This is a genomic window from Porphyromonas sp. oral taxon 278 str. W7784, assembly GCF_000467855.2.
Taxonomy (GTDB): Bacteria; Bacteroidota; Bacteroidia; order Bacteroidales; family Porphyromonadaceae; genus Porphyromonas.
In genome coordinates this window covers 1-47,484 of sequence record NZ_KI259241.1, presented here as the reverse complement: position 1 = coordinate 47,484, position 47,484 = coordinate 1, and the positions used below count along the sequence as shown (strand labels likewise).

31 protein-coding genes, 6 tRNA genes and 2 pseudogenes are annotated in these 47,484 nt (G+C 55.6%); 37 read left to right on the top strand and 2 right to left on the bottom strand.

Annotated elements, in window-relative coordinates:
• The first annotated feature begins 142 nt into the window (after window positions 1–142).
• The 6 genes from HMPREF1556_RS05385 to HMPREF1556_RS05360 all read left to right on the top strand — a co-directional run bounded on the left by HMPREF1556_RS05385 (window position 143) and on the right by HMPREF1556_RS05360 (window position 9,176).
• On the top strand, window positions 143–2,677 hold the full coding sequence (locus tag HMPREF1556_RS05385) for a glycoside hydrolase N-terminal domain-containing protein (protein WP_021667325.1): 2,535 nt from the start codon (window positions 143–145) through the stop codon (window positions 2,675–2,677).
• Window positions 2,678–2,824: 147 nt separating this feature from the next.
• Window positions 2,825–3,421, top strand: coding sequence for a ribosome biogenesis GTP-binding protein YihA/YsxC (yihA, locus tag HMPREF1556_RS05380; protein ID WP_021667324.1), 597 nt, complete (start codon window positions 2,825–2,827; stop codon window positions 3,419–3,421).
• A 20-nt stretch (window positions 3,422–3,441) separates the two neighbouring features.
• Complete coding sequence (galE, locus tag HMPREF1556_RS05375) at window positions 3,442–4,476, top strand: UDP-glucose 4-epimerase GalE (RefSeq protein WP_021667323.1); 1,035 nt, start codon at window positions 3,442–3,444, stop codon at window positions 4,474–4,476.
• Between the two features lie 74 nt (window positions 4,477–4,550).
• Complete coding sequence (metG, locus tag HMPREF1556_RS05370; RefSeq protein WP_021667322.1) at window positions 4,551–6,602, top strand: methionine--tRNA ligase; 2,052 nt, start codon at window positions 4,551–4,553, stop codon at window positions 6,600–6,602.
• A 10-nt stretch (window positions 6,603–6,612) separates the two neighbouring features.
• Window positions 6,613–8,388, top strand: a complete 1,776-nt coding sequence (locus HMPREF1556_RS05365; RefSeq protein WP_021667321.1) for a bifunctional UDP-sugar hydrolase/5'-nucleotidase — start codon at window positions 6,613–6,615, stop codon at window positions 8,386–8,388.
• An 8-nt stretch (window positions 8,389–8,396) separates the two neighbouring features.
• The gene (locus HMPREF1556_RS05360) at window positions 8,397–9,176 is read left to right on the top strand and encodes an exonuclease domain-containing protein (RefSeq protein ID WP_021667320.1); all 780 of its coding nucleotides are present in this window, start codon (window positions 8,397–8,399) and stop codon (window positions 9,174–9,176) included.
• A 98-nt stretch (window positions 9,177–9,274) separates the two neighbouring features.
• Here HMPREF1556_RS05360 and HMPREF1556_RS05355 read toward each other — a convergent pair whose 3' ends face one another.
• Together HMPREF1556_RS05355 and HMPREF1556_RS05350 are read right to left on the bottom strand one after the other, a co-directional pair.
• Window positions 9,275–10,633: a sodium:alanine symporter family protein gene (locus HMPREF1556_RS05355; protein WP_021667319.1), complete on the bottom strand. Its 1,359-nt coding sequence runs from the start codon at window positions 10,631–10,633 to the stop codon at window positions 9,275–9,277.
• A gap of 50 nt (window positions 10,634–10,683) precedes the next feature.
• Window positions 10,684–11,313 carry a viroplasmin family protein gene (locus HMPREF1556_RS05350; RefSeq protein ID WP_021667318.1) on the bottom strand — a complete coding sequence of 210 codons (630 nt, stop codon included), beginning with the start codon at window positions 11,311–11,313 and terminating at the stop codon, window positions 10,684–10,686.
• A gap of 446 nt (window positions 11,314–11,759) precedes the next feature.
• On the opposite strand from HMPREF1556_RS05350, the gene HMPREF1556_RS05345 reads away from it, so the two are divergent.
• From HMPREF1556_RS05345 to HMPREF1556_RS05205, 31 genes and pseudogenes are all read left to right on the top strand, one after another.
• A tRNA-Lys gene (locus HMPREF1556_RS05345) sits at window positions 11,760–11,832 on the top strand.
• Between the two features lie 24 nt (window positions 11,833–11,856).
• A tRNA-Lys gene (locus HMPREF1556_RS05340) sits at window positions 11,857–11,932 on the top strand.
• A gap of 194 nt (window positions 11,933–12,126) precedes the next feature.
• Window positions 12,127–12,216 (top strand) — tRNA-Ser (locus tag HMPREF1556_RS05335).
• Window positions 12,217–12,236: 20 nt separating this feature from the next.
• Window positions 12,237–12,309: transfer RNA gene (locus tag HMPREF1556_RS05330), tRNA-Phe, on the top strand.
• A gap of 243 nt (window positions 12,310–12,552) precedes the next feature.
• Window positions 12,553–12,624: transfer RNA gene (locus HMPREF1556_RS05325), tRNA-Thr, on the top strand.
• Window positions 12,625–12,699: 75 nt separating this feature from the next.
• A complete protein-coding gene (gene tuf / locus HMPREF1556_RS05320; protein ID WP_021667316.1) occupies window positions 12,700–13,887 on the top strand; it encodes an elongation factor Tu in 1,188 nt (395 codons plus the stop codon).
• 69 nt (window positions 13,888–13,956) lie between these two features.
• Window positions 13,957–14,029, top strand: a tRNA-Trp gene (locus HMPREF1556_RS05315).
• A gap of 17 nt (window positions 14,030–14,046) precedes the next feature.
• On the top strand, window positions 14,047–14,253 hold the full coding sequence (secE, locus tag HMPREF1556_RS05310) for a preprotein translocase subunit SecE (protein WP_021667315.1): 207 nt from the start codon (window positions 14,047–14,049) through the stop codon (window positions 14,251–14,253).
• A gap of 30 nt (window positions 14,254–14,283) precedes the next feature.
• Window positions 14,284–14,835: a transcription termination/antitermination protein NusG gene (gene nusG, locus HMPREF1556_RS05305; RefSeq protein WP_021667314.1), complete on the top strand. Its 552-nt coding sequence runs from the start codon at window positions 14,284–14,286 to the stop codon at window positions 14,833–14,835.
• A gap of 65 nt (window positions 14,836–14,900) precedes the next feature.
• Window positions 14,901–15,341, top strand: coding sequence for a 50S ribosomal protein L11 (gene rplK, locus HMPREF1556_RS05300; protein ID WP_005468463.1), 441 nt, complete (start codon window positions 14,901–14,903; stop codon window positions 15,339–15,341).
• A gap of 11 nt (window positions 15,342–15,352) precedes the next feature.
• On the top strand, window positions 15,353–16,048 hold the full coding sequence (rplA, locus tag HMPREF1556_RS05295; RefSeq protein WP_021667313.1) for a 50S ribosomal protein L1: 696 nt from the start codon (window positions 15,353–15,355) through the stop codon (window positions 16,046–16,048).
• 17 nt (window positions 16,049–16,065) lie between these two features.
• Window positions 16,066–16,575, top strand: a complete 510-nt coding sequence (gene rplJ / locus HMPREF1556_RS05290) for a 50S ribosomal protein L10 (RefSeq protein WP_021667312.1) — start codon at window positions 16,066–16,068, stop codon at window positions 16,573–16,575.
• Between the two features lie 56 nt (window positions 16,576–16,631).
• The gene (rplL, locus tag HMPREF1556_RS05285) at window positions 16,632–17,000 is read left to right on the top strand and encodes a 50S ribosomal protein L7/L12 (protein WP_021667311.1); all 369 of its coding nucleotides are present in this window, start codon (window positions 16,632–16,634) and stop codon (window positions 16,998–17,000) included.
• A gap of 117 nt (window positions 17,001–17,117) precedes the next feature.
• The gene (gene rpoB / locus HMPREF1556_RS05280; RefSeq protein ID WP_021667310.1) at window positions 17,118–20,930 is read left to right on the top strand and encodes a DNA-directed RNA polymerase subunit beta; all 3,813 of its coding nucleotides are present in this window, start codon (window positions 17,118–17,120) and stop codon (window positions 20,928–20,930) included.
• 27 nt (window positions 20,931–20,957) lie between these two features.
• Window positions 20,958–25,319 (top strand): DNA-directed RNA polymerase subunit beta', encoded by a 4,362-nt coding sequence (rpoC, locus tag HMPREF1556_RS05275; RefSeq protein ID WP_021667309.1) that lies wholly within the window; start codon window positions 20,958–20,960, stop codon window positions 25,317–25,319.
• A gap of 113 nt (window positions 25,320–25,432) precedes the next feature.
• Window positions 25,433–25,717, top strand: a pseudogene (locus tag HMPREF1556_RS08945) (cell filamentation protein Fic); the annotation flags it as partial.
• An 88-nt stretch (window positions 25,718–25,805) separates the two neighbouring features.
• Window positions 25,806–26,114 (top strand): annotated as a pseudogene (gene rhuM / locus HMPREF1556_RS08940) (RhuM family protein).
• Between the two features lie 242 nt (window positions 26,115–26,356).
• Window positions 26,357–26,911: an RNA polymerase sigma factor gene (locus tag HMPREF1556_RS05265; protein ID WP_021667306.1), complete on the top strand. Its 555-nt coding sequence runs from the start codon at window positions 26,357–26,359 to the stop codon at window positions 26,909–26,911.
• A 4-nt stretch (window positions 26,912–26,915) separates the two neighbouring features.
• Entirely contained in the window at window positions 26,916–27,284 is a 369-nt protein-coding gene (locus HMPREF1556_RS05260) for a hypothetical protein (RefSeq protein WP_044125285.1), read from the top strand.
• A 12-nt stretch (window positions 27,285–27,296) separates the two neighbouring features.
• On the top strand, window positions 27,297–27,875 hold the full coding sequence (locus tag HMPREF1556_RS05255; RefSeq protein WP_021667304.1) for a hypothetical protein: 579 nt from the start codon (window positions 27,297–27,299) through the stop codon (window positions 27,873–27,875).
• Window positions 27,876–28,687: 812 nt separating this feature from the next.
• Window positions 28,688–30,889 (top strand): hypothetical protein, encoded by a 2,202-nt coding sequence (locus tag HMPREF1556_RS05250; RefSeq protein WP_021667302.1) that lies wholly within the window; start codon window positions 28,688–28,690, stop codon window positions 30,887–30,889.
• Window positions 30,890–30,909: 20 nt separating this feature from the next.
• Window positions 30,910–31,050, top strand: coding sequence for a hypothetical protein (locus HMPREF1556_RS08850; protein ID WP_021667301.1), 141 nt, complete (start codon window positions 30,910–30,912; stop codon window positions 31,048–31,050).
• A 253-nt stretch (window positions 31,051–31,303) separates the two neighbouring features.
• On the top strand, window positions 31,304–32,587 hold the full coding sequence (locus HMPREF1556_RS05245; RefSeq protein ID WP_021667300.1) for an N-acetylmuramoyl-L-alanine amidase: 1,284 nt from the start codon (window positions 31,304–31,306) through the stop codon (window positions 32,585–32,587).
• Window positions 32,588–32,637: 50 nt separating this feature from the next.
• Entirely contained in the window at window positions 32,638–33,516 is an 879-nt protein-coding gene (locus tag HMPREF1556_RS05240; RefSeq protein WP_021667299.1) for an MlaD family protein, read from the top strand.
• A 27-nt stretch (window positions 33,517–33,543) separates the two neighbouring features.
• Window positions 33,544–34,554: an NAD(P)-dependent oxidoreductase gene (locus tag HMPREF1556_RS05235; RefSeq protein WP_021667298.1), complete on the top strand. Its 1,011-nt coding sequence runs from the start codon at window positions 33,544–33,546 to the stop codon at window positions 34,552–34,554.
• Between the two features lie 323 nt (window positions 34,555–34,877).
• A complete protein-coding gene (locus HMPREF1556_RS05230) occupies window positions 34,878–36,881 on the top strand; it encodes a DUF4954 family protein (protein ID WP_044125301.1) in 2,004 nt (667 codons plus the stop codon).
• A gap of 148 nt (window positions 36,882–37,029) precedes the next feature.
• Window positions 37,030–39,237, top strand: a complete 2,208-nt coding sequence (locus HMPREF1556_RS05225; RefSeq protein WP_021667295.1) for a cation-translocating P-type ATPase — start codon at window positions 37,030–37,032, stop codon at window positions 39,235–39,237.
• A 260-nt stretch (window positions 39,238–39,497) separates the two neighbouring features.
• Window positions 39,498–41,231, top strand: coding sequence for a glutamine--tRNA ligase/YqeY domain fusion protein (locus HMPREF1556_RS05220; RefSeq protein ID WP_021667293.1), 1,734 nt, complete (start codon window positions 39,498–39,500; stop codon window positions 41,229–41,231).
• A gap of 24 nt (window positions 41,232–41,255) precedes the next feature.
• Window positions 41,256–41,888, top strand: a complete 633-nt coding sequence (locus HMPREF1556_RS05215; RefSeq protein ID WP_044125299.1) for a DedA family protein — start codon at window positions 41,256–41,258, stop codon at window positions 41,886–41,888.
• 94 nt (window positions 41,889–41,982) lie between these two features.
• Window positions 41,983–43,557 carry an NAD(P)/FAD-dependent oxidoreductase gene (locus HMPREF1556_RS05210; protein WP_021667291.1) on the top strand — a complete coding sequence of 525 codons (1,575 nt, stop codon included), beginning with the start codon at window positions 41,983–41,985 and terminating at the stop codon, window positions 43,555–43,557.
• A gap of 410 nt (window positions 43,558–43,967) precedes the next feature.
• Window positions 43,968–46,943, top strand: coding sequence for a putative LPS assembly protein LptD (locus HMPREF1556_RS05205; protein ID WP_021667289.1), 2,976 nt, complete (start codon window positions 43,968–43,970; stop codon window positions 46,941–46,943).
• The last annotated feature ends 541 nt before the right edge of the window (window positions 46,944–47,484 follow it).

Here is a 47,484-nt window from a genome sequence, read left to right as displayed (position 1 = left end):
TTTTTTCGACGACCTACGGTAGGTCGTTTTTTCCCCTTCCGATAGACCTGTCGCTACCGCATAGGTTGAGGGCGGGTGAACCTCCTTCGGCGGGGCACATGAATTGCCGTATCTTTGCCCCCATACATATTAAGCTATTGAGATGCGATTCATGACTTCCTTGCGCTGGGCTCTGCCCGTGGCGCTCCTGCTTAGTGGCGAACTCTTCGCTAGCTCGACTTCTGCCCTTCGGACGAAGCTCACCCTTCGTCCCGATAGCGCCTACCGACGGGCATTCACATACTTCTTCGATCGTCCTGCTCGGGATATGATGGAGGCGCTTCCCTTGGGCAATGGACGCCTCGGGATGCTCTCCGACGGCGGGATTCAGACCCAAACGATCACGCTCAACGAGAGTTCGATGTGGAGCGGTTCGGTGGATTCGACCGCATGGAATCCCGAAGCTGTCAAGCACCTCCCCGCCATCCGTCAGCTTCTCCTCTCAGGCAAGCCCAAGGAGGCCGAAGATCTTATCTACCGCACCTTCGTCTGTGGAGGAGAGGGGAGTGGCCGAGGTAATGGGGCGAATGTCCCCTATGGAAGCTACCAAGTCGGGGGCTTCCTTCGACTAGGGTGGGGGAAGGCGCCTTCGCCTAGTCGCTACCGCCGAAGCCTCAGTCTCACCGAAGGGGTGAGTGAGGAGACCTTCGACGTCGGTGCTCAGCCCTATCGCACCAAGCGCCTCTACAGCGCCTTCGGGCGGGACGTGCAGGTGGTGAGTCTCACCAACCACAGCGATGAGTCCAGACGTGATACCCTTCGCCTCACCCTTGACCGACCCGAGCACGGGCGCTCTCGTGTGGGGGCGGGCTATCTCATGCTTACCGGTCAGCTCCCCGACGGGCGTGGGGGCAAGGGTCTTCGCTACGCCATCGTCGTGCGCCCCATCCTACCCCAAGGAGGGAAGCTTATCGCTCGTGAGAGCGAACTGCTCATCGTCGATGCGCCTCAGGTCGACCTCTACATCGCACACAATACCAACTACTATAATAAGCGTGCTGGACTCGTAGCCCTCGGCGTGGAGCAACTCCTCGAAGCTGAAGCTCTCGGTGGTGAGTCGAAGCTCTTCGAAGAGCATAAGCGCCAGTTCTCCGCTCATATGGATCGGGTGAAGATCCACCTCGATGGCGGGGATGCTTCTCGCCTGGGTCTTCCCATTGATCAGCGCCTCACGGCTTACCACGAGCACCCTGAGGCAGACCCTGCCTTAGCGAGTCTCTACCTCCAGCTGGGGCGCTACCTCCTCCTCTCCAGCACCCGTCCTGGAGCTCTACCACCCAACCTGCAAGGCCTCTGGACAGAGATGATCCAAGCTCCATGGAACGGCGACTATCATCTGAATATCAACCTGCAGATGAACTATTGGCCTGCAGAGAAGGGAGCCCTCCCCGAGACCGTCAGTCCGCTGACCGACTGGATCGAGAGTATCGTCCCCTCGGGAGAGAAGACCGCCCGCACCTTCTACGGCGCTAAGGGCTGGGTGACGCACGTGCTGGGCAATGTGTGGCAGTTCACCGCCCCTGGGGAGCACCCCAGTTGGGGCGCTACGAATACCTCCGCAGCTTGGCTCTGTGAGCACCTCTTCAACCACTACCGCTACAGCCAAGATCGGACTTATCTCGAGCGAATCTATCCCGTGATGCAGGGCGCTGCTCGCTTCTTCCTCACGACCCTCGTCCGAGATCCGAAGACTCAGTACCTGGTCAATGTACCGACCACTTCACCTGAGAATAGCTACTACACCCCTGAGGGGCAGGAGGTAGCAGTCGCTGCGGGCTCGACCATGGATAATCAGATCCTCCGAGAGCTCTTCACTAATACCCGTGAGGCAGCGCTCCTGCTCAAGCGAGACCGCACCTTCGTCGACAGCCTTGCTACGGCTCTTCGCTCGCTGAAGCCTACGACGCTTGGCCCCGACGGGCGCATCATGGAGTGGATGGAAGACTTCAAGGAAGTCGACCCGCACCACCGTCACGTCTCCCATCTCTATGGGCTCTTCCCCGCCAGTGAGATCACACCGAGTGGGACGCCTGAGCTCGCTGAAGGGGCACGGAAGACCCTGGAGGCTCGTGGCTCGAGCAGTACTAGCTGGTCGATGGGCTGGAAGGTGAATTTCCAGGCTCGCCTCGGGGACGCTTCGGGGGCGTATGACGTACTGAATATGCTCCTTCGCCCTGTGGGGGCCATTGATCCCAAGACGAACCATCCCTATGGAAGCGGTACACATCCCAACCTCTTCAGTTCGCACCCTCCCTTCCAGATCGATGGTAACTTCGGTGGCGCTTCAGGGATCATGGAGATGCTCCTCAGCAGTGAGGCGGGCGTCCTTCATCCACTACCTGCCCTACCGAAGGCATGGCAGACGGGTCAGATCGAGGGCCTACGTGTCGTGGGGAATGCTGTCTGCTCCCTTGCTTGGAGAGAAGGGGAGCTTGAGCGTCTGGAGCTCGTAGCGGGAAGTCCCTACCGCCACGTCCTTCTCCTACCCGAGGCGGGGCAGGGCTATGAGCTTCGCCTCAATGGTCGTGCGCTGTTTGTGAAGGCGCTTCTCCGTGCGGGGCGTCTGTACCTTCCCCAGCTGAAGGCAGGCGACCGTCTGGAGGTCGTCAAGAAGGCCTCAAAAAGAGATCTACGGTAGGTCGCCGAAAAAACCTACAGTAGGTCGTTTTAGCGATCCACTATAGGTCGCAATTTTCACCTATCAGCATGACGTCAAAAAAGGCTTCGGAGGCTATTTGCCTCCGAAGCCTTATCTTTGTGCATCCTATCGTATAGTCAGTAGCTTATGGTCATCAAGTCGGCAGAGTTCGTCATCAGCAATAGTCAGGTCAGCAAGTGCCCCACGACGGGTCTACCTGAATATGCCTTCATCGGGCGCTCCAATGTGGGGAAGTCCTCCCTGATCAATATGCTCACGGGGAAGAAAGGTCTGGCGATGACCTCGCAGAAGCCAGGGAAGACCCAGCTCATCAATCACTTCATTATCAACGGGGCTTGGTACCTGGTGGACCTGCCCGGCTACGGCTACGCCCGCCTAAGCAAGGACGGCAGAGAGAAGCTCAAGACGATGATCGAGGACTATACGCTGGAGCGGAAGGAGCTCGTCTGTCTCTTCGTACTCGTTGACTCCCGTCATGAGCCACAGAAGATCGACTTAGAGTTCATCCAATGGCTGGGAGAGGAGGGTGTACCCTTTGCCCTCGTTTTCACGAAGGCCGATAAGCTCACTAAGGGGCGTCTCGCAGCGAACCTCGAAGCCTACAAAGCTCGCCTCCTAGAGGAATGGGAGGAGCTCCCCCCGATCTTCGTCACCTCTTCGGAGCAACAGCTCGGGCGGGACGAACTGCTTAGCTACATCGAAGGCATTAACACTACCCTATAATAGATCACTCAAAGAAGATCATGAAAGGAATCATTCTCGTAACAGGTGGTACCGGCTACATCGGCTCCCATACCACGGTAGAGCTTATCCAAGCAGGCTACCAAGTCATCAGCATCGATAACCTCTCCAACTCCAACATCGAAGTCCTCGATGGGATCGAGGCAATTACGGGTATTCGCCCGATCTTCTACGAAGCAGATTGCAACGACGAGGCGGTCATCGAGCACATCTTCAAGACACACCCCGGGATCCAGGGGGTTATTCACTTCGCAGCGAGCAAGGCTGTAGGTGAGTCCGTGCACAAGCCACTCCATTACTATAAGAACAACCTCCTCTCGCTCATCGTCCTACTGGAGGCTATGCAACGTCATGGTACGAAGGGGATCGTCTTCTCCTCCTCCTGTACCGTCTACGGTCAGCCAGAGATCTTGCCCGTGACCGAAGAGGCTCCTATCCAGGTCGCCCTCTCACCCTACGGCAATACCAAGCAGATCAACGAAGAGATCCTCAGCGACGTGGTCTATGCCGGCGTCCCCTACAAGGTCATCCGTCTGCGCTACTTCAACCCCATCGGTGCCCACCCATCGGCGCTCATCGGTGAGCTACCCAATGGCGTACCTCAGAACCTCATCCCCTACCTGACGCAGACCGCCGCAGGCCTACGCCAGCAACTGAGCGTCTTCGGTGATGACTACAACACACCCGACGGCTCTTGCATACGTGACTACATCAATGTGGTAGACCTAGCGAAGGCACACGTCGTGGCGATCGAACGTATGCTCGATGAGCACTCCGGAGCCGAACCTCTAGAGACCTTCAACATCGGTACCGGTCGTGGTGTCAGTGTGCTGGAACTGATCCGTACCTTCGAAGCTGTCACTGGGGTCAAGGTGCCTCACAAGATCGTCGGCCGTCGTGAAGGTGATATAGAGAAGGTCTGGGCTGACCCAACGAAGGCCAACACCGTCCTCGGCTGGGAGGCTAAGGAATCCCTAGCAGATACCCTGCGCTCGGCATGGGCCTGGCAGCAGCACCTCATCGAGAAGGATAAGTAATACTACCAAGTAAGGAGAGGGGTAGGGCATCAGCCTTACCCTTCCCTTTCATTTTATAGATACAGATAGACTGGATGAAGAAGAACTTCAAGCGTACCCTCATCACCGCCGCCCTGCCCTATGCCAACGGCCCCGTGCACATCGGGCACCTCGCCGGCGTCTACATACCCTCCGATATCTATGCTCGCTACCTGCGTCTCAAGGGCGAAGAGGTACTCTTCGTCTGTGGGAGTGATGAGCATGGCGTCCCCGTCACCATCAAGGCAAAGAAGGAGGGCATCAGCCCCCAGGACGTCGTAGACCGCTACGATGCTATCATCCGCAAGTCCTTCGCAGACTTCGGGATCACCTTTGATATCTACGGACGTACGACGAGTGCTACGCACCGGGAGCATGCCTCTGCGATCTTCCGTACGATCTATGACAAGGGGGGCTTCATTGAGGAGGAGAGCGAGCAGTACTACGATCCCGAGGCGAAGCAGTTCCTCGCAGACCGCTACATCACGGGTACGTGCCCTCGCTGTCAGTATGAGCGTGCCTACGGAGACCAGTGTGAGCACTGCGGATCGACGCTCAACCCTACCGACCTCATCCATCCCAAGAGTGCTATCTCAGGGGCAACACCGGAGCTTCGCAAGACGAAGCACTGGTACCTCCCGCTTGATAAGCATGAGGCCTTCCTGCGTGAATGGATACTCGAGGGGCACAAGGAATGGAAGACCAATGTCTACGGGCAGTGTAAGAGTTGGCTCGACGGAGGGCTCCAGCCTCGTGCCGTGAGCCGTGACCTCGACTGGGGTATCCCCGTGCCTGTAGAGGGCGCAGAGGGTAAGGTGCTCTACGTATGGTTCGATGCGCCTATTGGCTACATCTCCAACACTAAGGAGCTACTCCCCGATAGCTGGGAGAAGTGGTGGAAGAGCGAAGATACCCGCCTCCTGCACTTCATCGGTAAGGACAACATCGTCTTCCACTGCATCGTCTTCCCTGCGATGCTTCGTGCCGAAGGTTCGTACATCCTGCCCGAGAATGTCCCTGCTAATGAGTTCCTCAACCTCGAAGGGGACAAGATCTCTACCTCCCGCAACTGGGCCGTCTGGCTCAATGAGTATCTAGAGGATCTCCCCGGTAAGCAGGATGTCCTTCGCTATGTGCTCACGGCCAACGCTCCCGAGACCAAGGACAATGACTTTACGTGGAAGGACTTCCAAGCACGCAATAACAATGAGCTCGTCGCTGTCTTCGGTAATTTCGTCAATCGTGCGCTGGTCCTCACCGAGAAGTACTTCGACGGTAAGGTACCTGCCCTAGGTGAACTGACCGACTTCGATCGTGAGACGCTGGCTGAACTTAGTACAGTACGTGCTTCGATTGAGAAGGAGCTCGATAGCTTCCACTTCCGTGAGGCTCTGAAGGAAGCGATGAACCTGGCTCGTCTGGGGAATAAGTACCTCGCCGATACCGAGCCTTGGAAGCTCGCTAAGACGGATATGCCCCGTGTGGCTACGATCCTCAACCTTTCCCTGCAGATCACGGCTAATCTAGCTATCGCCTTCGCGCCCTTCCTCCCTCAGAGTAGCGACAAGCTCCTCGGGATGCTTCAGATCGCTCTTCCCGCTTGGACGGATCTAGGGCGCTCCGACCTCCTCCCTGTAGGACACCAGCTGGGTAAGTCGAGCCTCCTCTTCGAGAAGATCGAGGACGAAGTCATCGAAGCTCAGATAGCCAAGCTTGAGGCTACCAAGGTAGCTAACGAAGCTGCCGAGGCTACCGAAGCGAAGGCTGCTGCCGTAGCTCCCGATATTACCTTCGAGGACTTCACCAAGCTCGATATCCGTGTCGGGACTGTCCTTGAGTGTACGAAGGTGCCCAAGGCTGATAAGCTCCTTCAGTTCCGTCTGGACGATGGTCTTGGTGGGCGAACCATCCTCTCGGGGATCGCTCAGCACTATACCCCTGAGGGGCTCGTCGGCAAGCAGGTCTGCTTCATCGCTAACCTACCTCCTCGCAAGCTTCGAGGGATCGAATCGCAGGGGATGATCCTCTCTGCTGAAGACCTCGCTACAGGTCAGCTACGTGTCATCTCTCCCTCAGGTCCCATCACCCCTGGGAGTGAAGTCAAGTAACCGCTCATCTATGAATCCAACTCGTATCACCAGCATCCTCCGCCCCGTCCTGTGGGTGGGGATGCTTCTTTTTGCCCTTACGGGTGCCACGCTCTACGCCCAGAAGAAGGTACCCCCCACTACCCAGCATCATCTGCGTATCCTACATACGACGGATGTCCACGGGAATATCTTCCCCTATGACTTCCTCAATGACCGAGCAGGGACGGGGAGCATGTCTCGCCTCTCGACGGTACTGCGTGAGATTCGCCGTACCGACCCAGAGACACTCCTACTGGATGCCGGTGACCTCCTGCAGGGAGAGCCACCGACCTACTTCTACAACTATGTAGATACGCTCTCGCCCCACATCGTCTCTTCGGCGATGAACTACCTCGGCTACGATGCCGTCGCCATGGGGAATCACGACATCGAGCCTGGGCACAGCGTCTTTGACAAGTGGGCAAAGGAATGTAAGTTCCCCCTCATCGCTGCCAATATCATTTCAGAGAAGACTGGGAAGCCGTACTTCAAGCCCTACCATGTCTTCACCCGTGCAGGTCTCCGTGTCGCCGTCCTTGGCTTCACCACGCCAGCCATCCCGCAGTGGGTGCCTGCACATCTGTGGGAAGGCCTTAGCTTCGATGATATTCTGAAGTCTGCTGACTACTGGGTGCCCTTCATTCAGCAGAAGGAGAAGCCTGACCTCCTGGTCGTGCTGATGCACTCCGGACTAGAGAACGATAATCCCGATTACCTAGAGAATGCAGGGCGGGCACTAGCTAATCGTCCCTTAGGTATCGACCTGTTCTTGATCGGGCACGACCACCGTCAGGAGCTCGAATGGATACGCCCAGAGGGCCGTACCGACTCAGTACTCCTCATCAACCCTGCCAACCATCTGGAGCGAGTCGCCGATATTAAGATCACCGTCCGCAAGCAAGGGGACAAGGTCATCGAGAAGACCCTATCTCCTTCGTTCATCTCACTAGATGAGGTAGAGCCCGATCCAGCCTTCCTAAGGCACTTCGCCCGAGAGGAAGCTGCGGTGAAGGAGTACGTATCCAGTGAGGTCGGAGTACTGGAGGGCGAAGTCAGAGGTCAAGATGCACTCTTCGGTACGAGCCCCTACATGGACGTCATCCACCGCATGCAGCTGGAGGCGATCGATGCCGAGGTGTCGCTGGCCGCACCACTGAAGCCCTCGGCCGTACTCCCTGCTGGGAAGGTCTACATACGTGACCTGTTTAAGTTCTGCCCCTTCTCGAACTTCCTCTATGCGATGGAGCTAACCGGGCATGAGCTACGTGGCTATCTGGAGCACTCCTATGCAGGGTGGATGAATGGGATGACCTCTGCAGGGGATTCCCTCATTCGCCTCCGTCCAGGAGCTAAGTCCACCGACAAGTACAAGACCTTCGTCCCACCCTACAACTATAGTGCAGCCCAGGGGATCGACTATGTCGTAGACCTGACGAAGCCCGAGGGACAGCGTGTGACCATCCTGCGTCTCACAGGGCATAGTGAGCCCTTCGACCTAGAGCGTAAGTACCGGGTCGCTGTCAATTCCTACCGAGCAGGCGGTGCTGGTGGTATGCTGACGCAGGGAGCGGGCATCCCCAAGGAAGATCTCCCTAAGCGCATCGTCGGAGCTACCTCGCATGACCAGACGTACTACCTAGCGGAATTCTTCCGTCGCCACGGGTCAGTGCGTCCCGTAGATCCTAAGAACTGGTGCATCCTCCCAGAGGAGTGGGCTAAGGAAGGGGCTGAGCGTAGCCGATCCTTCCTCTTCCCTAAGAAGTAGGCTGAACTATGCGCCTTGCCCCACTTCTCCTACTGCTCCTTCCCCTAGCTCTGGTGCTGGTGCAGCTCTTGCTGAGGTGGGGACTTCAGCGCCGTACGGACTTAGTCCGCTCGGCTCATAGCTATCGACCTCCACGAGGACGGGGTACCCCTGTCCTCGTGGAGGTCGATGTCGATAGTTCCCCGCTCTTCGACTGTAAGGCTTCTCCAGAAGCTCCCCCTCATTACCTCGTCTTCGATACGGAGACCCTGGACGTACTCCACGAGGAGGAAGTGGGGGACGATGTAGAGCCTTCGCCCCTGATCCTCCTCTCGTGGCAGGTGCTTGACGCTATGGGAGCCTGTCTCTCGGAGGAGACGCATCTCATCCGTCGCGCGGCACCGATCACCGAAGAGGCTACGAGCCTGCATGGGATCACGACCGAAGAGATGGAGCAGGAAGGGGAGGAGCTTCGCCTCGCCCTCCACCGTTTCCTCCAAGCGGTCAGCAGGGTGAAGATCCTCGTAGCGCACAATGTCCGCTTCCACCGCACACTCGTTCGCTCGGAGCTCTCGGCAGTAGGCCTTCCTACGGCGTCGCTTGAGTCCCTTCCCACGCTCTGCACGATGGAGCGGGGGCGAGTCCTAGGCTTCAAGCGCCGTGACACGGGCGAAGCGCTTTACCCGAAGCTCAGCGAACTCTTTGGTTACCTCTACCTGCATCAGCCCGAGGTCTCCATTCGCTTCCGTCAGAAGGGACTTCGGGATGTTCGCCTTTGCGCTGCATGCCTGAGGCAACTCGTCATCTAGCCTGCATCCTGCCCGTCTACTACGGTGTACCAAAAGCCCAGCGGGCATCCCACTCCGAGGTGGAATGCCCGCTGGGCTTTTGTCGGATGAATAGCTCCTTAGTCAAGTTCGCCATCGGAGCGACGCTTGAGGAACTTCTTGTAGGCTGCCTTGGTCTGTGGGGCGAGGATGATCAGGGCGATGATGTTGGGGATGGTCATCAGCCCCGTGACGGTGTCGGTGATCTCCCAGACGAAGGTCACGGCAAAGATCGCTCCTACGAAGACCGAACCCACGACGATCGCCCGGAAGATATATACGCCGACCTTGCCGAAGAGGGAGCGTACGTTCATCTCACCGAAGATATAGTTCCCGATGATGGTGGTGAAGGCGAAGAAGAAGATACTTACCTGTAGGAAGATGATCCCCACCTTCCCGAAGACCATATCGAAGGCCTCCTGCGTGATCGCTGTAGACTCTAGCCCGCTCCGGGTGTGTACGCCCGTCAGCAGGATCACCAGCGCCGTAGAGGTACAGATGAGGAGGGTGATGAAGACGCCCGACATCGCTACGAAGCCCTGCATCGCTGGATCCTTGACTTCGGCCATGGCGTGAGCGTGGGGAGACGTCCCCATCCCTGCTTCGTTGGAGAAGAGCCCACGGGCTACCCCGTAGCGGATGGCATACTTGATCGCCATCCCAGCTGCGCCACCAGCGGCTGCCTTCGTAGAGAAGGCTTCGCTGAAGATCTCCCCGAAGACGTGGGGGATCGCATCGTAGTAGAGCACCATGATGATCAGCGATCCCAGGATATAGGCTATAGCCATGAAGGGCACGACGAGCTCAGCGACGGAGGTGATACGTCTCTGACCTCCGATGATGACGATCCCGACGACGAGGGCGATACCCACGCCGATGACCCACGGCTCGATGGGGAAGGCCGTCGTCAGCGCTACCGTGATCGAGTTGGCCTGGACCATACTTCCCGTGAAGCCGATGTAGGTGATGAAGGCGATGGAGAAGAAGAGGGCAAGCCATCGAGACCCAAGGCCCTCACGGATATAGAAGGCAGGTCCACCGATAGCGCCACCAGGGCGTACCTCTCGGTACTTCTGAGCTAGGACGGCTTCGGAGAAGATCGTCCCCATGCCGAGGATCGCTGAGACCCACATCCAGAAGACCGACCCGACGCCACCCATGGAGATAGCGGTGGCGACGCCTGCCACGTTGCCCGTACCTACTTGGGCAGCTACGGCAGTGGCCAGTGCTTGGAAGGAGTTGACTTTCGACTTCTCCTCCCCGTCCTTCTTGCGCTGGAAGGCAGGGCCAAAGGCGTACTTCATCGCTAGGTTGAAGTGGCGGATCTGGGGGAAGCCGAGGTAGATGGTGTAGAAGATGCCGACGCCGAGGAGGGCGTACATCAGGAAGCTGTTCCAGAGGATCTCGTTGAATGCTTTGACTAGTCCTAGTACATCCATAGAGTGCGTGAGTTTTGTGAGTTAGAGTAAGGGGTATTGTGTATTATGGTTTAGCCTTTGCGTCCGTAGTCTGCGGGGATCTCCCCCCAGTGCACCGTATCCCATTTATATATGGGGGTCGTGTAGGCATGGGTCTGAAGCCACCGCTCGGCTCGGTCAATGAGGTCGAAGAGGGGGGCCGTCTCGCTCGTGCGCTCCAGTAGGGTCTTACACCGCTTCTTGCGCACCCACGTCAGGGCGATCTGGCTATCGGAATAGACGACGAGTTGGCTGAGTCCCCTCTGCTGGATGAGTGCCAGAGCATGCACAATGGCCAGGAATTCGCCGATGTTGTTCGTCCCCTTAGGGAAGGGGCCCATCTCGAAGATCGTACTGCGGGAGGGGAGGTAGACGCCTCGGTACTCCATCACGCCCGGATTGCCCGAGCAGGCGGCATCGACTACGATGGCTTCCTCGATAGGCACCTCGGTGGTGCACTCCATCCCCGAGGGAGCTCGGTGGCGTCGGGTGAAGCCCTGCGCTCCTTCCTCATAGGCTCGGAGCGCATCGCTGTGGCTCTCGAAGGACTTGAAGACGGGGGAAGGGTATCCTTGGGTTTGGCGCTGGCATTCGACCCAAGTCTCATAGACTCCTGGCTCGTGACCAGCCCAGACGACGTACCACTTTCGTTTTTGTGCCATTGGCTTGCTTGAGGGATGATGAAGCTCCCGCCACGGGGTGGGGGAGGGAAAATATCGATGCGCCCAGCTTGTCAAGAAGGACGGGTAAAGATACGACAAAGCCTCGGTTTCTCCTCTCGCTGATTTCCCTAGGGTTTGTAGGGTGCAGACCCTAGGAGAAAGCGCCTCCCTTCGGCACCCCGCAAAAACGACCCACGGTAGGTCGTCTCTGCGACCTACCGTGGGTCGTCATCACGACCTACTGTATGTTTTTTCGACGACCTACCGTAGGTCGTTTTTTACCCCTCGGGAAGGCGCTCCAGAAGCGGGCTGGTGGAGGGGCGAAATTTTGATCTATTGACCGAGGAATTTATGCACCGATTTGCAGGAATGGAATTACTGTATTATCTTTGCACCCGAAAATTATGAAAGAGCTCGTTCACCAAGGCGAGCGTGTTGATTAAAATGACTCTGTAGCTCAGTTGGTAGAGCAAGTGACTCTTAATCACTGGGTCGTGAGTTCGAGCCTCACCGGGGTCACACACTTTCATAGTTTTACACGATGACTCTGTAGCTCAGTTGGTAGAGCAAGTGACTCTTAATCACTGGGTCGTGAGTTCGAGCCTCACCGGGGTCACCAGTAAGACGAGCCTTGATCTTCGGATCAAGGCTCGTCGCTTTTTACCCTCGCCCTTATATATGGTATAGGGTGCCTCCTTCGGTACGTGTCGTTCCCTAAGAGTGAAGAAATTTCTTCACTTCTTACGCTAAGATTTGGTGGAATGAAATATGTGTACTATCTTTGCATCGCAATTCGAGAGCTGCGAAGCGAAAGGAAGTGTGGGTGAGTGGCTGAAACCAGCAGTTTGCTAAACTGCCGTACGGGCAACCGTACCACGAGTTCGAATCTCGTCGCTTCCGCCACGGATTGCAAACATTGCGATGGTGCCATAGCTCAGTTGGTAGAGCAAAGGACTGAAAATCCTTGTGTCCCCGGTTCGATTCCTGGTGGCACCACAAAGACGAAGGAGGGTTACTAAGCATAAGCAAGTAATCCTCCTTCATCGCTTTCTCAAGGGAATGCTTCGGTGTTGCTTTCGTCGAGCGATAGATGCTACGGGAGTGGAGCTAGAGCTGGGAAGTTTTGGCACATTCGAAAAATGTAGTATATTTGCAACCGAATTAGAGGAGAGCCCCCTACTTAAAGCTCTCGCTTAAAGGATGGAAGAGGCGTCTTCCCCCGCATACGTAGATAAACAAGCCAATGTAGCTCAGCGGTAGAGCACTTCCTTGGTAAGGAAGAGGTCCCGGGTTCAAGTCCCGGCATCGGCTCACTGGTGGTCGACGTAGAGATACGCAACTCAGCACAACAATAGAAGTATTTCTTAAGAATAGATAATTTTAGTTATGGCTAAAGAAACATTTAACAGATCGAAACCACACGTAAATATTGGTACGATCGGTCACGTCGACCACGGTAAGACGACCCTTACCGCAGCAATCACGACGGTGCTTGCTAAGAAGGGTCTCTCTGAACTCCGCTCGTTCGACTCCATCGACAATGCTCCTGAAGAAAAGGAACGTGGTATCACGATCAACACCTCGCACGTTGAGTACGAGACGGCTAACCGTCACTATGCTCACGTCGACTGCCCAGGCCACGCCGACTATGTGAAGAACATGGTCACGGGTGCTGCTCAGATGGACGGTGCTATCATCGTAGTAGCTGCTACCGATGGTCCTATGCCCCAGACTCGTGAGCACGTACTGCTGGCTCGTCAGGTGAACGTACCTCGTCTCGTCATCTTCATGAACAAGTGTGACATGGTTGACGACGAAGAGATGCTCGAACTCGTAGAAATGGACATGCGCGAGCTCCTCTCCAGCTACGACTTCGACGGCGACAACACGCCTGTCATCCGTGGTTCTGCCCTCGGTGCCCTCAACGGGGAACCTCAGTGGGAAGATAAGGTCATGGAACTGATGGACGCTGTCGACACCTGGATCCCACTGCCTCCACGTGATATCGATAAGCCCTTCCTCATGCCTGTCGAAGACGTCTTCTCTATCACGGGTCGTGGTACCGTCGCTACCGGTCGTATCGAAACGGGTGTCATCCACACGGGTGACGAAGTCCAGATCATCGGTCTCGGTGCAGATGGTCTTAAGTCTGTCGTAACGGGTGTCGAAATGTTCCGTAAGATCCTCGACGAAGGTCAGGCTGGTGACAATGTCGGTCTCCTCCTCCGTGGTATCGACAAGAACGAAATCAAGCGTGGTATGGTCATCGCTAAGCCTGGTCAGGTAAAGCCCCACTCTCGCTTCAAGGCTTCTGTCTACGTCCTGAAGAAGGAAGAAGGTGGTCGCCACACTCCTTTCCACAACAAGTATCGTCCACAGTTCTACATCCGTACGCTCGACGTAACTGGTGAGATCACTCTCCCCGAAGGTGTAGAAATGGTGATGCCTGGTGACAACGTTGAGATCCTCGTCGACCTCATCTACCCAGTAGCTTGCAACGTAGGTCTGCGCTTCGCTATCCGTGAAGGTGGTCGTACGGTAGGTTCTGGTCAGATCACCGAGATCCTCGACTAATCATCAGATAGTCCACTCTTTAAGTAGGGGATAGACGAGACGCCTCGTCCCTGTCTATCCCCTCTTCCTACGGGTTTAGCTCAGTTGGTAGAGCACTGGTCTCCAAAACCAGGTGTCGGGAGTTCGAGTCTCTCAACCCGTGCAAAATAAAAGACGATAATGAGTTTCATAAAGAGAATAGGGGGCGCTTTCAACGCCTCGTATGTCGAGCTTACACAGAAGGTGTCCTGGCCTACGAGCTCAGAGCTCACCAATAGCGCTGTGGTGGTGATGGTTGCTTCCCTCATCATCGCTCTAGTCGTTTTAGGGATGGACAAGACGTTCGAGTCGATCCTGAACTTTGTGTATAGCTATATCGGAGCTTAGAGATAAGCTCTGCTTTGATTACCCTCTATCATGACTGAAGTAGCAGAAAAGAGATTCTATGTACTCCGTGCCGTCAGTGGCAAGGAGGCTAAGGTGCGTGAGCTCCTGGAGGCAGAGATGAAGAATACTAATCTTGGTCAGTACGTCTCCCAGGTAGTCATCCCTACAGAGAAGATCGTTACTCAGCGAGGTGGTAAGAAGGTCATCAAGGAGCGTCCTTATCTGCCAGGCTATGTGCTCGTAGAGGCTGCATTACTCGGTGATGTAGCCCATACGCTACGCAATATGCCTAACGTCATCGGCTTCCTCGGAGCGAACAAGGGAGGTGAACCCGAGCCGCTCAAGAGAAGCGAAGTGGAGCGCATCCTCGGTCGTGCTGACCAGATGGCTGACTCCGATGGTGTCTACGACATGGAGCTCTTCGTGGGCGACGTGGTACGTATCATCGATGGAGCTTTCGCTAACTACGAAGCTAGCGTCGAGGAGGTGACCCCAGAGAAGCAGAAGCTTCGCGTGATGGTGAAGATGTTTGGGCGCAAGACTCCGCTGGAGCTCAATTATTCGCAGGTGGTCAAGGAGTAACTTGGTTACGCAAGGTCGCTCCCAGTCACCTATTTTCCAGTGTATAACACTTAAGATTCAAGACAATGGCTAAGGAAGTTGCTGGACAACTAAAATTGCAAATTAAGGGTGGGGCTGCAAACCCCTCACCTCCCGTAGGGCCTGCTCTGGGTGCTAAGGGGATCAATATAATGGAGTTTTGCAAGCAATTCAATGCCAGAACTCAAGACCAGGCTGGTAAGGTCCTCCCTGTAGTGATCACCTACTATGCCGATAAGTCTTTTGATTTCATCGTCAAGACTCCTCCCGTGGCAGTACAGCTCAAGGAAGTAGCAAAGCTCAAGTCGGGCTCTGCTCAGCCTAACCGTAACAAGGTCGCTGAACTGACGTGGGATCAGGTCCGCGCGATTGCACAGGATAAGATTGTCGACCTCAACTGCTTCACTGTAGAAGCTGCGATGAAGATCGTAGCTGGTACGGCTCGTAGCATGGGTATCACTGTAAAGGGCGAATTTCCCGGTAACTAATCAATAGAAAGATGAGTAAACTTACGAAAAAGCAAAAGATCGCTTTTAGCAAGATCGAGCCCGGGAAGATCTACTCACTCCGCGAAGCTTCGGCTCTGGTCAAGGAAATCACCGACACCAAGTTCGACGCATCTGTGGATGTAGACGTTCGTCTCGGCGTCGATCCTCGCAAGGCAAATCAGATGGTTCGTGGCGTCGTCACCCTCCCTCATGGTACGGGTAAGCAGGTGCGTGTGCTTGCACTCTGTACTCCTGACAAGGAAGCCGAAGCTCAGGCTGCTGGCGCAGACTACGTAGGTCTCGATGAGTATATCGAGAAGATCCGTGGTGGCTGGACCGAAATCGATGTCATCATCACCATGCCCGCTATCATGGGTAAGATCGGTGCCCTCGGTCGTGTCCTCGGTCCTCGTGGCCTCATGCCTAACCCTAAGAGCGGTACGGTGACCAATGACATCGCTGCTGCTGTCAAGGAAGTGAAGTCTGGTAAGATCGACTTCAAGGTAGACAAGACGGGTATCGTACACACCTCCATCGGTAAGGTCTCCTTCTCGGTAGATCAGATCTATGATAATGCCAACGAGATCATCACGACGCTCCTCCGCCTCAAGCCATCCGCTGCTAAGGGTACGTATGTCAAGAGCATCTACCTCTCTAGCACGATGAGCCCAAGTATCAAGATCGATCCTAAGTCAGTAGAAGAATAATAACCCAGGAAGAAATCATGAGAAAGGAAAATAAAGGCACCGTCGTAGAGCAGCTCAAGGGCTACCTCAACGAGTACCCACACTTCTACCTGACGAACATCGAAGGTCTGGACGCAGCTAAGACTGCTCAGCTCCGTCGTGCTTGTAACAAGGGGGGTATCCGTCTCGTTGTAGCGAAGAACACCCTTCTGCGTAGAGCTCTCTCCGAGTCTGAAACGGACTTCGCTACGCTGTACGCAGCGCTCAAGGGGAATACCGCTATCATGTTTACCACGGTAGCCAACGCTCCTGCTAAGATCATCAAGGACTTCGCTAAGGACAAGAAGGAAGAGTCGAAGCTTCGTCTCAAGGCAGCTTATGCTGAGACTGGCTTCTACGGTCCCGATCAGCTTGCTGAGCTTGTCTCTATCAAGAGCAAGGAAGAGCTCATCGCAGACGTCGTGGCTCTCCTCCAGTCTCCTATCCGCAACGTTGTCTCCGCCCTTGAAAACAAGGACAGCAAGGAGGCAGAAGTCGCTGCTGAATAAGAGCGTCCCCACTATCCCGAAAACAAGAATAAAAACTAAAGAAATAACTAATCGACATGGCAGATATCAAAGCAATTGCCGAGCAGCTTGTAAACCTGACGGTAAAGGAAGTAAGCGAACTTGCAGCTATCCTTAAGGACGAGTATGGAATCGAACCAGCAGCCGCAGCTGTTGTCGTAGCTGGCCCAGCTGAAGGTGCTCAGGAAGAAGAAAAGACTTCCTTCGACGTCATCCTCAAGAGCGCTGGCGCTGCTAAGCTCCAGGTAGTAAAGGCTGTCAAGGAACATTGCGGTCTCGGGCTCAAGGAAGCTAAGGACATCGTAGATGCTGCTCCTGCTCCTGTAAAGGAAGGCGTAGACAAGGCTACTGCAGAAGCTCTCAAGAAGGCTCTTGAAGAAGCTGGTGCTGAAGTAGAACTTAAGTAAGCCCACCTATAGCACCTCTAATCAGGTGATTATGGTTAAGATCCCCCGACGAGGGGGGTCTTAACCATTTCGTGTCTAATAATTCCCGAACCCTCCTTTTATTCAAAGAATCAATAGATGGCTTCCATTCCACAATCAGGGAGAATCAACTTTGCTTCGATAAAGAATCCTCTAGTCTTCCCAGACTTCCTAGAGGTGCAGCTGAAGTCCTTCCGTGACTTCTTCCAGCTGGACACCGCCACGGAGAGCCGTAAGTCAGAGGGCCTCTATCGAGTCTTCAATGAGAACTTCCCTATCGCAGATACGCGTAATAACTTTGTTCTCGAATTCCTCGATTACTATGTCGATCCCCCCAAGTACACTATCGAGGAGTGCCTGAGCCGTGGCTTGACCTACAGCGTCCCTCTGAAGGCTAAGCTGAAGCTGTCTTGTACAGACCCTGACCATGAGGACTTCAGCACCGTCGTGCAGGATGTCTTCCTGGGCTATATCCCTTATATGACGGAGTCGGGGACGTTTGTCATCAACGGAGCTGAGCGTGTCGTAGTCTCGCAGCTGCACCGCTCTCCGGGGGTATTCTTCGGGACGAGCACGCACACCAACGGCTCGCAGCTTTATTCGGCACGTATTATCCCCTTCAAGGGTTCTTGGATCGAGTTCGCTACGGACATCAACAATGTGATGTATGCTTATATCGATCGTAAGAAGAAGCTCCCTGTCACGACCCTGCTGCGTGCTATTGGTTTCGAGTCGGATAAGCAGATCCTCGACCTCTTCGATCTATCTGAAGAGGTGAAGGTGACTCGTGCCAACCTCGAGAAGCACCTAGGACGACGTCTCGCCGGACGTGTTACCAAGACCTATATCGACGACCTCAGTGATGAGGATACGGGCGAAGTCGTCTCCATGGAGCGTATCACCGTCCTCGTCGAGCGTGAGGCAGAGATCACTGAAGACAATATTGATCTCATCCTCGAATCAAGCAACAAGACCATCCTTCTGCATAAGGAGAAGACCGAGGACTCTCTGGACTTCACCCTGATCTTCAATACCCTTCAGAAGGACCCTTGTAATTCGGAGCATGATGCTCTCTACTACATCTATCGTCAGCTGCGTAATGCCGATCCCGCTGACGAGGCCAACGCACGTGAAGTCCTCTCGAACCTCTTCTTCTCGGATAAGCGCTATGACCTCGGCGAGGTAGGTCGCTACCGTATCAATAAGAAGCTAGGTCTCGACATCTATCCTGAAGTACGTGTCCTCACCAACGAAGATATCGTAGCGATCATCAAGTATCTGATCGCTCTTGTCAATTCGAAGGAGATCGTCGATGATATCGACCACCTCTCTAATCGTCGTGTACGTACCGTCGGGGAGCAGCTATACAATCAGTTCGGTGTCGGTCTGGCCCGTATGGCTCGTACCGTCCGTGAGCGCATGAATGTCCGTGACAACGAAGTCTTCGTCCCCACGGATCTGATCAATGCTAAGGCACTCTCTTCGGTCGTCAACTCCTTCTTCGGCACGAATGCGCTGTCGCAGTTCATGGACCAGACGAATCCTCTGGCAGAGATCACGCACAAGCGCCGTCTCTCGGCCCTTGGTCCTGGCGGTCTCTCTCGTGAACGTGCCGGCTTCGAAGTACGTGACGTACACTATACCCACTACGGTCGTCTCTGCCCTATCGAGACGCCTGAAGGCCCAAACATCGGTCTGATCTCCTCGCTCTGTGTCTATGCGAAGATCAATGACCTTGGCTTCATCACCACTCCATATAGAAGTGTAGAGAACGGTAAGGTAGACTTCTCTGAAGAAGCTCTGAAGTACTACACCGCAGAGGAAGAAGAAGACCTCATCGTAGCTCAGGGGAATGCTCCTCTGGACGAAGAAGGTCGCTTCATCCGTGACGCTGTTAAGGCTCGTAAGGAAGCAGACTTCCCTGTCGTCACACCGGCAGAAGTCCAGCTCATGGACGTCGCTCCTACGCAGATCGCTTCGATTGCCGCTTCGCTCATCCCCTTCCTTGAGCACGATGATGCTAACCGTGCACTCATGGGATCGAACATGATGCGTCAGGCTGTACCTCTTCTCCGCCCCGAAGCTCCTATTGTCGGGACTGGTATCGAAGGGCAGCTGGTGCGTGACTCTCGTACGCAGATCGTCGCAGAGCGTGCTGGTGAAGTCGTCTTCGTCGATGCTACCTGCATCAAGATCCGCTACGATCGTACGGATGATGAGCTCTTCGTCAGCTTCGAAGACCCAATCACGACCTACAGCCTACCTAAGTTCCGCAAGACGAACCAGAGCACGACCATCGACCTGCGTCCTATCTGCTTCAAGGGGCAGCGTGTCGAGGCAGGTGATGTACTGACAGAAGGATATTCGACACAGGCAGGTGAGCTTGCTCTTGGCCGTAATGTCCAGGTCGCTTACATGCCATGGAAGGGCTACAACTACGAAGATGCGATCGTGCTGAACGAACGTCTCGTCCGCGAAGACTTCTTCACCTCCGTCCATGTCGACGAGTATACGCTCGAGGTACGTGAGACGAAGCGTGGTCTGGAAGAACTGACCAACGACATTCCTAATGTCAGCGACGACGCTACCAAGAACCTCGACGAGCACGGTATCATCCGTGTCGGTGCTCGTGTAGAGCCCGGTGACATCCTCATCGGTAAGATCACTCCTAAGGGTGAGTCTGATCCTACGCCAGAAGAAAAGCTTCTACGTGCGATCTTCGGTGATAAGGCGGGTGACGTGAAGGATGCTTCACTCAAGGCTACGCCTTCGCTCCGTGGGGTTATCGTTGATACCAAGCTCTATTCTAAGGCAACGAAGAAGAATCGTACCGAACTGAAGGATGCGATTGCTTCTCTCGAAGAGAAGGCTGAGCGCAAGCAGGCTGAACTTCGTGAGCTCTTCCTCGACAAGCTTCATAAGCTCACCACCGGAAAGACCTGTAAGAACAGCGTGAAGGACTTCCTCGGTGTCGAGAAGATCCGCAAGGGAGCAAAGTTCTCTCGTACGGAGCTCGAAGCACTGAACTATAACGAGATCATCTTCTCTGGCTGGACGGGCAACGAACATACCGATAAGCTCATCACCGAAGTCATCTCCAACTACCTGAAGAAGTCTAAGGAATACGAGTCCGATCTTCGTCGTAAGAAGCTCGACGAAACGATGGGGGATGAACTTCCCTCTGGTATCATCCAGATGGCTAAGGTCTACATCGCTAAGAAGCGTAAGATCCAGGTCGGGGATAAGATGGCAGGTCGACACGGGAATAAGGGTATTGTCTCCAAGGTCGTACGTCAGGAAGATATGCCCTTCCTCGAAGATGGTACGCCCGTTGACCTCTGCTTGAACCCTCTTGGTGTGCCTTCGCGAATGAACCTCGGGCAGATCTTCGAAGCAGTCCTAGCATGGGCAGGTCGTCGTCTCGACTGCAAGTTCGCTACGCCTATCTTCGACGGCGCATCGCTAGACGATATGCACGCTTGGACAGATAAGGCTGGCCTGCCTCGCAATGGTAAGACCTACCTCTACGATGGGGGGACGGGTGAGCGCTTTGACCAGCCTGCGACGGTCGGTGTCACTTACTTCCTCAAGCTCGGTCACATGGTCGACGACAAGATGCACGCTCGTTCGATCGGTCCTTACTCACTCATCACGCAGCAGCCACTCGGTGGTAAGGCGCAGCATGGGGGCCAGCGCTTCGGGGAGATGGAAGTCTGGGCGCTCGAAGCCTTCGGTGCTTCGCACATCCTACAGGAGATCCTGACGATCAAGTCAGATGATGTCCATGGTCGCTCCAAGGCTTACGAAGCGATTGTCAAGGGTGATCCTATGCCTACTCCAGGTATCCCAGAGTCACTCAACGTCCTTCTTAATGAGCTCAAGGGCTTAGGTCTGAGCTTCTCTCTCGAATAAGATCCCGAATTATTTCCCATATCGATTATGGCTTTCAAGAAAGACAATAAGATAAAGAGTAACTTCTCCCAGATTCGGATTTCTCTGGCTTCCCCAGAGGAGATCTTAGAGAATTCGAGTGGTGAAGTACTCAAGCCCGAGACCGTCAATTACCGCACCTACAAGCCTGAGCGTGATGGGCTCTTCTGTGAGCGCATCTTCGGTCCTGTGAAGGACTTCGAATGCCACTGCGGTAAGTACAAGCGTATCCGCTATCGTGGTATCGTCTGTGACCGATGCGGTGTCGAGGTCACGGAGAAGAAGGTACGCCGTGAGCGTATGGGGCACATCAAGCTCGAAGTACCCATCGCACACGTCTGGTACTTCCGCTCTCTGCCCAACAAGATGGGGTATCTCCTCGGCCTCTCGACCAAGAAGCTAGAGTCCATCATCTACTACGAACGCTATGTCCTCATCCAGCCCGGGGTGCTGAGAGCTCGCATCAACGAGGATCTCACCAAGGAGTCTGCTGCTAAGTCTCTAGACAAGGACCCCAATCCTGTCTTCACCGAAGAGCAGTACCTCGACTACCTCGACTATCTGGATCAGGAATATCCAAGCAATGCACAGCTGGACGACTCCGATCCTGAGAAGTTCATCTGTAAGACGGGTGCTGAAGCGATCTACGACATGCTGGCTCGTCTTGACCTCGATGCTCTGTCCTACGAGCTACGTCACCGTGCTAGCACCGACGGCTCACAACAGCGTAAGAACGAAGCTCTGAAGCGCCTGCAGGTCGTCGAAAGCTTCCGTGCCTCGAAGAATGTCAATCGCCCCGAGTGGATGATCATGAAGGTCCTTCCTGTCATCCCACCCGATCTGCGTCCGCTCGTGCCACTGGATGGTGGTCGCTTCGCTACGTCTGACCTCAATGACCTCTATCGTCGTGTGATCATTCGTAACAACCGCCTCAAGCGTATGATCGAGATCAAGGCTCCTGAGGTCATCCTTCGTAACGAGAAGCGTATGCTCCAGGAGGCTGTCGATTCACTCTTCGACAACTCTCGTAAGTCAAGCGCTGTCCGCTCCGATAATAATCGTCCTCTGAAGTCGCTCTCCGATAGCCTCAAGGGTAAGCAGGGGCGCTTCCGTCAGAACCTCCTCGGTAAGCGTGTGGACTATTCTGCTCGTTCGGTCATCGTCGTCGGTCCTGAACTGAAGATGCATGAGTGTGGTCTGCCTAAGTACATGGCCGCAGAGCTCTACAAGCCCTTCGTCATCCGTAAGCTCATCGAGCGTGGTATCGTCAAGACCGTCAAGAGCGCTAAGAAGATCGTCGACCGCAAGGATCCTGTAGTCTGGGACATCCTTGAGCATGTGATGAAGGGCCATCCTGTCCTGCTGAACCGTGCTCCTACGCTTCACCGTCTCGGTATCCAGGCTTTCCAGCCCAAGATGATCGAAGGGAAGGCTATCCAGCTACACCCACTGTCCTGTACCGCCTTCAATGCGGACTTCGACGGTGACCAGATGGCTGTGCACCTCCCCCTAGGCAATGAAGCTATCCTCGAAGCTCAGATGCTCATGCTGGCTTCGCACAATATCCTCAATCCTGCTAATGGTGCGCCTATCACTGTCCCTTCACAGGATATGGTCCTTGGGCTGTATTACATCACCAAGCTCCGTCCCGGTGCTAAGGGTGATGGCTATACCTTCTATGGTGTAGAGGAAGCAACGATTGCTTACAACGAAGGTAAGATCGACCTTCATGCTCCGATCAAGGTCTATGTCGATGATGTCAAGGATGGCGAACCCATCCGTCACATGGTCGATACCTCTATGGGGCGTCTGCTCGTCAATGAGTATGTACCTAAGGAAGTAGGCTACGTCAACGAAGTCCTTGGCAAGAAGAGCCTCCGTGATATCATCGGTCGTGTGATCAAGGTCTGTGGTGTGGCAGTCACGGCACAGTTCCTCGACGACATCAAGAACCTCGGGTACTACATGGCCTTCAAGGGCGGTCTCTCCTTCAACCTCGGTGACGTCATCATCCCCGAAGAGAAGGCTAAGCTCATCGCCGAAGGGTACGAAGCTGTCGATGAGATCATGATGAACTATAGCGGCGGGTTCATCACGAACAACGAACGCTACAATCAGATCATCGATACCTGGACCCATGTCAATAGCCAGCTCACCGGCATCCTGATGAAGCACCTGAGCGAAGACAATCAGGGCTTCAACTCGGTCTTCATGATGATGGACTCGGGTGCTCGTGGTTCGAAGGAACAGATCCGTCAGCTCTCCGGTATCCGTGGTCTGATGGCTAAGCCTCAGAAGAGTGGTAGCGAAGGCGGACAGATCATCGAAAACCCAATTCTCTCGAACTTCAAGGAAGGGCTTTCCGTGCTAGAGTACTTCATCTCTACCCACGGTGCTCGTAAGGGTCTTGCCGACACCGCTCTGAAGACGGCTGACGCAGGGTATCTGACTCGTCGTCTCGTCGACGTCTCGCAGGATGTCATCGTCACCGAAGAAGACTGTGGTACGCTACGTGGTCTCGTAGCTACTGAGCTCACTAAGGAAGACAATGATGACGAAGTAGTAGCCACGCTCTACGAGCGTATCCTCGGTCGTGTCTCCGTCCATGACATCATCCACCCCTCTACGGGTGAAGTGATCGTCCGTGCTGGCGAAGAGATCCGTGAGGCTGCCGCTGAGATCATCCAGGCTTCACCTATCGAGCAGGTAGAGATCCGCTCTGTGCTCACCTGTGAGTCTAAGAAGGGTGTCTGCGCTAAGTGCTATGGCCGTAACCTCGCTACCAATATCCTCGTCCAGAAGGGTGAAGTCGTCGGGGTCATCGCTGCTCAGTCTATCGGTGAGCCTGGTACACAGCTTACGCTCCGTACCTTCCACGTCGGGGGGGTAGCTTCGAATGTCGCTACACGCAATAGCGTCGCTGCTAAGTACGATGGTATCGTCACCTTCGACGACCTTCGTGTCGCAGAGGTTGCGAGCGAAGATGGCGGTAAGCCCGTCAATATCGTAGTCAGCCGTATGACCGAACTGAAGATCTCCGACAAGAACACGAAGATCGTCCTTCGCTCGGTCAAGGTGCCCTACGGTGCTAAGCTCTTCTTCACCGAAGGAGAAGAGGTCAAGAAGGGTCAGACGCTCTTTGAGTTCGACCCCTTCAATGCCCTCATCATCTCAGAAGTCTCGGGTAAGGTCTGCTTCGATAATCTGATCGAAGGCTCTACCTACCGTGTCGAGTCCGATGAAGCTTCGGGTCTGAAGGAAATGATCATCATCGAATCCAAGGACCGTAACGTAGTACCTGGTATCCACATCGAGGATGAGAACGGCAACATCATCAAGAGCTACAACCTCCCTGTGGGGGCTCACGTAGTCCAGGAGAATCACTCTGAGATCCACATCGGGGAGACACTGGCTAAGATCCCTCGCTCGATGAGTAAGGCGGGTGACATCACTGGGGGTCTTCCCCGTGTCACTGAGCTCTTCGAAGCACGTAATCCATCTAATCCTGCTGTCGTGGCAGAGGTCGATGGGGTCGTATCCTTCGGTAAGAGCCTCAAGCGTGGTAACCGTGAAGTCATCGTCACCACCAAGCTCGGTGCAGAGCGCAAGTACCTTGTGCCTACCTCCAAGCAGATCCTGGTACAGGAGGGTGACTCCGTCTATGCTGGTATGCCTCTCTCCGATGGGGCTATCACGCCTACCGACATCCTTGAGATCAAGGGCCCCACGGCTGTACAGGAGTACATCGTCAACGAAGTACAGGACGTCTACCGCCTACAGGGTGTGAAGATCAACGACAAGCACTTCGAAGTCATCGTCCGTCAGATGATGCGCAAGGTAGAGATCCTCGATCCAGGGGATACGCTCTTCCTCGAGCAGCAGATCGCAGACAAGCTCGAAGTCATGGATGAGAATGATCGTCTCTGGGGCAAGGTCGTAGTCGTCGATGCCGGCGACTCTGAGACCCTCAGCCCAGGGCAGATCGTTACCCTCCGTAAGCTTCGTGATGAAAACAGTCAACTCAAGCGCCGTGACCTCCGTCCTGTAGAGGTGCGTGAGGCTAAGCCTGCTACAGCACGCCAGATCCTCCAGGGGATCACTCGTGCAGCACTGCAGACCAAGAGCTTCATGTCCGCTGCTTCCTTCCAGGAGACGACCAAGGTCCTCAATGATGCAGCCATCAACGGTAAGGTCGATACCCTTGAAGGTCTTAAGGAGAACGTCATCTGCGGTCACCTGATCCCTGCCGGTACGGGTCTGCGTGAGTACAAGCGTCTTGTGGTCATGCCTGTGAGCGAACATGAGAAGGCACTCGCTGCCTCGGCAGACTTCGAGGACGAAGTCGCTGATCAGTTCGAGGTCGCTGGCTAATCCCCTCCTCCACTAATTATCCACCCCGCCCTAAGGTGTCGTCTGACGCCTTAGGGCGGGGCTTTTTGTGTATCTACTCTACCTTCGCACTATAGATCATACGAGTTGATCTTATGGCTACACGGCTCAATTCTACCGAATCTATCCTACTCTACGAGTCCCAAGATGGGACGATCCGGCTTGATATCCGTATGGACGACGAGACCGTATGGCTCTCGCTTGACCAGATGGCTACTCTCTTCGGGAAGTCACGCACGACGGTCAATGAGCACGTCCTCCATATCTATGAGGAGGGGGAGCTTCGTGAGGAGGAGACGAAGAGAAAAATCGGGATTTCCGATTTTTCTACTAAGCCCACGAACTTCTACAATCTTGATGTCATCATCTCCGTCGGCTATCGGGTGAAGTCCCAGCAGGGCACGAGGTTTCGTCAGTGGACAGACGGTAGCCGAACTCATCTACTACCGGGCGAATGCTTCGCTCCCGATGATGGGGCTGACCACGGCGAAGGTACCAGGCAAGGTGCGCCAGGCAGATGTGACGGCTGGGAAGAACTACCTCACCGAGGAGGAGCTCCAAGCGCTGAAGCTGATCGTCGAGCAATATCTGGCCTTCGCCGAAGCTCAAGCGTAGCGACCGATGTATATGAAGGACTGGATCGAGTGCCTAGGCCTCATCATGACGATGAATGAATATACGATCCTAGACCATGTGGGTAAGATCACTCATGAGCTCGCCCTCCATCGGGCTGAAGGGCAGTATGCTCTTTACCGTGAGCACGAGCGTGAGGCGTAGCATCTAGAGAGTATCCGTGAACTTGACCGAGATCTCAGGGCGCTGAAGGGCTAAGTACCCTCACAAAGCCTCTATCCTAAAGCTCCTCCTCAAGGCGTCCGATGATGTCTTCAGGAGGGGCTTTACTATATTCGTATCGTAGGAGCGTCGGTAGCTCTACCCCCCAAGAATTATTCTCCTCGATTTGACTTTGGGACATTAGGCAGGTCTTAGGGGTATAGAGACCGATAAAACGAGAACGAATGACTAGACTGCCACTAACCGACGAAGAGCTGACTCGCTCCCTAGAGGAGTCGCTGGAGCAGGGCTTCCTCTTGCTGATGGGCGCTTACAATGAGCGTATCTATTGGCATATACGTCGCCTAGTCGTCGTACACGAAGATGCCGAGGATGCAGCTCAGGAGACTTGGATCCGTGTCTATCGTGCCCTCCCGAAGCGGGATAGGGCAGGGAGTCTCAGGAGCTGGATCTATACGATCGCCACGGGGGAAGCCCTTCGCTCTCTGGAGCGCCGACGTGAGCCCATAACCGCTCTGGAGGACTTACTCCCCAGCCAGCTCCCCCATGCTCCCAGTGATGGCGGACAAGCCGTCAGCGAAGAGGAGATCCTCCTTCGCCTACAGCAAGCGATCCTTAGACTCCCACAGAAGCAACAGCTAGCCTTCAACCTCCGCTACTACGAAGAGATGAGCTACGAGGACATCGCTCGAGTCATCGACGGCACTCCTAGCAGTGCCAAAGCCAACTATCACTTGGCGAAAGAGAGAATAATGAAGTACCTCAAAGAGAATGATTAGCCCTATGGAAGAACTAGATCTAGATAAGCTCCCCCGTCGAATGCCTTACTCCGTACCCGAAGGGACGTTTGACGCCATCGAGAAGGCGGTGCTTGCCTCGATCGCTCGGGAGCGAGAGGCGAGCGCTGCGCCCCCCGATGCGGTACCAGTTCGTCGCATGCGAGCTCGGCATATCCTCCCGTGGGTAGGCGGAGCGGTGGCGATGGTCGCCGTAGTGCTCTGGGCGATCATCAGCTTCGCCCCGCTCCGAGAGTCTCCTTCGCCTGCTCCCCCTTCTCCCGAAGATATCTCCCTCGCCTTCGAGAAGCTCAGCCCCTCAGATCAGGCCTTCATCCTGAGCGTCTACGAAGACGAAGCCTACACAACAAACTAATCCAATAAGATCATGATGAGAAACCTAATGAAGCTGGTCCTAGTGACCCTGACGCTCCTCGTGAGTCCTGCCCTATACGGCCAATCACAGGGTGAGAAGATCCGTATATCACGCCAAGAGCTCAGCGAGGCACAAGCCATGTACATCTCTAGGATGCTCGGCTTCGACGAAGAGACGGCACGCAAGTTCGAATCCCTCTACCTCATGCAGCAGCGAGAGATCTGGGCGCTCTCTCCCGAGGAGAGTGTGAAGCCCTCTGATCGCACGGATGCTGAGGTCGACCGGACGATCAGGGAAGGCTTCGAGCGTAGCGAACAGATCCTAGCCATCCGCAAGAAGTACTACAAGGAGTACCGTCGCTTCCTGAGCCCCCAGCAGGTCGAGCGTATCTACCAGCTGGATCGCCATACGATGGTGCGTCTCGGGCGGCTTCCCCATATCAACTGGGAGTCTGTGGATTCGATCCTGCGCAACAATAAGTTCCTACGGGGCGTACGCATCCCTAATCATCTTAGCCGGGAGTCCGTGGATTCGATCCTGCGCAATAATAAGTTTCTACGGGATATCCGCATCTATCGACACCGGCGCTAGCTGAAGGCGCTTACCTGAGGAAGATCTGTGCGGACTACCGAGTGCTAAGCTTGGTGTATCTTCTTCTCCTCGAGAGGGACTGCCTATCCGACCTGCGGGGAGGAGGGTAGCCCCTCTGTCGTTTCTGCTTCGGCTAGGTAGTGGTTGTGGGAAGCGCTCGCCCGTGAGAGAGTAGAGGAGGCTTTGATGTTTCCCTCCTTTTAGTTGGGTGGGGAAGGAAGACGGAATGAAGAGGGGACGGATAGCGAATGAAGGCGAGTGAAGAGAAGGCTTTAGGGCGGGAGAAGGCGGGGGCAGAAGCAGGGGAGCGAAGAAGTCCTATCATGGCCCCCTTTGGCGACCCATTTATGGGTCACCGAGACGACCCATGAATGGGTGACTGAGGTGACCCATGCATGGGTCGCTTTTGTGACCAATGGTAGGCTTGTCTTCTCCCCAGGTGTTTGGTGATGAAGAATTGAAATAGGAGGGGATGGGGTAGCTGATTTATATTTTTCTCTTCTCCTCTCGGTTAGATTTCAAAGATGCTCTATATTACTTGTTAATTCGGATATTCTATGTGACTTGATAAAGTGTAGAGGTGGATTGTATATAAATGTTACTCTACAAACTTATGTTTTGTATTGTATGTAAAATAAATATCCTCTATGTAATTTTATATTACTTACATTTGTGGGATGAACGTGAGATTTCTTTGTTCTAAAAGTTAGGTCTATACTGATAAATATAGATCTTCCTAATGTAGGAGCGACCGTATACTCCTAATATGGACGGAGTGTCTCATATTATTGTTTGTTCCATAATACAAGCCTATGAAGAAAATTTTACTACTTCTTGCCACGATGTTGGCATTCACGGCGTGTCAGAGGGATGCTCAACCATCCATTCCGGAGCCTGACGACGCTTCGGGTGAGACACGCCAAGTTGCGCTCGACCTAGAGGGGGATGTCAGTGATCCCCTCGATGAGTTTGCTCGGGCCCTAGAGCTCGAGCCTGGTACTTCTGGGGGGCGCTCTACGCTTGCACCCAAGTTCACCGATGGTGAAGAGGTCAATGCCCTCTTTGCTGTCTCCTCGCAGGATGGGACTAGAGGCTCAGACCTCACCCCGATTAAGCTGAAGGTGAGCGGAGGAGGTAAGAAGCTCTCTTTCAAGGGGGATGTCTTAGTCCGAGCCTCGGTTGTTGCTAACCCTCAGGTTCGCCTCTCTGTCTTCATCGGCTTCAGTACGGATGGTTGGCCAAAGACTCTAGAGGCTTATCCTACTACGGCACCTCACTATGCTGAGACAGGGCCTCGTACGGCAATCAAAGACTTCCCGATCGCCCTCCAGGCAAAGGCAGAGGCATCTGTCGAGACAAGCGATAACAAGAAGTTTTGCAAGGAAAAGGCTATGAAGTTCCGCATTATCGGGAGCCTCATCCGCTGTAAGATTACCAATGATACAGAGCAGTCTCTGACGATCACCGGACTCGAACTCCATGGTCTCGGTGCGACGGGTCTTAAGCTCGCTCACCCTAAGGATAGCAGGGAGTTCTTCGCTACGAGTGATGATACCAGCCCAGAGTTCTCTATTCGTACCTATATGCTTCCGTCAGCACTGACTCTGCAGAGCAAAGCTAGTGCCGGGTCCTATATCGTCTATGCTCCATTGGTCTCCAAGGAGGATGGTAGAGACCAGGACTATGAAGGGTATATCCGTCCTGTCTTCAGTGACCCTACTCTTCAGGCGAAGTATCTAGCTGAGGAGACCTCCAAGGTGTTCCCCCAGGATAAAGCAGGCAAGCTCGCTCTGACTACGATCTTGATCCGAAAGAGCACGAGCCCGATTCGCCCCAATGCCATCCCTCTGCAGTACTGGAACTACAGTATGTACTACAAGCCCCAGGGAGGCTCTGCTTCGGTCATCACTGGCACAGTCCGTCCAGGGATCTTGTTCCCCTTCATCGAAGGGGAGCCCTATAGACCTTTCTGGCGTAATGTACCGACGGCATTTGTCCGCGATTCAGTAGGGCTGTTCTTCCGAGCTAATGATGTCTCCCACGATCAGATTAAGAATCTTGAACTCAATGGAAAGAAGCTAAACCTCCATATCCCGACGATCGAAGAGGTGGCAGGTATCTTCCCTCCAGACCTCATAGCTACCAATAATCATCCGGTCTACTATCAGAGTACGGCTCCCTATTCAAGTGAGAGGACTGAGACCGTCGAGGTCGCAGGTCAGCGCTTTGCTGGCAAGAGTTCCTTCTGGAGAGGCTCTATCAATGGAACCCTCCCTGAAGACCTTTTGAATATCCTCGTAGGGCAAGGTAACCTATCTCATCGTCACCCGATCTATGCTCTTCGCTTCGGGAAGCCTACGACCGCTGAAGTGCAGGCCTATAAGGCTGCAGGAGGAGATGAGTCTCTATTGGTCAAGGATAATAAGAGCCGAGTGGCCTATATGTATGTCTTTGAGTTAGGGCGACTCCGTATCCACTCTTGCTATATAGGTGAGAATAGTGAGATCAATACAGCGCAGGACCTCGAAACGAAGCAGGTCTTCCGTAATGCATCAGGAGATGATCTTCTCAAGTTCAATGGTCATAAGGTGGTTGGGCGCTTCTTCCTCCTCTATGGTCCTACTTATACGGACCCCAATGTGGAGGGGGGCAAGCCACAGTTCCCAGTCGTCACGCGCTCAAGTGAGCTGAGGTATGGTAAGCCTCTTAAGGGTGCTTATCCCTCTGCCTCTCTTCCTGCAGAGTATGACCAGAATGCGCGAGCCATTACTGGTCCTTCGGGTCTTCTCTGCCGTAAGTCGAGTACGGACAATTCCCTGGTGGGTCACTGGATCGTCCGCACTAAGGAGAACTATGGAGTTAGTGAGAAGGTCTTCAGCTACGTCTACAAGACAGGCTCTACGACCACAGCGTACATCAAGGATCTCCCCCAGGATGGGACGCGCTACTTCTCCTTCCCACTCTGTCTCTTCTCTGACATTGCTTCTCCGTCTGCTACGATCCCAGGGAACTAACCTCTTACCAGCACTGAATCATGAATAAGGAAAAGACAAAGGAGCTCTATGTGGCCCCTCGTATCACCTGTGAGTCTCTAGACCAAGGGCAGAGTATACTCATATCCTTTTCCCTAGAGGGAAGTATTGAGGACATTGCCGAGGACGATACTGAGTGGTAAGTCTGGGTCACAAGACCTCACTCTAGTTCTTTGAGGGGCTACCCATCCGACCTGATAGGCGGAGGGTAGCCCCCTGCTATCTATCCCCCAGCGTGCTGGAGGGTAGCCCTACTCGGAGTGGGGTAGAGGAAGGGTGCTTCGACGGGCGGTAGCGGGTGATTTGTAAACAGTCTTTTAACGAAAAGCGTTGTATCTTTGTCCCATTAAACGTCAAGTAATTCAACATCCGAGTAATCCTGCTACGCTAAGCCCTATGACCTCACTCGAGTTCGCCCCCAGTCGTCTCATGGTCCGCATGATCATCCGGGGGCTCCTCTGTCTCGTCCTCTCCCTCCCCTTCACTGCTGAGGCACAGCGCCTCTTCACCGTCGTCATCGATGCGGGGCATGGTGGGAAGGACTCAGGGACTGTGGGCAACGGAGGGAAGGAAAAGGATATCACCCTAGCGGTAGCGAAGCTTGTCGGTGCGAAGATCCGTCGGGCTCACCCCGAGGTGAACGTCCTCTATACGCGTAGTACGGATGTCTTTGTCGGTCTACAGGCTCGTGCTGACTACGCCAATAAGCACAAGGCCTCGCTCATGCTGAGCATCCATGTCAATAGCGCCCCTTCGAAGGAGGTGCACGGCACGGAGACCTACGTGCTGGGGATAGCGAAGTTCGCTAACAACCTCAGTGTAGCCATGCGGGAGAATAAGGCGATGCTCCTGGAGAGCAACTACAAGACGATCTACCGAGGCTTCGACCCGACGTCGACGGAGAGCTACATCATGTTTGACTTGATGCAGGATGCGTACTTCAATAAGAGCATCGAGCTAGCCAACAAGATCCAGCGTCAGTACCGAGTTGCCGGGCGCTACAGCCGTGGTGTCCGTCAGGATATCCTCTGGGTGCTTAGCCAGTCAGCTATGCCCAGCATCCTCACCGAGATTGGCTTCCTCTCCAACCAACAGGAGGCAGCCTTCATGCTCAGCGAAGATGGTCAGCAGACCATCGCCTCGGCCATCGCTCTAGGCTTCACCTCGTACTACCGAGCCTACCGAGGTAAGAGCTCGGGGGACCAGAAGCAGAGCGACTCGGCAGATGCCAAGACGAAGTCCGAGTCCGAGGCTGATACTACGGATCAGGACTCCACACCAGATACTTCGAGTCAAGAAGAGACCCAGCAGACTTCTCCCAGGGAGCAGGTCGAGCGGGCACTAAATAAGGGCGGAGGGAAGTCCTCCTCTAAGCAGGGCAAGACTTCTACTGCCGAAGGGAAGACAAAGGCAAGTGTGGAGAACTCCAGCGACAGTGCTTCGGACGAGGGGATCACCTACCGAGTGCAGTTCCTCTCCTCACCGGAGAAGATCGATGTCAAGGATGCACGCTTCCGCAAGCTCCCCACGCCCGTGGAGCGGGTGAAGGTCGGGAAGGCCTACATCTACCTCCTCAGCCCCACGCCCTCCAAGGCCAAGGCACAGCAGCAACTCTCCTCCCTGCCCCGCATCTACCGAGATGCCTACATCGCCCGCTACCGAGGCACTAAGCGCCTCTAGCGCTCCCCACCCCGATCAATAGAGACATCCATACAGAGCTATAGATATTTATGAAACGAAAGAAAGAGGTACAGATAGGCCTACTGGCCATCCTAGCGATAGCACTCGCCTACGTCGGGATCAACTTCCTCAAGGGTATCGAGATATTCAAGAAGAGCACGACCTACTATGCGCACTTCGACAACCTCAATAGTGTCACCGTCGCTACGCCCGTCCTGGTGAGTGGCTTCAAGGTCGGTACGGTACGCTCCGTGAGCTTCGACTATGCTCGTGGCTATGGGGCGACGGTAGAGCTCTCCCTCGACCCACATGTGCGCATCACGCCCCAGAGTCAGGTGCGCATCAAGATGAATCCCTTGAGTGGCTCGGAGCTGATCCTTCAGATCGACCCCAAGGGTACCCAGTATCTGGCCGAGGGGGATACGATCCCCAGCATCAGCCCCCAGGGGGATCTGCTCTCTGTGGCTACGGACAAGATCCTCCCAGAGGTAGCGAACATGATGCCTACCATCAACGCTACGCTGGAGCGCCTCAATGCCCTCTTGAACGACAGGAACATTGATAGCACCCTCCTCGGGCTCAATCTTGCTAGTCAGCAGCTCCACGGCATGGTCGCGGGGCTCAACCAGACGACACACCGACTCGACCCCGTGATCAGTAATGTCGGGCAGATGACGTCTAACCTCGCCACCTTCTCAGGCCAACTCTCTTCGATGCACCTAGACTCGCTCATGCTGAGCCTACAGTCGACGACAGCCCAGCTCCAGCAGGTATCCCAGCAGCTCCGTAGCAAGGACAATACCGCTGGACTTCTGCTCAACGACCCAGCGCTCTACATCCGTCTGGACAGCCTCGTACGTAGCGCCGATCATCTGATGCGTGATCTGAAGGAGAATCCCAAGCGCTACGTGCGCCTCTCGATCTTCTAGTCCCGCTCCATCCACTCCTCCCTATCTATGGAGCGCATACTCATCACGGGAGCCTCGGGCTTCATCGGTTCGCACCTCATCTCTGAGGCCCTCGCTCTAGACTACGAAGTCTGGGCGGCTGTACGCAAGGACAGTGATAGGAGGCGCCTCACTGCTCAGGGTGTCCACCTCCTCGAGGTAGACTACTTCGACGAAGATCAGCTCTTTGGGGCACTCTCGTCGGTCGCCCCACTGGAGGAGGGTGCTCCTCAGTGGCACTACGTCATCCACAACGCTGGGATCACGAAGACTGCCCACCCGGAGGAGTTCGCCGAGGTCAATGCCGAGCATACCCGTCGCCTCCTAGGAGCCCTCTCCCGCCTCCCTCAGTCTCCCCTTCGCTTTGTGCTGATGAGTAGCCTCAGTAGCTACGGCGCTGTGGCAGGGGCTACCGAGCCTCTTCGTGCCACCCACCCACAGGAGCCCCACACGCTCTACGGCCGTAGTAAGTGTCTGGCGGAGCACTATACGGAGCGCTCAGGACTGCCGTTCACGATCCTTCTGCCCACGGGCGTCTACGGCCCTGGGGACAAGGACTACCTGATGGCACTCCAAGGGGTCGCCCGGGGCATCAATGCCATGTCGGGCTGTCAGACGCAGTATCTGACCTTCGTCTACGGGGGCGATGTCGCTCGGGCGGCACTCTTCGTCCTCACTCGAGAGGAGGCACGTGGCGAGCGCTATGTCGTAGCTGATGGAGCGACCTACACGGATCTGGAGTTCGGGCGGATGGTCCAGCGTCTCCTCGGACGCAAGCATGTCCTGCATATCCGCATCCCGCTCCCGCTGGTGCGACTGACCTGCTCCATGGGTTCGCTCTCGGCACGCCTGACGGGTCGGGTCTCACCCCTCAATAGAGACAAGTACCCCATCCTGGCGCAGCGCAACTGGCGGTGCGATCCTTCCCCGCTCTTTGCCCTGGGCTTCCGCCCCTCGATGACGCTGGAGCAAGGCCTCGAGGCGACCATAGCTGACGCCCGAGAGCGCGGCTTACTTTAGCCCGCCTCCCTCCCATAGCGCTCCCTCCATCGCTCCCCTAGAGCGGATGGAGGGAGCGCTGTCTATTTTCGAAGAGGCCGACAGAGCGCATAAACAGTGGTCTTGGGAGGGGGCAAAAAGGGATCTACGGTAGGTCGTCGAAAAAACCTACAGTAGGTCGCACTTGCGACCTACCGTGGGTCGTCGAGGCGACCTACCGTAGGTCGTCGAGGCGACCTACCGTAGGTCGTATTTTGGGCGCTACAGAGAGTATCAAATAGGAGGGGGTAGGTTTTCTCCGAAAGTGTATACATTTGTGAAGTCAGTTTCTTAGATAAATGTCTATGCCAAACGTAGTAAATCAAGGCTATCGTCCGCTCACAGAAGCGGAGATCGCAGCACTGAAGGATCATGCCAATTCGGCTGATGACTGGGCTCAGGTCTGGGTCAAGGAAGACTTCGTGCCCAAGTACATACTCAATACCCACTTCTCAGGCTGGGTGCGTCTGGGGCTCTTCGAGAAGACCTTCGACCTCCCTGGGGGCATCTCCAAGCATTCGGGCCTCTACTATACCTACCTGCACAATGTAGAGGTGGGGGACAACTGCTGTATCGAGCATGTCAATAACTATATCGCCAATTACACCATCGGCGAGGAGACCTTCATCAGCAACGTAGATACCATCCTCGTCCAAGGGGAGACTACCTTCGGCAACGGGGTAGAGGTCTCTGTCCTCAATGAGACCGGTGGGCGTGAGGTGCTGAGCTATGACCAGCTCTCGGCGCACGAAGCCTACTTCATGGCGATGTACCGCCACAGACCCGAGTTCATCCAGCGCCTTCGTCAGCTCATCATCAGCTATATCGACGGTCTTCGATCCTCGCACGGGACGATCGGCGCCCATGCCCATATCACGGACGTGGGGAATATCACCAACGTCAAGATCGGCGACTATGCAGAGATCGTCGGGACACGCCGCCTCTACAACGGTAGTGTCAATAGCGTCCGAGAGGCGCCCGTCACGCTGGGCTATAGCGTCATCTGTACCGACTTCATCATCTCCTCTGGCTCTCGGGTGGAGAGTGGCACGGCGCTCTCTCGTTGCTTCGTCGGGCAGGCCTGTACCCTTGCCCATGGCTATTCGGCGTCGGACTCGCTCTTCTTCAGCAACTGCCATGGAGAGAATGGCGAGGCGTGTGCCATCTTCGCTGGTCCCTTCACCGTCACGCACCACAAGTCGACCCTCCTTATCGCTAGCCAGTTCTCCTTCATGAATGCAGGGTCGGGGTCGAATCAGAGCAACCATATGTACAAGCTCGGTCCTATCCATCAGGGGATCATGGAGCGAGGGGCGAAGACCTCTTCGGACTCCTACATCCTCTGGCCTGCTCGTATCGGCGCCTTCTCCCTAGTGATGGGACGCCATACCACCCATCCCGACCTGGCGAACCTACCCTTCTCCTACCTCATCGAGTCCTGTGACAAGACCTTCCTCATCCCTGGGGTGAACCTCAAGAGTGTAGGTACCATCCGAGATGCGCAGAAGTGGCCTCGACGAGATGCTCGCACCGATCCTCACCACCTTGATCAGATAAACTACAACCTCCTGAGCCCCTATACCATCCAGAAGATGATCAATGGGCGTCAGATCCTCGAAGAGCTACAGCGGGTAGCAGGGATGACCTCAGAGATCTATTCCTATCAGAGTGCTAAGATCAAGGCTTCATCTCTGAGGAAGGGCATCCACTACTACGATCTAGCGATCCATAAGTTCCTCGGCAACTCCCTGATCAAGCGCCTAGAGGGTCTCGCCTGTACCAGCATCGAAGCCGTCCGCTCTGCCCTCAGACCTACGACCACGATAGGCCTAGGGGATTGGGTAGATCTCTCGGGCTTGCTCGCTCCGAAGGCTGAGGTCCTTCGTCTGGTCGAGGCAATAGAGTCGGGAGCGATCCATGAGGTGGGTGAGATCCACGAGACACTCACCGACCTGCACCGTCGCTACTATGAATACGAGTGGACTTGGGCGTACGACAAGATCAAGACCTACTATGGGCTGGATCTCGAGGGTGCTACTGCCTCCGAGATCGCCCAACTAGTAGAGCGCTGGCGAAGCTCCGTCGTCGAGCTCGACAGAGAGGTGTACGCCGATGCCAAGAAGGAGTTCTCCCTCTCGGCGATGACTGGCTTCGGTGCCGACGGAGATGAAGTACAGCAGGCACGGGACTTCGAGGAGGTGCGGGGCGCCTTCGACAGTAATCCCTATGTCAGCTCCATACTCAAGCATATCGAGGACAAGAGTGCTCTGGGGCAGGAGCTACTAGATCGCCTTGCCCCCTTGCTCTAGGTCTCAGCCGATCGCCTTCCCCTAGTAGGGTGGAGGCTTTCCCCACGGGCTAAACGAAAGGCTTCCTTCTGCTGTTCATAGTACGAAGTCTCTTAATTATCAGGAGGGGAGCGCCTCAGGAGACGCTCCCCTCCCTCTTTATATCACTATGACTAAGCAATCTTTCCCCCTCCTGGGGCTACACTGTGCGGCCTGTGCTGCCCACGCTACTCGGGCACTGGAGGAGACGTCTGGAGTCTCCTCTGCTAGCGTCAATCTTGCCTCGGCTTCAGCCTTTGTCGTCTATGACGAGACGAAGTGCTCCCGAGAGGATCTCCGCTCGGCAGTTGCCTCCATGGGCTACGACCTTCGGATCGACGAGCCCGATGTCGATGAGATCGAGGCTCTCCGTCTGAGGGAGGAGAAGAGCCAGCAGACGAAGACGATCGTCTCCGTAGTGCTCTCCCTCCTTGTCATGGGGCTGATGATGTGGCCACCTATGACTCTTCCCAAGGCGTTACTTTCGGCACTCCTCTCGGCCATCACCTTAGGCTGGGCGGGCTCGGGCTTTTTCGTCCGAGGGTGGCGCCAGCTACGCTCGGGCGCTGCAGGTATGGATCTACTGGTGATGCTCAGTACCTCCGTCGCCTTCGTCTACAGTCTCGTTCTCCTCGGGGAATACCTCCTCGGGGGAACATCGGAGCACGCCCTTCATCATCTTTACTTCGAAGCTGCCTCGATGACCGTAGCCTTCGTCCTCGTGGGGAAGGTCATCGAAGCTCGTGCCCAGCGACGCACGTCGACGGCCCTCCGTCAGCTCATGGGTAGCCAGCCGAAGACAGTACAGCAAGTCTTGCCTTCGGGTGATACCGCCACCCTGCCCATAGCAGAGGTAGAGCCGGGGATGACCTTGCGTGTCCTTCCCCATGAGCTCTTCGCCGTGGATGGGGTAGTCCTCTCGGGGGAATCCTATGCCGACGAGCAGCTCATCAGCGGAGAGCCTATTCCCGTGGCGAAGGTGGCAGGCGCCCGGGTCTATGCTGGTACGCTCAATGGCTCGGGCTCGCTCCTCTACGAGGCTCGTGAAGTTGGTCGTGCCACCATCCTCTCCCGCATCATCCGTCTGGTGCAGGAGGCTCAGTCCTCCCGTGCTCCTATCCAGAAGGTCGTCGATCGGGTAGCACGTGTCTTCGTTCCCGTCATCGTCGTGATCGCCCTCCTGACGCTCGTGGCGTGGGGCTTCCTCGTCCCTGAGGGAGGCTGGCAGATGGGGCTCGTCGCTGCCGTGACGGTGCTGGTCATCGCTTGCCCCTGTGCCCTAGGCCTTGCCACTCCGACGGCTATCATGGTCGGCATCGGACGAGGCGCAGAAGAGGGGATCCTCGTGCGCAATGCCGAGAGCCTCGAAGCAGCGCAGCATATCGACTCCATCCTTCTGGACAAGACCGGGACGATCACCGAAGGTCGACCCGAAGTGAAGGCTATCCGCTGGACGGCCTCCGCTACCGATAGCTCCGCCACGCACCTTGCCGAGCTGGAGGAACTCTCTACGCACCCCTTGGCAGGGGCGATCGTTCGCTACCTCGAGGGAGCACACGAAGGCGAAGCTCCCGTCACGGCTTTCTCCGAAGAGGCAGGCCGAGGACTCCAAGGTACGATCTCGGAGAAGACCTATCGTGTCGGTCAGCGTGCCTTCGTTGAGGAAGGCGGGGCGGTGCTCAGTGAGGAGGCTCTTACCTCCCTAGAGGAAGGACAGCGAGCCGGAGCTACCTGCAGTCTCTTCGCCGATGAGCGGGAAGTGCTCGCCGTCATCTGGATCGCCGATACCCTCCGTCCTTCGTCCCGTGATGCGATCGCCGAATTGCAGGCTCGAGGCCTCGAAGTCATCATGCTTACCGGCGATGGACCAGGCGCAGCACGTGCCGTAGGCGAAGCTGTGGGCGTCGATCGGGTCGTCGATAGCGTCCTTCCCGAGGGGAAAGCGTCCTTTGTCGAGGAGCTCCAGCATCAGGGGCGTCGTGTGGCTATGGTCGGTGACGGCATCAATGACGCAGCAGCGCTAGCCCGTGCTGACCTCTCCATCGCCATGGGTAGCGGAAGTGATCTAGCGATGGAGACAGCGATGGTGACCATCCGTACCTCGGAGCTCGGCTCGGTAGTGAAGCTCTTTGATCTGGCGCACCGCACCCTACGTACGATCCATCAGAACCTCTTCTGGGCCTTCATCTACAACCTCATCGCCATCCCCGTGGCAGCAGGCCTCTTGTATCCCTTCACCGGCTATCTCCTCAATCCCATGATAGCAGGAGCGCTGATGATGCTCAGTAGTCTCAGCGTCGTCGCCAACAGTGTCCTCAGCTTCCGCCGAGGACGCTAGCCCCTTCTCCCACCCCCGTCTCCGTCCTCGGGCCTCCCCACGGGATGCGCCCGAGGACTTCTCTTTTTAAGCCTAGGGAGGCGCTACTGCTCCCTCTCTCGAAGCGCTACTGTCGCCTCCGAAGAGGCACTACTGCTACCTCTATGGTGCTAGCTTCGCCCCCGCCCTCCCAGCCCACTAAGGCGGACTAAAACGGCTTTTCCGTATCTTTGTCCGTAATAGCATAAATCCGTATACATCGATCTCAAAGTACATTCACTATGTCAGATATGCCTCATAGCGTAGAGCCCCTCGTGGAAGGAGGGGAAGAGAAGAAGAGTCTCAACTTCGTCGAGCAGATCGTCGAAGGGGACCTTCGCCAAGGGAAGAATAATGGACGTATCCAGACCCGCTTCCCTCCCGAGCCCAATGGATACCTCCATATAGGACACGCAAAGGCTATTTGTATGGACTTCGGTATCGCCCAGAAGTACGGCGGTGTTTGTAACCTCCGCTTTGACGATACCAATCCTACCAAGGAAGACACGGAATACGTCGACGCCATCCGTGAAGATATTGAATGGTTAGGCTTCCACTGGGGAGAGATCTTCTATGCTTCGGACTACTTCGATCGCCTGTATCGCTTTGCCGAGGAGCTTATCCTCTCCGGTCACGCTTACGTCGATGAGCAGACGGCCGAAGAGATAGCGGCACAGAAGGGTACGCCCACTACCCCTGGAGTGGCAAGCCCCTTCCGTGATCGTCCTGCTGAGGAGAGTCTAGACCTCTTCCACCGGATGAATGCAGGCGAATTCGAGGAAGGTGCGATGATCCTACGAGCGAAGATCGATATGGCTTCGCCCAACATGCACTTCCGTGACCCCATCATCTACCGCATTATCAAGGTGCCGCACCATCGGACGGGGACGAAGTGGGGCGTCTATCCTATGTACGACTTCGCCCATGGGCAGAGTGACTTCTTCGAGGGAGTGACACACTCTATCTGTACGTTGGAGTTCGAAGTGCATCGTCCGCTCTACGACTACTTCGTCGACCTGCTGAAGAAGGTCGAGCCCGATCATGAGGCGAACTATAGACCTCGACAGATTGAGTTCAATCGCCTCAACCTCACCTACACGATGATGAGCAAGCGTAAGCTACTGCAGCTCGTGCAGGAAGGACATGTCGCCGGCTGGGATGACCCACGTATGCCGACAGTCTGTGGCCTTCGTCGCCGTGGCTACACTCCCGAGTCTATCCGTGGCTTCATAGACAAGATCGGCTACACCAAGTACGATGGTATCATCGACATGGCTCTGCTAGAGCATGCCGTGCGTGAGGACCTCAACCGCCGTGCTCTACGTGGCTCTGCCGTCCTCGACCCGATACGCCTGGTGATCACCAATTACCCCGAGGGCCAGACCGAGGAGATGAGTTTCCTCAACAACCCCGAAGACCCAGAGTCGGACAGCCATATCATTCGCTTCTCCCGTGAACTCTTCATCGAAGCCGAGGACTTCATGGAAGATGCGCCTAAGAAGTACTTCCGTATGACTCCTGGGCAGGAAGTACGTCTGAAGAGTGCCTACATCGTCCGCTGCACCGGATGCAAGAAGGATGCAGACGGCAGGGTAGTAGAGGTATATGCGGAGTACGATCCAGAGACGCTCAGCGGTCGACCCGAAAGTAATCGCAAGGTCAAGGGCACGATCCACTGGGTCTCCGCCACCGATAGTGTCGAGGCCGAAGTGCGCCTATACGACCGCCTCTTCGTCGATGAGAACCCTGCCGAGGCAGGCAAGGAGAAGTCCCTCTCGGAGCTCCTCAACCCCGACTCGCTACGTATCGTCACCCACGCTCGTGTAGAGCCCTTCCTAGCGGAGGCGAAGCAGGGCGAATACTATCAGTTCCAGCGTGTGGGCTACTTCTGCTTAGACCCAGACAGCCGTCCTGATCATCTGGTCTTCAACCGCACCGTCTCCCTCAAGGATACGTGGAAGAAGGTCAATAAATAGTCACCACTCCCCCCTTACTCTATGATCGAATCACTAGGCTTCGTCCAAGATATCCTGCATCACCTGAGCTACTTCTGGGTGACGCTACTTATGGCGATCGAATCGTCGTTCATCCCCTTCCCTTCGGAGGTAGTCGTCCCCCCAGCTGCCTATAAGGCTGCCACGGGAGAGATGAACCTCTTCCTCGTCATCTTCTTCGCTACGCTGGGCTCGGACATCGGGGCGCTGGTGAACTATTACCTAGCTAAGTACCTAGGTCGTCCGCTGGTCTATCGCTTCGCAGACTCCCGTCTTGGGCACCTCTGTCTCCTCAGTCGGGAGAAGGTCGAGAAGGCTGAAGCTTACTTCGTGAAGAACGGGGTGACCTCGACGCTCGTCGGGCGCTTAGTGCCTGGTATCCGCCAGCTCATCTCGATCCCCGCAGGCCTGTCGGGCATGCCGTTGGGTAAGTTCCTCCTCTATACGACCCTCGGTGCTGGAGCGTGGAATGTCGTGCTGGCACTCCTCGGGTGGTTCATCGGTAAGACCGTCCCACCCGAACTCTTCGCCGAGACGATCCAGCGCTATAGCTCGGCCATCGGACTCGCTATCCTCGGCGTCCTCGTCGTGGGTGGCCTCCTCTACTGGCTCTACAAGCGTCGCACCAAGCACGCCTAGTGGCTTGCCCTCTGTAGACCTCTAGGGAAGGCTCGGTTAAGCCCCGTCTTCCCTAGAGGTCTTTTCTGTATTCACCCCACCAAATCCTCCCTTTGTGACTACCCTCACCCTTGCACTAAGTCCCCAGCAGGCCGCCTCAGATGCGGAGCTCCGTCGCCTCGTCGGCCGTGAGCTCAGCCTCGAGCCCGAGACGATCCATTCGATCCAGGTACGTCGGCGCAATATCGACGCACGTCAGCGTCGTATCCTCGTGAACCTCACGCTGGATGTCTACCTCGAGGGGGAAGCGCCCGCCGTAGATGACTTCTCGGACTTGGTGTATCCCGATGTCTCCTCTTCGCCCCAAGCTATCGTCGTCGGAGCAGGGCCGTGTGGGCTCTTTGCTGCCCTAAGGCTCATCGAGCTCGGAGTGCGTCCCATCGTCGTGGAGCGAGGGCAGGATGTGATGCAGCGCCGCAAGGATCTCGTCCAGCTAGAGAAGACAGGTCTGGTCGATCCCGAGTCGAACTATAGCTTCGGAGAGGGCGGTGCAGGAGCCTTCTCCGACGGCAAGCTCTACACTCGTAGCCGTAAGCGGGGGAGTGTGGAGAAGGTCCTTCGGGTCTTCTGTCGCTTCGGGGCAGACCCGAAGATCCTCGTTGATGCCCACCCCCATATCGGTACGGACAAGCTCCCCATCATCATACGGCGCATGCGTGAGCAGATCCTCGCCTCAGGAGGGGAGGTACACTTCGGCTGTCGTATGGAGGAGCTACTGCTGGAGCGGGGCGAAGTACGAGGGATCGTCTCTGCTGACGGCCGTAGCTTCACGGGCCCCGTCCTACTGGCGACGGGGCATTCGGCCCGTGATGTCTACCGCTATCTACATGGGGCAGGTGTCCTCATTGAAGCTAAGCCCATCGCCGTCGGGGTGCGCCTAGAGCATCCCCAGCAGCTCATCGACCAGATCCGCTACCACAGCCCTGAGGGTCGGGGCGCTTACCTACCTGCCGCCGAATATGTCTACAAGGCGCAGGTCGGGGGAAGAGGTGTCTATAGCTTCTGTATGTGCCCAGGGGGCTTCGTCGTGCCCGCTTCGACGGGTCCAGAGGAGACGGTAGTGAATGGTATGTCGCCTGCCAACCGTGGCTCCCGCTGGGCGAACTCCGGGATGGTCGTCGAGCTTCACCCTGAGGATATCCCCGAGACGGGTATTGCGGTCGAAGATCCTACTTCCCCACTTGCCCTGATGCACTGGTGTCAGGAGTTTGAGCGAAGGAGCTATATCGCCGCAGAGTGTAGCCTGAGGGCGCCCGCTCAGAGGATGACGGACTTCGTGAAGGGGCGCTTCTCTCAGTCGCTCCCCTCTTCCTCCTATTCGATGGGGCTGACCCCAAGTGCCCTCCATGAATGGATGCCTCACTTCGTCGCCCAGCGTCTTGCTGAAGGCTTCCGTGCGTTCGACCGATCGACCCGAGGCTTCTTGACCGAGGAAGCCCAGCTTATCGGTGTGGAGTCCCGCACCTCTTCGCCCGTACGTATCCCTCGGGATCGTGAGACCTATTGCCATCCCGTCGTCTCGGGGCTCTACCCCGCAGGCGAAGGTGCTGGTTTTGCCGGTGGGATCGTCTCGGCAGCCATCGACGGAGAGAACGCTGCCCAGCAGATCGCCCTTGCCCTCGGACGCTAAGTCTTAGCACCCCCAAAAAGGGATGCACGGTAGGTCGTCTTGGCGACCTACCGTGCATCGTCTCACGACCTACTGTAGGTTTTTTTCGGCGACCTACCGTAGGTCGTTTTTTGCCCCCTCTGTAGACCCTCTTCCGAAGGGGCAAGTATTCCCAGGTTTTTATGCTAGGGAAGGTCCCTGTCGAAGGCCTGTGCCGACTCCTCCAAAATTATCCCGATTCTGCCCCCATTTTTAGGTCTCTTCGACGGGCGTCTTCGCCGAGCGGGGTGAGCCCTCCGAATCATCCGCCTCCGAGGCGACGTAGCCTAGCGTCCCCTTATCTAATTCTTAGCTATCTTTGCAGGCGCCTAGAGGCTGATCTTGTGGGTACTAGGATACCTGTACGAGACCTTTTAGGCGTTATCTCATCGATGCGTAGACAGACGAAGCACAGCCAAGTAGCAGCTCTAGTGGTGATCACCCTCCTGATCCTCGCTGCCTGTGGCACCAAGCATAAGACTCCCTCGCGACAGGTCAGAGCTCCTCAGGGCGCCTTGGCGAAGGACTCTTCGTCCCTAGAGCGTGATACGATGAGCACACTGGCTCAGCTGAGCTCCTTCCTCCCTGATTCTTCATTATTAGATTCGCTGGCCCTTGATTCGACTGGGCGAAGAGGTCTTCGCTCGCTCGACAGCACGGCGGGGAAGGATAGCCTCTTCCTCCGGCTGGATACTCCTACGGACAGCCTCCCTGCCGATAGCCTCAGCGCTGAGGAGCTTGCACGGCAGGAGCGTCGTCGTAGAGCAGCGGAGGGCTTCGACGATATCATCGCTTATCAGGCGCAGGACTCCCTCGTCCTCATCGGCCAGAGTATGGCCTATCTCTTCGGCCCCAGCAAGGTGGACTACAAGGACAAGGGACTGGACGCAAACTTCATGCGTCTCAACCTCGATAGTAATCAGGTCTATGCCCACTATGTGCTCGATAGCATAGGGAAGGGGACGGCCTATCCGAAGTTCAGAGACGGAGGTGAGAGCTACGAATCGAAGAGCCTTAACTACAACTTCAAGACAAGTAAAGGCTTCATCACCGGAGCGGTCACCCAGCAGGGCGAAGGCTATATCACGGCAGAGCGCACCAAGATGGTGAGCAACAACTGCCTCTTCATGGAGAATGGTCGCTACAGCACCTGTGACAATCATGACCATCCGCACTTCTACTTCATGCTGACCAAGGGGAAGGCTCGTCCGCAGAAGAATGTCGTCGCAGGTCCTTCGTACCTAGTGATAGCAGACGTGCCGATGCCCATCGGTCTACCCTTTGGCTTCTTCCCCTTCAATAAGAGCTATTCCTCAGGGATCATCATGCCGAAGTACGGCGAGGAGACCCAGCGGGGGTTCTACCTACGTGAAGGGGGGTATTACTTTGCCTTCAGCGACTACGTCGACCTAGCGGTCACGGCCGACTGGTACAGTCTCGGCTCGTGGGGAGTCAACGCTCGATCCAACTATAAGAAGCGCTACCGCTATGCTGGGAACATCAACCTGAGCTACCTCTCTACCAAGACCGGGGAGCGAGACGTCGCAGGGGACTTCTCCGAGAGCCGTGACTTCCGTATCAACTGGTCACATTCGCAGGACAGCAAGGCGAGCCCCAATGAGACCTTCTCAGCCAGTGTCAACTTCTCGACCAGCTCCTACAATCACAATTCGCTCAATACCCTCTACAATCCCCGTGTAGCAGGGCAGAACACGAAGAACTCCTCCATCAACTATAGCCGAAGCTTCGCCGGTACACCTTTCCGCATCTCTGCTTCGATCGATGCTACCCAGAACTCTGCAGACTCGATGGTCACGATGAGCCTGCCGAATGTCTCCATCAGCATGAACCGCCTCTATCCCTTTAAGCGCAAGAAGCGTGTCGGGGCGGAGCGCTGGTATGAGAAGATCAGCATCAGCTACTCGGGGCAGTTCCGTAATAGCATCTCGACGAAGGAGAACCTCCTCTTCAAGTCCAACCTTATACGAGATTGGCGCAACGGCTTCTCGCATAATATTCCGATCTCAGCGTCGTACAAGCTCTTTGGCTACGTGGATCTGACTCTGAGCGCCAACTATAATGAGCGCTGGTATACCTATAAGTCCCGCCGAGAGTATGATGCTACGACCGATCGTACCGAGACGAAGCGGGTCTATGGCTTCAATCGTGTCTTTGACTTCTCCACCTCGGCGAGCCTCAATACGACGCTCTATGGCTTCTTCAAGCCCTGGCGTATCTTCGGTGACAAGGTGCAGATGATCCGTCACCGCATGACCCCTCGTGTCGGGGTGAGCTTCACCCCAGACTTCGGGGCGCCTATGTGGGGCTACTACGATCGCCTGAGCTATACCGACAAGAATGGTACGCCCCGTGTCGAGGAGTATTCCCTCTATTCGGATGGGCACATCTTCGGCGCTCCTGGCCGAGGGAAGTCTGCCTCGATCAACTTCGGTATCGATAATAATCTGGAGATGAAGGTGCGCACGAAGACCGACAGCACGGAGACATTCAAGAAGATCAGTCTCATCGACAACTTCTCCCTCAGCTCCAGCTACAATCTGGCTGCCGACTCCTTCCAGCTCGCAGACATCAACGCCGGTATTACCCTGCGTCTCTCGCAGTCGCTTCAGCTTTCGCTCAGCGGTTCCTTCGACCCCTACCTCTACGGGCATACCACGACGTCCGACGGGCGAGTCATCGAGCATCGTGTCAATAAGCTCCGTGTCTTCAATGGTAAGGGCTTCGGTAGCCTCCGTGGGACGGGGACGTCCTTCAACTATACGCTGAGCAACGAGACCTTCAAGAAGATCCGAGAGTTCTTCGGCGGTAAGAAGAAGGAGAAGGGGCAGGAGAATAAGGAGTCTAGCTCCAATCCCAATGAGCCGACAGCACCGACCGACGGGCGAGATACCTCACTGGCGGATATGGCGGCTAAGACCCAAGGGCCGAAGAAGAGCCTCTTCGATACCGGCGGCGATGACGCAGAGTACGACGCCGACGGCTACCTCAAGGTGTCCATCCCCTGGAGCCTGTCGCTTAGCTACGGGGTCAACCTACAGCGTACGACCTTCGATCCCAAGCGTGACGAATATAACTACGGGCTCATGCACAGCCTGATGTTCTCGGGGAGCATCCAGCCCACCAAGTACTGGTCGCTGAACTTCAACGCCAGCTATGACTTCATCGCCAAGAAGGTGGCGAACATGACCATCGGGATCAGCCGTGACATGCACTGCTGGAGTCTTTCGGCCAACGCCATCCCCTTCGGTCCTTATCGTAGCTATAGCATCACCATCGGCGTGAAGAGTTCGCTCCTTCACGACGTCAAGTGGGACAAGCACGGCTACTCCTCCAGCACAGACTGGTAGACCACCTTATATATAGTAGAATTACGAGGCTGCATTCCTTTGGGGTGTAGCCTCGAGTTTTTTCTGTTCTGGGACCTACGGTAGGTCGTCATCAAAACCTACTGCGACCTACGGTAGGTCGTCTCAGACGACCTACAGTAGGTTTTTTCGGCGACCTACGGTAGATCGTTTTTGGGGTGTGCGGAAGGGGTAGGTTTCTTTGGGTAGGAAGGTGGGTGTCCGGAGACGGGTAAAAAGCAAGCGAATGCGAGAGGAAGGAAGATGCAGAAGCAAGGAGGTGGAGAAAGCAGGTGCTTGGGGAGGAGGAAGCAAATGCTTGGGGAGGTGAAACCAGAAGCTTTGAGGAGGCGGAAATGGGTGCTGGGGAAGGAAAACGGGGGACGGCAGGGTGTGAGGCGGTCGATTCACCTTGGGGAGTAGGGGAGGTTTGTACGGGAGGGGTGAAAAATTTTTCACCCTTTGTAAGTGTCTAATTTAAGGGCAAGTGAAGGTAACTCAGAGCGGGGGTAAATGAAATATTTCGCGGTGTGATTTGGTTGGT

Bases quoted from the DNA above. Each gene is read 5' to 3' on its own strand.
- rplA (WP_021667313.1), top strand. From the start codon at position 15,353: ATGAGTAAACTTACGAAAAAGCAAAAGATCGCTTTTAGCAAGATCGAG.
- HMPREF1556_RS05240 (WP_021667299.1), top strand. From the start codon at position 32,638: ATGAAACGAAAGAAAGAGGTACAGATAGGCCTACTGGCCATCCTAGCG.
- HMPREF1556_RS05245 (WP_021667300.1), top strand. From the start codon at position 31,304: ATGACCTCACTCGAGTTCGCCCCCAGTCGTCTCATGGTCCGCATGATC.
- HMPREF1556_RS05255 (WP_021667304.1), top strand. From the start codon at position 27,297: ATGATGAGAAACCTAATGAAGCTGGTCCTAGTGACCCTGACGCTCCTC.
- HMPREF1556_RS05235 (WP_021667298.1), top strand. From the start codon at position 33,544: ATGGAGCGCATACTCATCACGGGAGCCTCGGGCTTCATCGGTTCGCAC.
- nusG (WP_021667314.1), top strand. From the start codon at position 14,284: ATGACTGAAGTAGCAGAAAAGAGATTCTATGTACTCCGTGCCGTCAGT.
- rplL (WP_021667311.1), top strand. From the start codon at position 16,632: ATGGCAGATATCAAAGCAATTGCCGAGCAGCTTGTAAACCTGACGGTA.
- rplJ (WP_021667312.1), top strand. From the start codon at position 16,066: ATGAGAAAGGAAAATAAAGGCACCGTCGTAGAGCAGCTCAAGGGCTAC.
- HMPREF1556_RS05360 (WP_021667320.1), top strand. From the start codon at position 8,397: ATGCGCCTTGCCCCACTTCTCCTACTGCTCCTTCCCCTAGCTCTGGTG.
- HMPREF1556_RS05355 (WP_021667319.1), bottom strand. From the start codon at position 10,633: ATGGATGTACTAGGACTAGTCAAAGCATTCAACGAGATCCTCTGGAAC.
- HMPREF1556_RS05385 (WP_021667325.1), top strand. From the start codon at position 143: ATGCGATTCATGACTTCCTTGCGCTGGGCTCTGCCCGTGGCGCTCCTG.
- HMPREF1556_RS05225 (WP_021667295.1), top strand. From the start codon at position 37,030: ATGACTAAGCAATCTTTCCCCCTCCTGGGGCTACACTGTGCGGCCTGT.
- metG (WP_021667322.1), top strand. From the start codon at position 4,551: ATGAAGAAGAACTTCAAGCGTACCCTCATCACCGCCGCCCTGCCCTAT.
- yihA (WP_021667324.1), top strand. From the start codon at position 2,825: ATGGTCATCAAGTCGGCAGAGTTCGTCATCAGCAATAGTCAGGTCAGC.
- HMPREF1556_RS05205 (WP_021667289.1), top strand. From the start codon at position 43,968: ATGCGTAGACAGACGAAGCACAGCCAAGTAGCAGCTCTAGTGGTGATC.
- rpoB (WP_021667310.1), top strand. From the start codon at position 17,118: ATGGCTTCCATTCCACAATCAGGGAGAATCAACTTTGCTTCGATAAAG.
- HMPREF1556_RS05220 (WP_021667293.1), top strand. From the start codon at position 39,498: ATGTCAGATATGCCTCATAGCGTAGAGCCCCTCGTGGAAGGAGGGGAA.
- HMPREF1556_RS05365 (WP_021667321.1), top strand. From the start codon at position 6,613: ATGAATCCAACTCGTATCACCAGCATCCTCCGCCCCGTCCTGTGGGTG.
- HMPREF1556_RS08850 (WP_021667301.1), top strand. From the start codon at position 30,910: ATGAATAAGGAAAAGACAAAGGAGCTCTATGTGGCCCCTCGTATCACC.
- HMPREF1556_RS05265 (WP_021667306.1), top strand. From the start codon at position 26,357: ATGACTAGACTGCCACTAACCGACGAAGAGCTGACTCGCTCCCTAGAG.
- HMPREF1556_RS05350 (WP_021667318.1), bottom strand. From the start codon at position 11,313: ATGGCACAAAAACGAAAGTGGTACGTCGTCTGGGCTGGTCACGAGCCA.
- tuf (WP_021667316.1), top strand. From the start codon at position 12,700: ATGGCTAAAGAAACATTTAACAGATCGAAACCACACGTAAATATTGGT.
- galE (WP_021667323.1), top strand. From the start codon at position 3,442: ATGAAAGGAATCATTCTCGTAACAGGTGGTACCGGCTACATCGGCTCC.
- HMPREF1556_RS05230 (WP_044125301.1), top strand. From the start codon at position 34,878: ATGCCAAACGTAGTAAATCAAGGCTATCGTCCGCTCACAGAAGCGGAG.
- rpoC (WP_021667309.1), top strand. From the start codon at position 20,958: ATGGCTTTCAAGAAAGACAATAAGATAAAGAGTAACTTCTCCCAGATT.
- secE (WP_021667315.1), top strand. From the start codon at position 14,047: ATGAGTTTCATAAAGAGAATAGGGGGCGCTTTCAACGCCTCGTATGTC.
- rplK (WP_005468463.1), top strand. From the start codon at position 14,901: ATGGCTAAGGAAGTTGCTGGACAACTAAAATTGCAAATTAAGGGTGGG.
- HMPREF1556_RS05250 (WP_021667302.1), top strand. From the start codon at position 28,688: ATGAAGAAAATTTTACTACTTCTTGCCACGATGTTGGCATTCACGGCG.
- HMPREF1556_RS05260 (WP_044125285.1), top strand. From the start codon at position 26,916: ATGGAAGAACTAGATCTAGATAAGCTCCCCCGTCGAATGCCTTACTCC.